Raw genomic sequence first — 57671 nt, forward strand, 5'->3', positions numbered from 1 at the left:
CCAAACATGGGCAATGGCGGTTTTACACCGATACAGAAACTCAATCAGGCAGCTTAATTCTATTTATTAGGTGTCTTAAGTTTGGGAGGGTTACCAGGGAACCGCGCATTCTGCGCATAAAGCTGCATTATGGTAAATGGTTTTAGATAGAATGATTCGGTTTCATTGGATCCATTGGGGCATAGCCTGTTGATAAGTTATTAAGACAATTAGTTGTTACGAACAGGTTTGTACAATTGAGCCTTGAAACTTTATAATGCTCAATGAAATCATGAGGTAAAATGTGTTGTGATCACGGGCAATAAGAAATTACCTCACGAGAAAAGTATACAGTCCAATTAAGGTTATTGAATGAAACAATATCTAGATTTATGTCAACGTATAGTTGATGAGGGTGTATGGGTCGAGAATGAACGGACTGGAAAACGCTGCTTAACCGTTATTAATGCTGATTTAAACTACAATGTAGGAGCTAATGAGTTTCCCTTAGTAACTACTCGAAAGAGTTATTGGAAAGCAGCTATCGCAGAATTATTAGGGTATCTACGTGGTTATGATAGCGCAGCTCAGTTTCGAGCTATTGGATGTAATACATGGAACGCTAATGCCAATGAAAATGAAGCTTGGTTAGCTAATCCTTATCGTAAAGGTGAGGATGATATGGGCCGAGTATATGGTGTACAGGGCCGCAGGTGGCGTAATTCAGTAGGAGAGGAGTTTGACCAGCTTCGTAAGATTTATGATAACTTGCGGAACGGTATTGATGATCGAGGTGAAATCCTAACTTTCTATAATCCAGGTGAGTTTCATATGGGATGTTTACGTCCTTGTATGCATACTCATACATTTTCGTTGTTAGGTGGCAAGCTTTATTTGACTTCATCACAACGTTCCTGTGATGTGCCATTAGGTCAAAATTTCAATCAAGTCCAGGTTTTTACTTTATTGGCTTTAATGGCTCAAATTACGGGGCATGAGGCTGGAAAAGCTTATCACAAGATTGTAAATGCACATATATATGAAGACCAATTAGAGTTAATGCGTGATGTGCAATTAAAACGCGAACCGTATCCAGCCCCTAAACTTCACATTAACCCTGAAATTAAGTCTCTCGAAGATATTGAGACATGGGTAACATTGGACGATTTTGAAGTGGAAGGGTATCAGTATCATGAGTCTATCGCGTATCCATTCTCAGTTTGATACAAATATAAATTAAAAGTTAAGAAAGATGATAAATTTCTGTTAGGCATAAAGTATTAATATATGTGATTTATGCTATAAGGTATATATTTGTTAGCTAAGCTCTTGCTAGCTTTTAAGTACAAGGAAATTAAGTTTATACTTTTTATAGCATAGGTAGTTTTCGATAGATTAGTGCATCAGCTGGTTCGGTGTTGCATCTTTTAAAGCTAACATTTGTCTCAGTTTTTTAATCTCCTGTCTAGCTTCTAATAACGACCTTTTATCTGTATCAGATTGTGTTTTATAATAATCTCGTGACTCTTTCATTTTTTGTAACCGTTTATCTGAGTGTTGAGTGACTCTTTTTATATCTTGATATTCATTAAACCAGTAGATAACCTCATTTTGTGCTTGAATCATTTTTGCTTCAAGCGCATTCTTAACATCAGCGTTATCTATAGCTTTTTTTTCTTTACGCGATTTCTCTTCAGCTTTTCTGATATCTTTGATCTGATTTAGCTTTTGGACAGGCCAACCACGGTTTGTAATAGTATTTCGATGAATACCAGTCATCTTCGAAAGTTGCGCTATAGTGGGTTTTAGTTTTTTATTATTTTCAAGATCTATTAGGGCAATATTTAGAGCAGAAGTTATTGCTTCATAGTCGTCATTATTTTTTTGATCATAAGCTTCATTACTCATAGTTCGATTGCCTCACCAAGATTTTCCAATACCATTTTGGCCTCGTTCATTGCTGATAGAATTTGCTCTCGATTGTCTGAATATTCTGGTTTATTGAGGTTGGTTTTATTTAACATGTAAACTTCACGCCATTTAGGAGCATGCTTAGTAGTTACAACGGCTTGTTTGCATCGAGCTGGGTTACAACGCAGTGAACCAATACATGGTAGGCTTGAGTCATACTCTTCTGCTCTACCACCATAGCAAAGCCCTTGTCCCATATAGACCATGGCAACCCCTTGATCTACCATAGCCTCATAAATCTCATCCTCTGTGTATCCTTCAGCCATATATCCACTAAACGTCTTGATCAGACCTTTTTTATGCTCACTCGCTTTACCACCATAATATGTACCATTTGGATTATGGGCAGTTTTAATAGCATCTAATTCAGCTGCTCGGCGCAGTGATTTCGTATCACCTTTTCGGTTGCCGTCTTTTGACAGCATCTCACCTATATCACCGTAGCCTAACGTAACTGACGAGGTGGCGCCAGTAGATGTGTACTTAGAGATGCTCTCTACAAAATGTTTCAATTGAAACGATATAAGAGGCAATCCAACTTCAGCCTTAAACAATTGATATGTTAATGTGTGTCTTAACATATATGGATTGAATTTTAGTTCTTTAGCAACTTTTTCGCCTAAGAGTTGGCTAATAAAGTTATTCATTTGATACACGATACCAGTACTAGTCATTGACTGGGGGGAGTTATCAGGTTTAACAGTATCTACATTAGAAATTAAGTAGGGCGACGCCTTAATTTTTGAGATATACGAAGCTGCTAATACTGCATCCTTAACAATTGGTATAGCTACCCATCTGTCGTCAAACAAACCTGTACTAACTTCATCTTTATGCTTTTTGACCGTACTTTCAATCAGCCAGACGGAGTCACTTTGAATTAAGCACGAACAATCCTGAACTCTTATTTCTGATAGTTCAGATGGTCTCATACCTGTATATTGACCCACTAAATACGCGCAGGCATACGCTACGAGGTTAAAGTATTCTCTAAGATTATCTAACTTGTAACCACGTTTTTTCAATGCGTTACGTAAAGTTCGTCCACCCATGACACTAGAGTCTTTTTTGAGCATCCAATCATAGGGTTCAATTATGTTTGTAATGAAACTTGAAGGATAGCCTTTAGTTCCTAATCTCATAGCAATATAAGCATTTAAAATTTCGTGGGTTACTCCTTCTTCGTTTGCCCATGAAACGTGGTTGCTTGTATTAAATCTTTCTAAGGAGTTAGGATCTGATATCTTTGCTGAAGCTCCTGTAGCGTTTAAAAAGTCCACTATGATAAAGGAAGCCATTTTCGAGAGAGATTCAAATACCAGATCTGGCAGTACTTGTTCTTTTTTCGAAGTATTAGTATTAGCAAGTTTCTTCCATTTCAGGCTATTTAACTCTACATAAGCGATAGGTTTTTCAAATACATACTTGACAGAAGCCGGGCTGCGTAGATATTTGAAAAATTTATCTAGCTCCACACCTTTTACGCGATCATAGTTTTCAGCAGCTTTGGAATACAGTTCGGGTGTTATATCGGAGAGTGTTCTGATTTTTTCCTGAACAAACTCATAGCCTAGCTCATGAGATGCCTGTTTAAATATTTCATTAATAAACGTTAATCCATTTTCAAAAATTGTAATTAAAGAGTTTGCTTTTAAGACTTTTTTTGTTCGACTTTGGCCTTCCTTACTTTGAAGCTTGAAAATCGAATTGTTTAGCAAGGCCAACTCGAATATGATTTTTATTTCTATTAAAACGAATCTTGGGATATCTGTATACTTTGAAAAACTAATGCGGAGCTTTGCGCCCTGAACATTTCGTGCAGCATTAGGATAGTCGTCATTAAAGTCCCAAAAGTCGTCAGAAAACTTTGATAATTTCGATACAGGTTTGTCCATAAGGTACGTCACATACTCTATGTCATCTGTGTAATTATTTTGAAGGTGCTTCTTCTTTTGAACTGTAGCATGGTCTAGAGCATCTAAAACATATAAACGATGTTCTGCAAAACCTGTTAATACATTCAGCTTTTTTTCATAGTCCATTAGATTACTCCATCAACTAGTGTGGTCGTTTCAATGTATTCTGCTAAACGCCGTCCATTTTCTAATTCTTCTAAGGAAAAATTAGATAGTTCAGGTTCTGTAATACCTTTTATCAGTTCTAAATTCTCTGAAATAACATGCCCATAGGGTGTATCCATGACACGGGAGTGCTCTTTCAAAAGCGTATAGTCACGCTTCATTGCAAAAATTTCAGGCAGATTCTTAGCTGTAATAATGACATTGTCACAACCCAAACATTTGTTATATTGTGAGCATGGAGTACCAGGTATGTAGGATGAAAGATTTTTTACAAAATCTGGTGGGTCAAAAATATTTCTGCATTCAGCTAGAGGAGTATGAAAGGTTGTTACCAACTCATCATTTTTTTTGGACTCTATATCTTCTGGCACTTTCTCAACTTTTTTATCCAGAGTCGATTGATGTATCTCTTCTAATTCATCATTTATCTTCATTCTACTCATGGAGTTAAAATCTAGAGAATCTATATAACCGAGAGTTGTTTGGAGTGAGGAGTGACCCAACATGAGTTGAATTTCACGTACAGTTACGCCATTTCTAAGCATCTCACTAACAAATGTTGGTCTAAAGCGACTTATTGTAAGAGTTAGGGGATCTCCTGCATCATTTTTTAAATTATATTTCTTAACAAACCTGGACAAACTAGCTCCCAATGCTTCTGTATTTTTTTCTTTGTTTCCTAATAGTGGAGATACTCTGCCGTGCTTTTTTGTACTATTCGACTGATAGATAAACAACCTATCTTTAAAAGCATTATCTTCAATGTCTTGTCGAAAACTACTCGTCAATTGGACTAATTCTTCAAAAATAATTTTTATAGACTTAGCTTGAGATGACGTAAGCCATGTCAGTTCTGCATTAAAAAGATCGAGGTGGTATTCTTTATGACCATCAGACCTTTCTTTCCAATATCTAAGACAAGGCCGCGATGTTGCCGGATGGGAATCTACATAATCGTTTATATCAAGAGAAAGTAAAGGATTTGCATTTAAACCAGTAATTTGAGCAAGCCTTAAAACGTAAGGCGTTAGTGTATCCATATTTATCATTGGGGTAATGCCCCAGTCGTTGTATACCTCTATCAAACCCTTATCTGAATCATTAATAATTCTTAAGAAAGACTTTTCAATAGGTGATTTAGCTGTATTATAATGAACTGGCTTACACATTAAGCGGTTTTCAAAGAGCCATCGCGCATTCTCTAGTGTCGAAAGGCCTCTAATGACTGAACCCTTTTCGTCCAAAGGATTGCTACCTAAACCCGTTTTCTTATAAGGTTTGAGGGCTTTTCTAGATTCGCTCAATCCTTTTTCAATAGCCTCTAATATTCGAAGTCGCTCGTTCATTGTAAATGGCTTTTTAACATCTGTTTCTCTAGTTGTAGCAAATCCATTTATATTGAAAAAGCTATATTCTATATCGCGTACTTGAGTCAGCCGATTCAATGTTATACGGACTGAACTCAAAACTGTATTTGCATGATGACTTGATATTTCTTTATTTATTACCTTGCCCTCTAAATATTTCCGATATCTAGATAATAGGTATTCATCAAAAGTTGTTACGATTCTAAAGGGTTTATTTCCATACAGTTTAGATAAGAACTCTATAAATGAACTACTCGCAACTCTATAATTACTCTTGCCTGATTTTGAAGAGACAGTTTTGCTACTACAAGCAAACAGTTGCTCAACCTGAATAAACGGTTCTAATTTTGAAGGAGGGAAGAAGTCATCAGCTGCATTTAGCTCTCTTGCTGCGAGTCTATGAAAACGCTCTATCTGACTTTCACTATGATTTATTCTATTGACATTCGCTTCGCTTGTTCTTTCAGCAACGCTTTTATAATTTGGATCAATAATTCCAATTTTTTCTAAGTCTTTGTGAATGAATTCCCAAGCATCTTTAACAACATTAAATCTTAAGGATTCTTTTTTTATAGGTAGTTGTTCTGGAGACATTTTTCCTATCGAAATTTTGTTGCCGAAAATAGGTAAAGTGTGCTTTTCCTCTACAGTTAGCTTTCTGTACCAATTCAAAAGTTTTCTAGTGTTTTCGATGCCAGCCGCTTCGTAGCTTTCACTTGGTATTACTAGAATCCCTTCTTCAATCATCCTTCCAATTAAAGGAGTAGTAAGACCCCTATATTTTTGTGCAACAGAGTATGAGACACCTACAGCACTCTGAATATGCTTAACAGCTACACTGAAGCCCAAAGTATTATCCGCTTTACTAATTGGTATTTCCCATAGTGCTTCTTTATCTCCAGCTGTTTTCGATACCCATTCTATAACAGCTGCTTCGGCGTCTTTAATCGGTTGTTTTTCTTCAACGTTCTTAAAGTCTGCACCTAAAATTCCTGGCTCAGGAAAATCCTCATGAATCTCATCAATGGTTATTCCAATGTTTTTCATTTGATGTCCTTAATGCCAATTCTTAACTGTGTCTGTTCAGATAAGCGCTTCATTTTCTCAGCTTTGGTTAATGTATCACCATTCTCGTCACACATGCTCTTGTAGATATCTTGAGGGATATTAGTGTATATCTGTGTAGTACTAAGATGGTTGTGGCCTAAGCAATTCTGCACAATAGCAAGCTGATCTACATAGTTAGGCCCTAAATCCTTTGACTGTAGTATTGAATAAGCGTTGCCATGCCGTAGCTTGTGGGGAGAAATCAGTCGATTGAGTCGACCGTGTTTGATTGCGCGTTTACTTATACGTTCAAGTAGCTTACTGATTGAATTTGGGGTGTAAGGAGTGCCTTCAGCATTAAGGAACGCTGGTGTTTCAGACGGCTTTAAATATTTACGAGCGTATTTTTTATACAAGGGAGATGCGTGGTATTTTTCCACACGTTTGATAGTTACTAAGCTAAGCAAAGTCCAGCGTGGCTTAATTTGATTACCACGGCCCTTACTTCCTTTAACTTTCAAAGATACATAGTCGGGATGAATAGGCAGGTCAGTATCGCGGGAAATATATTTTTCAGAATTAAGGCTAGTAATATCTTTAAAGTCTTGAAGAGTAACTCTAGGTAGTTCTGAACGACGTAAGCCAGAGTCGTATAAAAACTGGAGTAAAGCTCTTTCTCGTTCTGAATCAGTAAATTCAATCAATATGAAAAGGTCATCAAGTGTGCAAGAGCTAATCGGTGTGCGCTTTGGTGGTTTTGATAGCAAGCCATCGCTATATGGGTTATCTTGTCTAAGCTTATCACGGTCTTCTGTAGGGCTACAAAGGTATTCGATGAAGGCATGTATTGTCTCATCTCGACTTCTAACAGTAGATGAGTTCTTATGGTCTTCACGGATTAAAAATGTCAGGTATTCTTGAATTACGTATTTTGGAACTGTAATAAATACTTCATCAGATTCACTGTCATCATAATCTGGACGACTACGAATATAACTTAAGAAGTAGCTTAGGTTTCTACCATAAGTAACTGCTGATTTATAAGAGATTATTTGATGTTTGGTTCGATACGACAAATACTCAGAAACAAGAGGAAGGATCTTGCCATCATCATCAAATACTCCAACACCATTCACTGTTACGGTTTTGTTCAATGATAAATTTGGAATCTCATTGAGTAAACAAGACTTAGATAAATCTAACTTTGTATCAAAACAAACTTTAACATCCATAATAATCACTATCTCAATACATAGACTAAGTTATGTATTGCATTATATACGATCTATTACTCCGTATTGTGCATTATTGTTATGGGGGTATAATAAAAATAAGTCAGCCGAACGCTGATACAGCTGGCATGACAGCTTATTGTCTGCGACAAAGAACTGAAATAACGTATGACATGGTGGTAGGGCTACTTGCTCTGCCTCACCTGGATTCCAGCCTGACACAATCAAGCGGCGCGAATTCGGATTGTTCTTTATCTGTTCAACGACTTGTGCGATTTGATCGACGCCATCAGCGTTATAACTGGCATCTTCATTTTTGGTCGCGCCGTAGTTACGCCATTGATGACCATAGATAGGACCCAAATCACCAGCAGGTCTGTTGAAGCGTGCTGTCTGTTCTGCTGTCGCCCACTCATTCCAGATACGAACATTATTCTGTTGTAGATAATCGACATGAGTGCTGCCACTTAAAAACCACAATAGCTCATAAGCGATAGATTTAAAGTGAACCTTTTTGGTTGTTAGCAGTGGAAATCCATCTGCTAAGTCAAAGCGTAGCTGTGCGCCGAAATGGCTAAGCGTACCAGTACCAGTACGATCGCCTTTTTCAGTGCCATTGTCGAGAACGTGGCGTAGTAAATCTAAATAGCCTTGCTCGTTATTACTTTGGGTGCCATTGATCATAAAATGCTCTTTAGTTACTGCTGACAGCGCATACAGGCTAGATGGGTAGTCGATATAGACACTGTCATTATTGAAAGTATTGCTAGGATAAGCGTTTTGACAGCTTACCCTATTTTAAGTCATCAGCCTTTATCACAAAAAGGCAGGCTTAGTAAGAAGCTTGCTTACCCCAGTCGTAGATGCCACGTTTGTAAGCGTAACCGATCAAGAACAGACCGATAATTATCATTGGGGCGCTTAGTATCTGACCTTTGGTCATCCAACCCAGCAAGATGAATCCTTGGTCGATGTCTGGCTGGCGGAAGAACTCAATGATAAAGCGGCTAAAGCCATAACCAAGCATAAAGACACCAGTCACTGCCATCCGAGGACGGGGTTTCGATGAGTACCACCACAAGAATAGAAACAACAGTAGACCTTCTGCAAGGGCTTCATACAATTGAGACGGGTGACGAGGCAACAGGTACTGGCCATTGACCTCAGTCATAAGGTCTTGTAGCGCAGGATTGGCTTGTAGCTGCTGCATATCAACACTAGCGGCCTGCGGGAAGTAGGTCAACCAGTTATAGCCACCATCAGAGACGCGGCCCCATAGCTCTGCATTGATGTAGTTACCAATACGTCCGAACAATAAACCAGTTGGTACACAGGGAACGACAAAATCGAGTACTTGGAAAGGTGTCTTTTTATATTTTCGGGCAAAATACAGCATACCCAACATGACACCAATCAGGCCGCCATGGAATGACATGCCGCCTTCCCAGACCTTGAACAGGTAAGCAGGGTTTTGGAGTAGCTCGCTGAACTGATAAAACAATACATAGCCGACACGGCCACCTAATATCACACCAAGTGCGCCAAAGAACACTAGGTCGGAGACCATATCTGTTGTCCAGCCTTCACGCTTGGTACTGCGATACCATGCCAGTCCGTAGGCGGCGGCAAATGCCAACAAATACATCAGCCCATACCAATGGACTTCGACAGGTCCAACTGCTAATGCTACAGGATCGTACTGAGGATGAATCATCATAAAGGCATCATAATATTGATAATAAAATGCTGACTATAATAGCAAATTTCGTTCAATGGGCATACATAATTGCTATGACGCCAATCAGAGGGTATTGGTAATGTGAGTTTTTGAAATGGCACAGAATATATAGGCTAAGAGTCAAAAAATAAGAAGTGAGGTAAAAGAGTGACTTTAATTGGGGTGCATTTTCGTGATGATATGTAATCTTGGTAGCTACTAGCTTGGGATAAAAATGCCATTTTTAGCATTATCGAGCGTTCACTACCAAGTTGTACTATTACATCTATTATTAAAAGGAATTAGATGGCGACCAGATCTTGTACGTTATTTTCGACCATCGTATCGCCTGCACCTTGTGACACTACCTTACCACGTGATAGTACCGTGTAATTGTCAGCTAGTTCTTCGGCAAATTCATAGAACTGCTCAACCAGTACAATGGCCATGTCACCTTTGTCAGCCAAGTCACGCAGGACTCGGCCAATGTCTTTAATAATAGAGGGTTGGATACCTTCAGTTGGCTCGTCCAAAATTAACACAGTCGGCTCAGAGGCTAGGGCACGGGCGATAGCAAGCTGCTGCTGCTGACCACCAGACAGATCACCACCGCGGCGATGTTTCATCTCATCTAGTACTGGAAAAATATCGTATAAATGCTTAGGTACATGTTTGGCCTTACTGCGTGAAAACTTAGCCATACCAATTAATATATTTTCTTCTACGGTCAGTGTCGAAAAAATATCGCGTCCTTGTGGTACATAAGCTAAACCTGCTCGGACACGTTGCTCTGGAGACATCTTGCTGATGTCTTTATCATTGAGCAGAATCTCTCCTGATTTAATGGGTAATATTCCCATCAAACATTTGAGTAGGGTGGTTTTACCCACGCCGTTACGGCCGAGTACCACGCTGCATGCGCCTACAGGTGCTGTAAACGAGACATCTCGTAAAATATGGCTGCCACCATAGTATTGATTGATATCGTTAACTTGTAACATGGCTGTCTCCTAAACTCTAAAACTTTTCTAATATTTTAAAGGGAATATTCGTTTGGCTCGTCTAGATGATTCGTTCGGCTATCGACCTAAGTAGGACTCAATCACTGCCTCATTGGCTTGCACTTCCGCTAATGTACCTTCGGCCAAAATCGCCCCTTGTGCCAATACTGTGACTTTTTCACTGATGGCATCGATAAAGGTCATGTCGTGTTCGACTACTACTAATGTATGGTTCTTTTTAAGCCGTAGACACAGTTCAGCGGTATGTTCTGTTTCGGCATCGGTCATACCTGCCACAGGCTCATCAAGCAGAATCAGTTTGGGATTCTGCATCAGTAGCATACCAATCTCTAGCCATTGCTTTTGTCCATGTGAAAGCAATCCAGCGGGCTTGTTGATCTTATCGGTCAGGCGGATTTGCTGTAGAGTCGCGTCGAGGGTATCGCGAGTATCGGCATTGAGTTTATTGAACAAGCTTTTGACCACACGTTTGTCTTTTGGTGCAGCAAGTAACAGATTATCCATTACCGTAAAATTTTCAAAGACAGTAGGTTTTTGAAACTTACGGCCGATACCCGCTTCAGCGATTTGTTCGGTAGATAAGCTGGCAAGGTTATGAGTCTGACCAAAAAACACGCTGCCTTCCGTAGGGCGGGTTTTACCTGTAATGACATCCATTAGTGTGGTTTTGCCAGCGCCGTTGGGGCCGATAATACAGCGTAGCTCGCCTTCTTCGATATAGAGCGACAGGTTGTTGAGTGCGCGAAACGAATCAAACCAGACGCTCACGTCTTCTAAGTACAGAGCAATACCATGGCTAAAGTCGACGCCTGATTTTTTGGGATGACTGAGACCGTCACGTCCATCAGTATGATCATATTCGGATAGCGCTTTGGTCGATTGTTCAGTCGATGAGGACTTATCGTTTAGCATTATTGTTTCTCCTTTTTGAATCGATCGAACAAGCCCATAATGCCATTGGGCAAAAACAACGTCACGACGACGAACAGTCCGCCTAATATCAATAGCCAAAATTCAGGGTAGGCAACCGTAAAGTAGGTTTTCACAGCGTTAACCACGCCAGTACCTAAGATCGCGCCAATTAAGCTTCCTCGACCACCAGTTGCTACCCAGACAGCTATCTCAATCGAGTTCACTGGGTTCATTTCGCTCGGATTGATAATGCCTACTTGCGGCACATATAGCGCACCAGCGATACCAGCGATGACGGCGGATAATACCCAAGCGGATAGCTTGTACCACAACGTACGGTAACCTAAATACTGCAAGCGGTTTTCGCTGTCACGAATGGCACCTAGCACTCGTCCATAAGGTTGGTTCATCAAATGACGCAAACCCATATAAGAGACTAACAATGCTAAGGCTGTGACAAAGCACAGCATTGAGCGAGTTGAGGCAGCGGTAATGTCATAGCCGAGTAAGGTAGTAAAACCAGTAAAGCCATTATTACCACCGAAGCCTGTCTCATTACGGAAGAACAGCAAGGCTGCTGCATAGACCATGGCTTGGGTGATGATAGAAAAATATACCCCTTTGATTTTGGAGCGGAAGGCAAAGAAACCAAAGATAAAAGCAACCAAGCCAGGCACTAATACGACCAGTGCGACAGCCCACCAAAAATGCTGCGTGCCCGCCCAGTACCACGGCATTTCAGTCCAGCTCAAAAATCGCATAAAATCAGGAAGCGCATCGCCTGCTGTCTCACGTGTTAGGTACATGCCAAACGCATAACCCCCTAAGGCGAAGTACAGGCCATGTCCCAAGCTCAAAATACCAGCATAGCCCCAGACGAGATCTAGTGCCAATGCCACCATGGCTAGCGCCATAATTTTGCCAATCAGGGTGATCCAGTAGGCTGAAAGGTGAAAGGCTGAGGTCTCTGGCATCAGATGTAGCCAAGGAAGTATGAGTAGTACAGCAAAACATAAACCAATTAAAACAGCACTACGCGGCGTATCAGACAGTAATTTGGTCAGTATCATAGGAATCTCCTTATTCGACAAAGCGGCCTTTAAGTGCAAATAAACCTTGTGGCCGTTTCTGAATAAACAGAATCACAAGAACCAACAATACAATCTTAGCCAGTACCGCACCGATACCAATCTCAAGTACCGTGCCACTCACACCAAGTCCTAAGGCGGCCAATACTGCGCCCCATACTTGTCCGACACCGCCAACGACGACGACCAAAAACGTATCAATGATATAGGTTTGACCCAGATCAGGACCCACGTTGCCGACTTGGGCAAGGGCACAGCCAGCCATACCAGCTAGCCCAGAGCCCAAACCAAATGCCATCATATCGATACGTGCAGAAGGAATGCCGACAGCACGTGCCATTTGGCGATTTTGGGTAACGGCTCGTATAAACAAACCAAAGCGGGTTTTGTTAAGTAAGTACACCAGTAGCGCCACGACAATGACGGTAAAACCAATAATAGCAATACGGTTGTAAGGCAGTACCAAACTTGATGACACTTGATACGCACCGCTGAGCCATGCCACGTTACTGACTTCAACGTTCTGCGCACCGAAAATCATCCGTACTAATTGCATCAAAATCAGACTGACGCCAAAGGTCGCCAGTAAGGTTTCTAGCTCACGACCATATAGTGGGCGAATGACAATGCGCTCAATAATCATGCCGATGACAGCGCTGACTAAAAAAGCAGCCGGAATAGCAGCAAGCAAATACCAATCTGCCATATTCGGTATATAAGCTTGAAAGAAGTTTTGAACCATATAAGTGGTATAAGCGCCAATCATAATTAGCTCACCGTGCGCCATATTAATCACACCAAGCAAACCAAAGGTAATGGCGAGACCAAGCGCTGCTAGCAGCAAAATACTAGCGGTACTCATACCGGTGAAAATATGACCCGTCCATGTGCTTATTTCAATACGGCGTGACACGCTAGATTCAGCATCGATAAGTGCAGCTTTGAGCGAGGCATCTAAGTTATCCGCAGCGAGGGCAGACTCGATATCGACCAATACTTGTGGGTTATCACTATCAGCGAGCAGATTGACCGCTGCAATTTGAGTGGGCAGGTCGCCGTTTTTGAAATCAATACGCGCCTGTAGAGCAGTTAGTGCCTTTTTGACTTTAGCGCTGTCCTCATTTCCTGCTGCGATCATAATAATAGCTGGATCTACTTGGTCAATATTATCGGCCAAAATCTCTACAGCTTGCAGGCGCTGTGCGGGCTTGTCAGAAGCTAGCTTTACCTTAGCCTGTCCAAAGATGAGCGCTGAGCGAAGGGCATTAGTCAGGGTGATTTGTGATAAATCACTTGGCCAATCGTCAGTCTCTTTTTTATCAGGATAAGTAAATAGCTGATCATCTGCATTGAGCAAATAAGCTTGTCCACCATTACCTTGATACAGCTCATCATTGGCAATGAATTCAACCAAACTATCTAAACTCTCAACGGATCCTGGCCAATCACTTAGCATAGCTTGGCGCTTACTAAAATCGCTGGCTACAAATTGTTGAATGGCATCGCCTGAACTTGTAGTTGCTGTTGAAATATTTGAGGTGCTGGCTTGAGTAGAAGTGGCTACGTTGACAGGTGTGACCAAAGATTGCTCACTATGAGCGGTATCCGTATCGTGGTCATGTACCTGACCATCATGATCGGCATACGCCGTGGTGGTGAATGTTGTTATGCATAATGCCATCAATGCAAGTAATCGCAGAGGCGCATAAATTGAAAAACGAGCCGTATGCTGCATGACTTCACTGGCTGATGCTTGTGGGTTATTACCACTTTTGGACGATGTTTGCCCTACAAACGGGCGTAAAGTATGGTGCTGCATGTGCGGCTCCCTGTTTTTCACAGACAACAAACCCTTAGCTTCTAATGCTTAGCGTACTAAGCGATAGAAGTATTGATAAGGTTTGGCGTTATTTAAAAGTTAAGAATAAGTGTTGAAAATAAATGTGAAAAGTAGGCGTTAGGACGGTTATTGGTGTCGTTTATCCATCCGCCTACTATTCAATTACTATCCACGTGCTTTTCAGTACTGACTTATTTAGGGGTAGCCTACTTAGGAATGTACTCGCTCCATGGCTGGGCTTGGATGACTTCTGGTGTTTTGAAAATCGTATCAAACTGTCCATCGGAACGAATTTGACCAATCATGACAGGCTTCCATAGGTGATGATTTTCTTCATCCATTTTTAATGTATAACCTGAAGGTGCGTCGAACGTTTGTCCCGCCATGCTAATACGTACTTTATCAACATCAGTCGTACCTGCTTTTTCGACAGCTTGCTTCCACATGTTGATACCGACATAAGTCGCTTCCATTGGATCATTGGTCACGACTTTTTCAGCATTTGGTAGTTTTTGATCCAATGCATACTGCTTATAGCGTTTGGTGAAGGCACTATTGGTCGGGTTTTTGATCGACATAAAGTAGTTCCACGCCGCCAAATGCCCTTGTAGCAGACTGGTATCGATACCGCGTAGCTCTTCTTCACCGACTGAGAATGCCATGACAGGAATATCTGACGCTTTGATACCTTGGTTGGCAAGCTCACGATAGAACGGAACGTTTGAGTCGCCATTGATGGTCGAGATAACCGCGGTCTTTTTGCCCGTTGAGAACTTTTTGACGTTAGATACGATGGTTTGATAATTGCTGAAACCAAATGGCGTGTATTCTTCCATGATGTCTGCATCAGCCACGCCTTTCGATTTCAAAAATGCCTTTAAAATCTGGTTGGTGGTGCGTGGATAGACATAATCAGTACCTAGCAATACGAAGCGCTCTGCACCGCCGCCTTCTTCACTCATTAAGTACTCTACCGCCGGAATGGCTTGCTGATTTGGTGCAGCACCCGTGTAAAAAATATTTTCTGATTGCTCTTGTCCTTCATACTGCACTGGATAAAACATTAATCCATTTAGTTCTTCTACCACTGGCAGTACTGATTTGCGTGATACCGATGTCCAACCGCCAAAGATAACATCTACTTTGTCTTGAGTGAGCAGCTGACGGGCTTTTTCGGCAAACAATGGCCAATCAGAAGCAGGGTCGACGACGACTGGTTCTAGTTGCTTACCGAGTACACCGCCATTGGCATTGATCTCATCAATGGTCATGAGTGCCGTGTCTTTTAGAGAAGTTTCAGAGATGGCCATGGTGCCAGATAGCGAATGTAAGATGCCCACTTTGATCGTGTCGCCATCAGCGGCAGGGGTAGTCGTTGTCTCTGTAGTGGTTTCGGCTGTTGTCTCTGTGGCTGTCGCCGTTTCGGCAGGCTTTTGACAGCCAGCGAGACTCAAGCTACCAACGACGGCAATCGCTAATAATGAGAAGCGTGATTTGATTTTGCCTTGCAGATGAGTCTCAACAAACTGAGGATTGGCTAAAGTTGGTAACGAAAACATGGACATCTCCTAATAAATACAAAAGGTAAAATAATGTTCCTGAACACCGATTAAGAGTTCAAGTTCCGTGCCAAGTTAAAAAAGCCAATAATCGAGTAATATTTGAGCAATAAAAAAATATTTTCTATTATTTTCGTTAATTTAGTGCACGATTGTTAATAGAGCGCACCATAACGGGGAAGGAGATAAAAAATTGGTGCAATTGACAGACTGGTAGCAAAAAAAGAGCCGTTATTATCAAAATAGCACAACGAACAAAAGCATTTATTGCCACAGACCTGCAAAACGGCTACGGTAATCTCTCTAAGATAGTTACTATTTTGCGCGTTGAGCCAATGCATGGCTGCCGTGAGGGATTTTACTGCTAAGGAATGATATATGAACGCACAATTAACAGAGTCATCTGTCTCAACAGGCCATGGCAGCGTATTACCGCCGCTTAATCAAATAACTAGATTTGCTATTCTTCCATTTGTACTTAGTAGTAGTGCCATTTTGGGATTGTCTTCGGCACAAGCGGCCACCAGTAGTGTTGAGCAAGTGACTATTTATCAAGGGCTGGCGAGCGTGACGCGCGCATTGCCAGTCACAGGTAGCGGTGAGCAAACGGTGGTGTTTTCGTGCCTGTCACCTTATATGGATAAAGAAAGCCTAAGCGTACAAGCGACAGGTAGTGTCAATATTGGGGAAGTTAGTATTGAAGAGTTGACAGGTGAGCAGGCAGCCCAGTGCCAATATCAAGGTGACGCCAAGGTGCAGACGCAGCAAAGTGCTTTAGCCAATATCAATGCAGAATTGGAAGCAGCACGGTTAGCAAAGGCCTACTTGCAAAATCTGACCAAAGCCACGCAAGTTAATACAGACAGTACGATTGCCAATAATGCCCGCGATATAGAAACTCAAGCGACCAGTATTAACCAAAGAATTCTAGAGATTCAACAGCGACAAGCGCGTGCCCAAGACGCACTGAATCAACTGATGGCAGGCAGCGCGACATCGACCTTTAACAAGGTGACACAGGTGAGTGTACGTACGGCAAGTCGCTCGCCAAGTAGCGTTAAGTTGCATTATCAAGTGCAAGGTGCAGGTTGGGAGCCTGCGTATCAAGCTCGCCTAAATACAAACAGTGAGCAGTTAAGTATCACAGCTTCTGCGATTATTGCTCAGCAAACTGGTGAGAACTGGACAAACGTACCACTGACACTCAGCACCGTTAATCCTAATCAAAGTACGACGGGGCAATTGCCGTATGTGCAGCGTCTGTCATTGTATGAAGAGAGCGAAGATGCTCGAGTAAGACGTGAGCTACCTATGATGGATGCGTCCCCTGTTATGATGGAAGAGCCTGCTTATAATAAAGGAGCAGGGGCAGCTATGGCGCCGCTACCTAATTTTACCGTTAGTAGCCAAAACAAGAATGGCATCATCGAGTATCGTTTACCGCAGTTGGTCAGTATTCCGAGTGACGGGAGACGCGTACGCACAGTGATTGGCGAGCAGACAGGTAATAGTAAGCTCTGGATTCGCAGTACGCCAAGTGTTGAGACTGCTGCCTACTGGTATGCGTCAGCGCCGTTTTTGACGCCGGACTGGGTCGATGGTTCGCTACAGTTGTACCGTGATGACAATTATGTAGGTCAGTCGCATTATAATTATCAAGTGCTAAAAGAGCAGGGTATTGGATTTGGTCGTGACTCAAATATGCTCGTAAAAGAGCTGACCAATGAAGATAAGCAAGGTGAAAAAGGTGTGCTAAACCGTACGCAAACACTGACGACCACCAAGGCTTATCAATTTACCAATCAGCACAATCGTAGCGTACGCTTGCAAGTACTGGGCAGTGAACCTATCAGTCGTGACGATAGTTTAAAAGTTGCGGTGACGCATACGCCGCCCGTAACTGAGCGAGATTGGAATGACAATCAAGGCATGGTGGCGTGGGAATTTGACTTACCAAGTAAGCAATCAAAGGTAATACGTTCAACCTCCCAGATTAGTTATCCTGCCAATAAATTACTGACTGGCAATTAATGAGCACTGCCTGTAAGTGCTACCTTATTAATAGGTAAAGTTTGAAATAATATCTTTGCCTCTATTAAGAATTACCCGCATAACGAAAATTATTATAAAAGGAAAGCTATGTGTATTGTCGCTATTGCTTGGCAATTATTTGATGAGTTACCGCTGGTACTACTGTCTAACCGTGATGAGTTTTTGCAGCGCCCAACTGAGCCGCTCCACCAGTGGTCTGACCAACCTATTTATGCTGGTCGTGATAAACAAAGCGGTGGCACGTGGTTAGGCATTCATCAGAACGCGTCACCAGCGCAGAGTGCAGAGTATTATGAACAGAATGGGCGCTGGGCTGCGGTGTTGAACTTTCGTGATGGGGTGCAAGCAAGCAGTGATGAGCGCTCGCGGGGCGCGCTGGTCACCGAATTCTTGATAGGAACTCTAAGTCCAATGGATTTTGCACGGCAGATTGATTTGCAGAATTATGCGGGTTTTAATCTGATCATTGGCGATGCTGCGCAAGCTGTGATCGTCAATAATCGTGGTCATGCACCCACGCCATTATATGCAGGTCTACATGTTATCTCTAATGGTCAACCAGAGGACAGCTGGTTTAAGACAGAGCGGTTGCGCGGGCGACTACGTCAAGAAGTGCTGCCATTGATTGCGGAGGATAGCTCACCTGCGTACTGGCAAGCGGCGGCTTTTAACGTTTTGTCAGATAGTATCAAAGCACCAGAAGATAAACTGCCTGTTACTGGCGTGGCAATTGAGGTGGAGCAGATGTTATCGTCTGTTTATATTGAACCCGTCGCTTTTGGCGATACTGATAGTAGCAAACCTACGTATGGTACTCGCACCCAAAGCATCTTAACGTTGCGCAAAGAGAGAGATACGGGAGCAAACTACACAGCGAATATTATTAGCCGTGAGTTTGACAATCATTCAAAGTGACCGTTAAGAGATAATAAAAAACACCCACGGTAATTGCTAATATTCTAGCGACTATCGTGGGTGTTTTGCATTGTACTATTAAGTGGCTCATTACATAAGCAGATGATTATTTTGCTCAGGAATGATCAGCTCTTGCTTTAGCGGGAGTTCGCGTACCAATTCTTGCAAGGCACGACGATAAACGCCTCGTTTAAAGTGAATCACTTGTCCAAGTGGATACCAGTAGCTGACCCATTGCCAATGGTCAAATTCAGGTTTCCCTTCATCAAAGCGGATATGTTGAGTATTTGGCTCATCTAAGCGTAGCAAAAACCATTTTTGTTTTTGCCCAATACATAAGGGATGCTGACCATGACGTACATAACGTTTTGGCAAACGATAGCGCAACCAGTCTTGCGTGACTGCCAATAAGTCTACGTGACGCGGATGTAAGCCGACCTCTTCCCAGAGCTCGCGATACATTGCATCCATCGGCGTCTCCCCGCGGTCGATACCACCCTGCGGAAATTGCCAAGCGTTGTGACCAATACGTTTTGCCCACAGAACCTGCCCTTGTGTATTTGCCAAGATGATGCCGACGTTGGCGCGAAAGCCGTCTGCATCTATCATGACTAAACCTTTTAATTTGTTTAAAAATAGCTTGTTTTGACTTGAAACCGTGACAGCAATCGTAATTATTATAAGGTGATTGTTATCGATATCCGCTCAAAACAAGATTCATTACCGTTATTAAACCAAGAAACAAGCAAAATGTGTAACAGTATTTTGCTATAAAATGTTTCACGAGTTTTACCTTTTAAAATCAACTATTTACAAGCAAACTTTTGTAGGTTTTTATACGGCATTTTTAGGCAAGTGTTGATGAGTAGTAATAGGCGGATGAACATACGATTATTTAGTAAACTATCGAACTCCACTATTTCTATATGTATAAAGTGGTAAAAGCACAGATTTCACTGGTGAGCTAGTAGCAAAACAATGAGCCTATAAAATCTTGCTTTGGCTTATGCTACACTAGCTGGGCAATATATCATTCACACAATAATAATAGGCAATACGCCATTTAAAATAAGGAACATCTACAATGTCAGAATCAAAAGCAAGCGTCATATGGCAAGAGAATAAAGCCTTTATGGGTGTGTCACCATCAGGGCATAATGTACAAATCGATGCTGATAAAGAAAAAGGCTCAAGCCCAATGGAGCTGATTTTGCTAGGACTAGGTGGTTGCGCCAGTTATGATGTCGTAGAGATTTTACAAAAATCACGCCAAGCAGTGACGGATGTACGTTGTGAGCTAACCGCCCAGCGCGCTGAAACTATACCAGCGGTCTATACTGATATTCATATGCATTTCGTTGTCACTGGTCAAGATGTCAAAGAAAAACAAGTCGAAAAAGCCATCCAGTTATCAGCAGAAAAATACTGTTCTGCCAGCCGTATGTTAGTAGCAGGTGGGGTCAATATCACCCATGATTTCGAAGTGGTTGCAAGCTAGGAACTTATATAATGATAAGTGCATTTTTTGAGTTGGTAACTGACAAAGTGGCGTCTGCCATTTTAGCCATGGTGGTAGCAAGTCTATTGCCATGGGCGGTGTCAATCGTTGCGAAAGTATCTGGTGGCTTTAGAATCAGAAATAATGCACATCCTCGCGAATTTTTTCAAAATGCGACAGGCCTGGCAGCACGTGCTAATGCAGCACAGCAAAACAGTTATGAAACCTTGCCAGTATTCTTGGCAGCAGTATTGGTAGCTATGCTGTTCTTTGTACCGCAGTCGATTATCAACGTATTGGCTTGGCTGTATGTGATGATACGAATTGGTTTTTGTGTGGCGTATATTACTAATTTGGCAATGTTCCGCTCTATCCTCTGGGTACTATCAATGGCATGTTGTCTAATGCTATTTTATTTAGCGATACGAGTCAGCGTCTAGTAAAAATATCCGTAACTGCCAAAACGCTCAAATACAAGCAGGTGATTAATCTCGTACGCTTGCTTGTAGGGCGCTAATAATCACCGCTTTATTTTTCTCTCGTTTAATACCTTCCCACACTGTTTGCGCCTCAACGTAGCCTTTGGTAAGCATACCTAGCCATTGTTTATAACGACCGACCAAAACCACATCGTTCTTTGCCTCACCTTCCAAGAACTTAATCTGATGGGCAATCAAATCTTGCCATGACAACGTAGCCGTATTCTCTACGCTGTCAGTACTTTTTTCAGTATCATTATCAACCTGTGCCACTAAATCAGGACGTGTTACTGCGCCGCGACCTAACATTAAATGCGGTGTACCTGCTTGCGTCATACAATTTTGCGCATGCTCAAAGTTCCAAATTTCTCCATTGGCAATGACTGGAATATCGAGCGCATTAAAGCTCTGGATTTTGTCCCAATAGGCAGGCGGCTTATAGCCTTGGGTCTTAGTGCGTGCATGAATGGTTAGCCAATCAGCACCGCTAGAAGCAATCGCGCCGCGAATATCATCCATTCGGCTAGTGTCGGTATAGCCCAGACGAATCTTAGCTGATACTGGTATATGGGCGGGAACGGCTTGACGTACGGCACTGATAATCTGATACATAGTTTCAGGTTCATCTAACAATAAAGAACCACCGCGATGGCTGTTGACCGTTTTTGCAGGACAGCCAAAGTTGATGTCGATAGCAGGCGCACCAAGCTCACAAGCGTATGCGGCGTTTTCGGCCATAAGCTGCGCTTCGCTACCCAGAATCTGTACATGAATGGGCGTACCAGATGCTGTTTTGGCATCATGATGTAGCTCAGGCACATATTTATAAAACACATGCGCAGGCAAGACATGCTGAGTGATACGGATAAATTCACTGACTGACCAATCATAAGGACGGCCCAAGTCAGACGCAATTTGGGTTAAGATTTGGCGCATTAATGGATCGGTCAAGCCCTCCATAGGTGCGAGCAAACGCACGGGAGCTGCAAATAACCGATTAATAGTATTTTGATGTTCTTGAAGTTGCTGGCTATTATTCATGCTGGTGATTCACTGCTAAAGGGTCGTTATAAGAGAGATTGAATAAAACTTGAGACTGATAGAGGTAGAGAGTAATTAAGTATTGCCAAAAATCACTTTTTTGCCCGTCTGCAATCCTGATATCAGGTCTTTAATATTATGAATATCCAAATTACTTTGCGCACGCGTGCAAGCAACGTAGAGCAAACGCAGCTCTTCTGGACTGACCTTAACCGCATTGGTGGTCACATCGTAGTAAAAATCATCATCTAACTGTACTTTCCCCCATTCGAGCCCTTTGGCTTTATGCGCGGTAGAGATGACATAGTCAGCGTTTTCAATGCTGGTCAGACTATTGACCGCTTGACTCAAGACATTGGTACCGTGGTCATCGACCAGTTTGACCAGTGTTTTTAGATCACTACCTTCGTTAGTCTCAGCGTACTCTTGCACATCACTCCAGTTATAAAAATACGCCAGCTCAGGTACACCGTAAGCTGATTTACCATTTTTTAAGTTTTCGGCTGCCTGACAGAATTTGAGCATACGGTCGGTATCTGCTTGTAATGCCACTCGATGCCCGTGCTTTAAACCTGTCAACAGCTGCGACATGGCAGCCGCATTGGTACGGCATAAAATAGCATCTTTTTTACTATGTACCATGCCCTTATCGGTAGAGGACTGTTTATTCGGATTGCCTTTTAGCGGTACGTCTTCTTGTAGTGCTTTTAATAAGGTATTGGCCACTTCTGCAATCGGCTCACCAAAGCGAAAAGACTGCGTCAATAATGTCTGCGGTAATGGCAACTTTTTCATCGCATTGACCGCGCCGCGCCATTCATAAATCTGCTGATGGGCATCACCCACATAGATGACTTGTCTCGACTGCTGGGTCAAGATACCCATCATCAATGGGTCGGCATCCTGTGCTTCATCAAATAAGATGAAGTCCGCTGGAATACTGGGCTTAGACAACGCCCAAAGCTTGAGATAAATATCATGGCCAATACCAGCAGGGTGACGCGCATCAATCGACTGTAACCAGCGCTGCTCGACAGCAGGGTAGAGCATCTCGCGGAGCTGCTCTGCATCTGAGTCATCGAGCCAGCTTGGGAACAGTATGTGCCTTGGCGCAGGGTAGCTGGCATGTGTGCTACAGAAATTACTTACTGCATCGCTGACGAACCGAGATAATCGTGCGGGTGTCAGCGTAATGTATTTATTAACCCCATCCATTTGTCGACGCACTTGTACAGGCTGTAGTCCCAAATCATCACCAAGGCGTTTAGGTGAAAAGCGCGGCAGAGATAGCTTGGCGGTAATATCACGAGCAACATGACGATAAGCTAATGAGTGAAAAGTACGACACTCTACATGCGGCGGAAACTTTGAACGAGCATCATTGGCGATCGCTTTGTTAAAGGCTAGATACAGTCCGCGGCCACGTAAGCGCTCACCGATTAGCTTGAGCGTCGTTGTCTTACCGGCGCCCGCATAAGCGACCACTTTAAACGACTTGTGATCCATCGCCATATTCAGCGCGCTCAGCTGCTCGTCAGTGGGATCGCTCATATAAGCTGGCATAGATGCGGACATAATAAAGCTACCTAAATACAAAAATTGATTAAAAACAAAAGGGGCAAAAAAAGCCACTGGGTAAACAATGGCTTATAGATGATGGTGATGCTAAAACGTGATAATAAGCAATCAGCTTACTAATGAGGCAAGAATAAAACGGTGTAATGGTAGTTTAACGCATAGCTATATGTAATCAATAACTTTATTTTAGTCTAGATTAGACTGGTAAGTGTTTTATTCTTTGTCTGTCGACACGAGAGTAGGACTAGGCTCTTCTTTGATTAGAATCTTCGCCAAAAACAAACCAAGCTCAAACAACAACCACATCGGAATCGCTAGCATGAGCATCGATACGCCATCTGGCGGCGTGACAACAGCAGCCACAGCAAAACAACCCACAATGATATAACGACGTTTTTCTTCTAAGCTCTGAATGGAGACAATACCTGCCAATATCAATAGCAAAGTGACGACTGGAATCTCAAAGGTTAAGCCGAATACCATAAATAATTTTAAGGCAAAACTGAGATAGCTGTCGATATCCGTCATGGGTAGTACGTTTTGCGGGGCAAACATGATAAAAAACTTTAAGACCCCTTTGAGCACAATAAAGTAAGAAAAAGCCACACCAGCATAAAATAAAAATATAGAAGATAGCAGTACTGGAATCGCGATTTTCTTTTCTTTTTTATACAGACCGGGCGCTACAAATGACCAAATTTGATAAAGAATGTAGGGCATTGCCAAAAACGCGGCTACGAATACGGTCAGACGTATCGGAGCCATAAAGTTTGACGTGATATCAGTGGCAATCATGGTCGAGTTGGCAGGTAACTGCGCAACTAGTGGATCAGATAACAAGTTATATAGCTCGCGCGAATAGCCGACCAAGCCTAAAAATATTATCAGTACCGCCACACATATTTTGATCAAATGCCGACGCAGCTCAATCAAATGCTCGGTAATAGGCATATCAGCCAAAGGGCTTAAGACGTCATCTGATGATTCGTTTTGAGTGCTATCAGTTGTTGCTTTATCGTCTTGATCAATAACGTCTTGGTCAGTAATGGCAGAAACAGCGATTTTCTCTTGACGACTTTTTTTGCGCTTGAATAATGACATCAATCAGTCTCCTGCTTATGGTCAGAAGTCTGCATGTTGGCAGGACTGTTGAGTAGAGCGTCCGCTTTATAGTTTGGCACATATGGCGGCATTGGGAGCCGACGTGCTTTGTCATAAGCACCAAGTCGAAACCACATGTTTTCCCATGGACGGGTAGTGATGGTCTGAACAACTGGCGCTGCCTTGGCGTTGTCACCTATATTTGCATCACCTACATTTGCATCATCCACATCGTCACCGCTGTGACCGCGCTTCGATAAGTGACCATTTTCTAATGTATCTGGCTGCTCTTCAGTGGCATAAGCATAGTCGAATGCTTTTGGCGTGGCTGGTTGCTGCTTTTGTGTGCGGTTATTTTCATGAGCTTCGTCACCCTTACTATTTTCAGCATTCGTAGATGCTTCAGAAGCTATCGAAGCAGGACTATGTGAGCTTTCAAAAGCTTTCATATTGCCGCGCATTTCAGCCATTTCACGCCTCATCTCAGCTTCGGTCTGGCGAATTTTGGCGAGCTCTTTCTGCATTTGCTGACGCGTCTCAGCCAAGTCAAGCTCAGCCTCTATTTCAGACTGCAATGTTGAGACTGTACGGCGAATTTTGGCGTACCATTGCCCAGCCGTGCGCGCTGCCTGCGGCAGTTTTTCTGGGCCCAGTACGATTAGGGCGATAACGCCGAAGAGAAGTAGTTCAGAAAACCCGATATCAAACATAATGGTCCGATGTCACTGTTTAGATGCTATACGTTATGCTTATCATCAACCTTGGTGGTTGAGCGCTCTTCAGTGTGTGCCGTCGCATCGTGGTCAAGAACCGCGTGTTTTTTGGCATGCTCTGTATTTTCATCTTTAACAGCTTCTTTAAAACCTTTGACAGCACCGCCCAAATCTTTACCAGCATTTCTGAGTTTTGAGGTGCCAAACACGACAATGACAACGACCAATAGTATCAGCCAATGTGTAATAGAAAAACTACCCATAATGGTATCCTTGTGACTTGGTTTTGTGACCTAGTTTTGTGACTTGGTTTTCAGTCTTTATATGCCTGCTTTTAGTTTGCAAAAAGGTTTATCTAGCAAACAAAAAGCATCGACATATAATGCGAGATAAAACAGAGCTATATTATAACCTGCACTTATTACAAATAGGTGAAAGCAACAATAATCAAATAAAATAGACGTTTATTTTTTATTTAGGCTTATCTAGCGGCTTTTTCATCGATACCGGATAACCCAAAACGTCTGCCTAGCTCGTTTAACACGGCATCCGACTCTATATCAAACCATGCTAGCCCAACCAAGGTATGGAACCAGACATCGGCGACTTCATAGATCAGCTCATGACGAGCTTCATCATAGCTTGCTTTGTCTGTACTCTCATCACAGTTAGCAAAATCTTTGGCAGCGATGATACTCTCTGTGCTCTCTTCACCGACTTTTTCTAATATCTTATTTAATCCTTTGGCATACAGACTGGCCACATAAGAGCTGTCGGCATCGGCTTGTTTACGCTCTGCTAATACGCTATCAAGCTGCTGTAAGACAGAGGCTTTATCGACTTGCGCTTGAGCTGTATCAGGTTGTGCTTGGATGGTATCAGAGTCAGTATTCGCGCCAGTGTTTTCAATTTCATGAGTGTCGCTAGTAGATTCATGAGAATGATAAATATCCGCAGGGTCTTTCAATACTTTATCGACGGTTTGCCATTCAGGCGTTTGACCTGATAAATCCAAACGCTGATAAAAGCACGACTCGCGTCCTGTATGGCAAGCAATGCCGCCAGCTTGAGTGACACTAAGCACAATCACATCTGCATCACAGTCTAGACGAATATCATGCACAGTTTGTGTATGACCTGATGACTCACCTTTATGCCACAGTTTGGCACGTGAGCGCGAAAAATAAACCGCTGTCTGTGTTTGTGCAGTGAGCTGTAATGCTTCTGCATTCATCCACGCCATCATCAAAATACGACCTGTCTGATGATCTTGAGCAATTGCAGGAATCAAACCATCATCATTAAAAGTTACGGCAGTCAGCCAAGCAGGTAAAGTCATAATGTATTTGTCGTCTTATAGGTAGAAAGTGAAAAAGAGTGATAAGCAATTATACTACTTATGATTAAAGCGGGGAGATTATCTGAAATGCTCTGCAATATGCTGACAGCTAGCAATATGATGTCAACTAAATGTGCTATAGAGTGCAACTATGCTAAATGACAGCATACTATTTATAACAAGCGATTCTACAGTCTAAATAAATGCGGATACAACGCTTCTTTGATCGTATTATCAAGCTTAGTCACTTTATTGAGGTTAAAGTCGTAACCTCGAAAGTGCTGGCGCGCTTTTGCTACTATCTCGCCCGTGTGCATCCGCGTGACCTTTAGGATTATATTACCGCCATTATCATATATTGGCTCAACACCAACTTCAAATAACAGCTCTTCTCGTACGCGGATACGGCTCACAATATCTAGCTGCAATTTATCAATAATCAAGCCTTGATGGTCTGCGTTGATTTCTTTGATACCTTTAGCGTATAGAAATCTTAGCCGTGCTTCGGACAATAGCGCTGTCAGAGATTCGACCGTCATATGCTGTCCTGCGTCGGCTTCCGTATGACGTACACGCATCACTGTCTCAAAAACAAACAAGTCGTCGTCGAATACTAACTCTTGTTTTGACACACTATCTCCTAGAGTGATGGCCAAAGATTATTCTATTTATCGTGCTGTAGGTTATCAGCACTGTTATCGTTATGACTATACATTACAGTCTAAGTATTCATGGTAAATAAGCTGTTTTAATGGTGTTTATATGAAGATATAGCTTAGTCTCTACTTAAGCACAGCTTAGGCTGACATTCAATCTATTTGGATAAAAATCAGCCGTTTTATTGGTGCTTTTAGGAGAGCCGCTATCGCTTATTTGATGCTGATTACTTGTCTATATTGACTACTAAAACCTCGCCAAAACTTTACTTGGCAAAACAAGGCACTATCTGCTAAAATAGCGCCTCCCACCTCGAGGCAAATAGAGGTTTAGTGGTTATTTATATAACGATTATTCAGCATGACTATTTGACGACCAGGTTCTAAAACAGAAAAAGAGGCAAATCATCATGAAAGTTAAGATGAAAACCAGAAGCGGCGCAGCTAAACGCTTCAAAAAAACAGCGAATGGCTTCAAGCGTAAGCAAGCATTCAAAAGCCATATTTTGACCAAGAAATCAGCTAAGCGTATTCGCCAATTGCGTGGTCTTAAGTTGGTGCACAAGTCTGACGAAGCAGCAGTTCGTCGTATGTGCCCATACATTTAATAGCCTACCGTCATCTATCTTTGATTGAAAATATTTGACTTTGCAATCTGACAATGATGTTTATTATTTAACGGCATCATCACTCGCTTAACAGTGATTAAAAAATCTTGGAGTAAATTATGGCCCGTGTAAAACGTGGTGTACAGGCAAATCGCCGTCACAAAAAAATCTTAAAGCGCGCAAAAGGCTACTACGGTGCCCGTTCACGTGTTTACCGCGTAGCGGTACAGGCAGTGACCAAAGCTGGTCAATATGCTTATCGTGACCGTCGCAACAAGAAACGTACTTTCCGTCGTCTTTGGATCGCACGTATCAATGCTGGTGCACGCTTAAACGGCTTAAGCTATAGCCGCTTCATCAATGGCATGAAAAAAGCAAACATCGCAATCGATCGTCGCGTCCTAGCAGACATCGCTATGCATGATGCAGCGACTTTCACAGCATTGGTCGAAAAAGCAAAAGCGGAATTGGCCTAAATATTAACCGTCCTTTAGGTATGATGCTTTTAAATAATTATTTATAAGCAATTGTCTAAATGGATAGGACTAATATTGATTAATAGTATGATATTAATAAAAGCTACCGCTGGTCGGTGGCTTTTTTTATATTAAATTATTTTAAGCGTGCTCTATATTGAACTTTGTCTAGCAAAAATACGCTTATCATCGTCTAAATATTCAAGCCATTCTTATAACCAGCCTTTATATTAATCTTTTATATAAACATAACTGGATAAATGGTTTGCAATATTTGGTCAAATCCCTACAATTAATAGTCCGTTCAAATCAGGAATAATGCGTCTTATGACTAACCCTGCTGCCACCAACGACTTGTCGGCGCTACCGACCTTGTCTTCAGAGCTTAATGAGCTTAACGAAGCTCAGCTTACCGAATTTGCGAGTGCTGCTGAAGCTCTAATCTTACAAGTAACTGATGCGCGTACACTGCAAGATTTGCGTGTGCAATTGACTGGTAAAAAGAGTCCGTTAACGGGCTGGTCAAAGCAGATGGGCAAGCTCGATGCTGATGATAAAAAAACTTATGGCGGCTGGTTGCATCAAGTGCGTAGTCGCATTCAGCAAGCACTGACAGACCAGCAGCAGCAACTAGAAGTCGCAGCGCTCAATGCCAAGTTGGAGGCCGAGAGCATTGATATTACCTTGCCTGCTCGCGGTGGTCAAAAAGGTCATCTGCATCCAGTAACCATGATTACTCAGCGTATGCAGCAGTACTTTATTCAAGCGGGCTTCAATGTCGCAACTGGCCCCGAAGTCGAGAGCGACTACTATAATTTTGAAGCGTTAAATATCCCGTCGCACCATCCTGCGCGCGCGATGCATGACACCTTTTATTTTGATGCGCATTATCTATTGCGTACGCATACCAGTCCTGTCCAGATTCGTACCATGGAAAAAAATGAGCCGCCGATTCGCATCATTTGCCCAGGTCGTGTTTATCGTAACGACTCAGATCAAACACATTCGCCGATGTTCCATCAGCTAGAAGGCCTTATGGTCACTGAGTCGAGCACTTTTGCTGAGCTAAAAGGTTTAATCAGTGAGTTTCTAGAAGCGTTTTTTGCCAAAGAGCTGACCGTACGTTTCCGTCCGTCGTTTTTCCCATTCACTGAGCCGTCTGCAGAAGTGGATATCTTAGATGACAATGGCAAGTGGCTTGAAGTAATGGGCTGCGGCATGGTGCATCCACAAGTATTGACTAATTGCGGTATCGATAGCGACAAATACACTGGCTTTGCTTTTGGTATGGGTATCGAACGCTTTGCGATGCTGTATTACGGTATTGATGACTTGCGCTTGTTTTTCCAAAATGACGTGCGCTTCTTAAAGCAATTTGGCTAGAGTTTTTTTTATAGCTATATAGTCAGTTCAAGATAATTTAGATCCAAGGAAAGTGAGTGAAAGTGCTACAAATCGTAGACTGAGCGAGCCTGACGCTGTATCTAATTTATATAGGATTGACTATAGCAAATGAATTCGCCAAGCTTTACTCCAACATCTTTATTATAAAATTCTGATCCGAGATATTTATGAAAATTAGCGAACAGTGGCTACGTCAGTGGGTAAACCCTACAAATACTAGCGAACAGTTAGCCGAACAGTTGACTATGGCAGGTCTTGAGATTGATGATCGCTATGCAGTTGCCCGTGCTTTTAGCGGTGTGGTTGTCGGTGAAGTCATCAGCGTTGAGCAGCATCCTGATGCAGATAAATTACGTGTTACTCAGGTAAATATCGGTGACGCTGAGCCATTACAAATTGTCTGCGGCGCGCCTAACGTGACCGTCGGTATGAAAGCACCGGTTGCTACCGTTGGTGCGGTATTGCCAAGCGATGATAAGAAAGGGTTTAAAATCAAAAAGAGTAAGCTACGCGGTGTGGCCTCAAATGGCATGCTATGTGGCGCTTCTGAAATTGATTTAGTCGATGATATAGATGGCTTGCTTGAGTTGCCTAAAGATGCACCAGTTGGTACAGATATTCGTGAATATCTAGGTTTAGATAATCAAATATTGGATATCTCAATCACCCCAAACCGTGGTGATTGCTTTAGCGTACGTGGTATCGCTCGTGAAATATCTGTCATCAACGATTTATCTGTACAAATGCCAGAAATCTCGGCCAATACTGCTGGCACTGCTGCAACGCCGGCTGTGACAGTTGATGCAAAGGAAGCGTGCCCTCGCTATCTGTTGCAGTCGATTCACAATATTGACCGTAGCATCGATACTCCAAAATGGATGCAAGATGCGCTGGTACAATCAGGACTACGTTCACACAACTTCTTGGTCGATGTGACCAACTATGTGTTGATGGAGTTGGGTCAACCGCTACATGCGTTTGACGCAGACACGATCGAAGGTGATATCGTGGTACGTTTGGCACAGCCTGATGAAACCATTACTTTGCTAAATGAGCAAACCGTTACCTTGACCGGTGATGAGCTTGTGATTGCTGATGATAAAGGTGCCTTGGCACTGGCTGGTATTATGGGTGGTCAGCGTAGCAGTGTCACTGATAGCACTACCAATATCGTTGTAGAAAGTGCTTTCTTTAATCAGCTAGCTATCGCTGCGCGCGCACGCCGTTTCGGGCTACATACGGATGCATCACAGCGTTTTGAGCGTGGCGTCGACTTTGAATTACCAGCATTGGCGTTGGCACGAGCTTGTGATTTAATCACCAGTATTACTGGCGGGGAAGCAGGTCAAATAGTCACGGCCGAAAACCTTGAGCATTTGCCAGCACGTGCACCGATTACATTGCCAATCGCGAAAGTGCGTGATGTCATTGGGATTGATATTGAACCAACTGAGATGGTACGTATCTTGACCCAACTGGGTTTTGACGTAGAGCAGCAGAGCGATTCACTAGTTTGCAAGCCGCCATCTTACCGTTTTGATATGAGTATCCGCGAGGATTTAATCGAAGAGATTGCTCGTATCTATGGCTATGACAATATTCCAAGCGTCCTGCCACATTTACAAGTAAGTATGGATTATGATGATACTGCGGATTTGACCCATGAGATGAAGCTCGCATTGGTCGACAACGGCTATATGGAAGCGATTAGCTTTAGCTTTAGTGATGCAAAACTAGAAGCATTGCTTGATGACGAAGCGCTAGGGGAGGTGTTGGCACTGGCAAACCCTATCTCTAGTGATTTAGCCGTTATGCGTCGTACTTTGCTATCGAGCCTATTGCCTTGCGTGCAATATAATTTAAATCGTCAGCAGCCGCGCGTACGTTTCTTCGAGACAGGTCTTAGCTTTGTTGGACAAAGTATTAGTGACTTAGTGCAAACGCCAAGTATTGCGTTGGTGGCAGTTGGTGATATATGGAGCGAACAAGCGTATCAGAACCGCGCCTTAGATTTTTATGATCTAAAGCATGATATTGAGCAGCTATTGCCAGCACAAATCGATAGCGCACGTATCCGCTACGAGCGTAGTACGCTGAGCTTCCTGCATCCAGGACAAAGCGCTGAGTTATATATCGATGATGTATATGTTGGTTGGTTGGGTCAGTTGCACCCAAATACTGCTAAGCAGTTAGATCTGCCGACTACCTGGGTCGCTCAATTGTCACTGGCACCGCTATTGACGACTGCACGTGAGCAGCATGCTATCACTACACCAAGCAAGTTCCCACAAGTACGCCGTGATATTGCTATCTTAGTAGACAGTGACATCAGTTTGCAGACACTAGAGACAACGGTGCGAACTGCGGCAGGTGATTTGTTGACTGATCTTTGGTTATTTGATGTCTATCAAGGTGACAAAGTACCAGAAGGTCAGCGCTCACTAGCGTTTGCACTAATATGGCAAGACAGTACGCAAACGTTGTCTGACGAAGCCGTCAAGACTGCCACAGATAAAGTGGTACAAGCGCTAACTGACCAGCATTCTGTACAGCTGCGCGACAGCTAACATTTAGTAAGTATTATACCCAATGCTCTGTAGTCTTTTTACCATGAGGCTACGGAGCATTGCTATTCATAGAATAAGTTAAGTGGTTATTAATAAAGGATTTTAATGAAGACTTTGTTAAAAAACAGTCAAAAAACCTTTATAATAGCTAGCCTTAACCCTCATACCGCTAAACCATGATATTCGACATCACGACATAGCATAGGAGTCGTACTGTGAGCACCTTAACCAAATCTGACATGATTGAGCATTTGATGAGTCACCTAAACCTAACACGCCAAGAAGGCCGCTGTCTGGTGGAGAACTTTTTTGATGAGCTGTCAGAGAGTTTGATTGATGGCAAAGAGGTCAAGCTTTCAGGCTTTGGCAACTTTGAGCTTAAAGATAAAAACAGCCGTCCAGGCCGTAACCCGAAAACAGGGGAGCCTGTTGCAGTATCCGCACGCCGTGTGGTTACTTTCAAAACAGGGCAGAAATTTCGTCAGAAGGTTGACGAGCGTTTGTTTGATAGCTAATACCTAGTTTGGCACTGCGCTGAACGATAGTGTGTCTGTTTTATCGTGAGTTTATAAGAATGCTAGTGCGTATTTGCACTTAGTTATTTTTGCGTACATCTATATATTTCGATATTGCAGCACGCATCGCATATTAGGGTTATCTATAAAGTAGAAACCTACTAAAATCATAAATGATAGACATAAAAAAAGAGAGCATAGGCTCTCTTTTTTTTACTACAGTTTATCTATTGTATGAACAATAAATTACTGAGCTTCTTCAACTACTACTTCGTCAGAAGCTTCAACAGCAGCAGTATCAGTTTCGCTAGCTACGTCTACGCTAGTGGTGTCGCCGTCTACAGGAACTTCAGCGTCCATTTCGTCAGTAGCAGTTGCTTCTTGAGCATCAGCGATGTCAGCTTCAGCGTCAGCAACAGCAGCGTCAGCATCAGCAGGGATAGCTTCACCGTCAGCAGCGCCTTCAGCTAGCTCTTCTTGTGCGTCTTGCACTTCTTCTTGCGCGTCAGATAAATCTTCAGCAGCGTTTTCTTTGCTGCTATCACAGGCAGTAAGGCCCATAGTTGCAGTCATGATACCAGCTAGAGCAAGTAATTTAAGTTTCATATGGTTTTCTCCGGAAAAATGAAATGAGCAGTAGCAGCAACAAAGGTCGAAATCCGAGATTTCTCAGAATTCAACTAGTCTTAGTCGCAGCTACTCAGCTTCCACGCATTCTATAGGTTTTCTAAGTAAATAGAAATAGCCTGTACAATTAAGTAACAATAAAATTTAAAATAATATTTTACTTTGGCTATCCGATATACTTTTTAATACAAGAGGCTAGATTAATCGACGTATAATCAATGACATCAGAGGGATTAAGACCTCTTTTGGTTCTCATTTTTTGTCTCGAATTGTTGATATTAGCCCCGTTTTTATGGGTAAGAATTGAATTAAATAGTCCGATTATGGTCCTATATTACATAAATCCTAGTTAAGTTAGCAATTTTATAGGTTTCTACTTGCTTTTAGGATAGTAGACTAGGTCATAGCGTGAGTTAACTGGTCAAATAACATATAACATAAGTAAAGATTAATAGAAGTAGTGGCTAATAGAGATAGTAGTTAATAGAAATAGTGAATCAATCTATATTTGAGGAATAGAATTATGAAATGGCAAGGTAGACGAGGTAGCTCTAATGTGCGCTCTAGCACAGGTGGCGGTAAGATGATCGGCGGTGGTATTGGGGGTATCATTATCGCTGGTATTTTATGGTTGGTATTTGGCGTAAACCCAATGACCGCATTACAGACAGGTCAAGCGGTTACAGGTGGTAGTAGTGAATCATCTACTGAGCTGGCAACCAGCACAGACCGAGACACGCAGTTTGTGAAAGTTGTACTAGCAGATACAGAAGAAGTCTGGCATCAAATCTTTAATGAAGCTGGTAGTACTTATCAAGAACCGTCATTGATTTTGTTTAATGGTCAGGTCAGCTCAGCATGTGGTAGTGCTAGCTCTGCAACCGGTCCATTTTATTGTCCAGGGGATCAGACTGTTTATTTGGATACGTCATTCTTTGTAGAGATGCGTCAGAATCTTGGTATTTCAGGCGATCAGCAAGGCTCTGGTGGTGAAGAGAACCAAGGCAAGGCTGGCGATTTCGCACAGGCCTACGTGATAGCGCATGAGGTCGGTCATCATGTTCAGACGCTACTGGGCATTAGCCAACAGGTCAATGAAGCTCGTCAGCAAGTGACCCAAGCACAGTCCAATAAGCTATCAGTATTGCAAGAGTTGCAAGCGGATTGTTTTGCTGGTGTATGGGCACAGCGCAATCAAGAGCGTGTACAGTTTTTAGAAGCTGGAGATCTTGATGAAGCGGTGAATGCAGCTAGTCAAATTGGTGATGATCGTCTAGCGAAAGCGAGTGGTGGTGCAGTAGTGCCCGATAACTTTACTCATGGTACCAGTCAACAACGTGTCGAATGGTTCACCCGTGGTCTAGAAAGCGGTAATGTACAATCTTGCGATACGTTCAGCGGTGCACTTTAATGGCCATATGTATTAATAACTGTGTATTTGACTAATGATGTATTTCTAATAATAATGTTTTTGATTATAAGTCTAGCGCATGGACTTATAATCAAAATTAAGACATAAAAAAGTCTGCAACGAATTGCAGGCTTTTTTATCATCTTTTATCTGATATTACTCAATCAATTGTCAAATAATATCAGCGTAGAAAGATTTAGTTGTTGTCAAGAACATAACCACCAGCACCGCCAATCGCTGCACCAGCCAATGCGCCACGAGCGATATCTTTGCTGTCGCCTTTGCTTCTAATAAGAGCACCAGCTGCTGCGCCAGCGGTAGCACCTTTAGCTGTATTGCTCATACCGCTATAAGAGTTACAACCAGTCATGATTAGGGCTGAGCTAGTAATTGCAGTCATTGCGATCGTTTTAGCAAATTTCATATTATCACCTATTAAGTCATCAAGTTTAAAATACAATACCTTCAAAATACTGTGTCCATGATATTTTCAAGTATATTCCTACTGTCTGTCATAATAGTCGGTTACTAATAATATAGTCGTAGTAAAAGCGCTAAACTTTGCAAACGAGATGTAAGCGATGTTGCCGTACTGTATCATCACCAATAGCTGTAAACGACAGAAGGAATTACATTTTAATGGGTTTAACTATTAATATTTTGATGCTGTCATAAAAAAGACTACCTATAGGTAGTCTTAATTTCAAATCAAAGCTGAATATGTTTAACAAGTTAACTAAGAATTAGTTTTGTGATTTACGCTTCATTTGCTCAAAGAATTCATCATTGGTTTTCGCTTCTTTTAGGCGATCCAATAAGAACTCAGTGGCTTGTACGCCATCCATCGGTTGAAGCAGTTTGCGTAAAATCCATACTTTACGCAGCTTGTCTTCGTCCAATAGACGCTCTTCGCGGCGTGTACCAGATTTTTTGATATTAATCGCAGGGAATACACGTTTTTCAGCCAAGTCACGCTCAAGCGTAATCTCTTGGTTACCCGTTCCCTTAAACTCTTCAAAAATGACGCTATCCATCTTACTGCCAGTATCAATCAATGCACTGGCAATAATGGTCAAACTACCACCTTCTTCCACGTTACGCGCAGCACCAAAGAAACGTTTTGGACGTTCTAGAGCATTGGCATCCAGACCACCGGTCAATACTTTACCTGACGACGGAATGACCGTGTTATAAGCACGTGCTAGACGCGTAATTGAATCAAGTAAAATCACCACGTCTTGCTTATGTTCAACCAAACGCTTGGCTTTTTCGATGACCATTTCAGCCACTTGTACGTGACGCTGTGGCGGCTCATCAAAAGTAGAAGCAACCACTTCACCGCGTACTGTACGCACCATCTCGGTGACTTCTTCTGGACGTTCATCAATCAATAATACGATTAAATAGCATTCAGGATTATTACGAGTGATTGATTGTGCGATGGTCTGTAGCAACATCGTTTTACCCGCTTTTGGCGGTGCAACGATGATAGAACGCTGACCTTTACCAATCGGAGCGATTAGATCGATGATACGACCAGTCAAATCTTCAGTGGTTCCGTTACCAAGCTCAAGTTTTAAATGCTCAGTTGGGAATAGGGGTGTCAGGTTCTCAAAGATAAGCTTATGACGTGAGCGATCTGGCGTATCAAAGTTAATCTCGCCGACTTTCAATAATGCAAAATAACGCTCAGAATCTTTTGGTGGACGAATCGTACCAGCGATACTGTCACCAGTTTTTAGACTGAAACGGCGAATTTGGCTAGGGCTGACATAAATATCATCAGGACCGGCTAAATATGAGCCTTCTGATGAGCGCAAAAATCCAAAACCATCAGGAAGAACCTCAAGTACGCCGTCACCATAAATGGCTTCACCGTTACGCGCATGGGTTTTTAAAATAGCAAAGATAATGTCCTGTTTACGGCTACGAGCCATATTATCAAGACCCATTTCTTTGGCGATAGCCAATAGCTCAGCGATTGATTTTTTCTTTAATTCAGTAAGATTCATAGATAGGTCATTAGCAATTGATCAGATGAGAGATGCCATTAGCAGCACAAGTCACGACAGTGATTAAAATAACGGTAATATGATGATATGGGTGTGTGCACAGCGCTGTAGTTTATGTAGTTTTGGTTTTATATGTCTGCTTATGTACGCATTGCCATCATTGGAGGCAAGGTAATAAGAAATAAGGATAAAAAAGGCTACATAAGAGTCTGCGTCAAAAACTCAATATCAGTAATTGCGTTTAGTCATTTTGTTCAGCAATGGTGTTTATAATGACGATTGTGTTTTTGTTGATAAACACGAGGAGAATAGCGACAAGATACTTAGGAAAACAGTTGGTTTTCTCTTGTCAGCAGACTATACGGTCTTCACAATAGCGTTGTCAATAAATTTTGCCAAAAAAGTCACATTATCGAGTTTTTTGCACAAAAAACAAGCAAAAAAGCCACTATCTTAGTCAGATAATGGCTTTCTCGGTTATTCTATTTTACCCGCTCAAGGTAACCTAGAGCGAGCAAATGTAACTTATAAATGCTTGTCTAATACTTTAGCCAATTCAGCTTTTGGCTGTAGGCCCATTACTGAATCAACTTTTTCGCCATCTTTGAATACAAATAGCGTTGGGATGTTACGAATACCGAAACGGCTAGCCGCTTGTGGGTTGTTGTCTACGTCTACTTTAACGATTTTAACTTTACCTTGGTACTCAGTCGCTAGATCTTCTAAAATAGGAGCAATGGCTTTACAAGGACCACACCATGGCGCCCAGAAGTCTACTAGTACAGGTACGTCTGATTGTAGAACGTCTTGATCAAAGTCTGTGTCGGTAGTATGTACAATAAGGTCTGACATAATTTTATCTCTCTTGTTTTATTACTTCTATCACCACTCATCAACATATATATTGGTTTAATAATAAATCAGTTGGTGGTCAAAGAATTGTTTAGAAGGGGTGAAAATGTGCCATTATATTAACATGTTTGCCCTAATTTGACAGATACAGGCTGGTTAAATTGTTTAACAACTAGTATTAGCACAATAAATCGAAACGGTGCAGCACAAGAGTGTCTAATCTGTTATTTAATACGATTATCCTTATCAAAGTATGTATCTCAGCAAGGTAGAAGTCTTATGTTTACCTCGTTTATATAGTAGCTAGTGATTAGTAGCTAGCGATATTAATGACATTAAAAATCAGTCAAAGTTTTGCCCTTTTGTCCATATAACCGTTGCTCATAAAGTGGCTATCGTGCCAAATATAGCTATCATGTCCAAAAGATTAACCACCAAAAATCCTTATCTTAAAACCAATTTACATAAGTAGTTAAATTTATGCCTTTTACCGATGAAGAAGTTAATGCCCTCAATGCCCAAGAAGGCGCTTATCCGCTTGAGTTTTTCAAAAAATTTGCGCAAGAAATTACGGTTTATGAAGACGATGACATTTGGGTGGTTGATAAACCTGCAGGCCTATTAAGCGTCGATGGTAAAACACTCAAAGTCAGTCTGCTTGCTCGTCTTGAGCGCGCCAATCCAGCTGTCAAATTGATTCATCGTTTAGATATGGACACCTCGGGACTGCTTATTTTTGCAAAAAACGCAGCAGCGCAAACCAATATCAGTAAGCAATTCATCGAGCGTCTACCGCAAAAGAAATACCAAGCACGTGTTTTTGGTGAATGGGAGCAGGTCGGCGCAACTGGTGAGATATCAGTGCCAGTGCGCTATGAGCCAAGTACCAAACCGCGCCATATCGTCGACCACGACTGGTCAAAGCATGCGCTGACGTTATATGAAGTTGTGGCTCACGAAACCTGTAATGGCGAGGCAGTCACTCGGGTCATGCTAAAGCCAGTCACGGGCCGTAGTCATCAGCTACGCGTACATATGGTGCATGTCGACCATGTGATGATTGGCGATCCGATTTATGCTGAAGGTGCTGCACTAGAGATAGCCCCGAGGCTCAACTTACATGCACAGCAATTGCGTTTAAAGCATCCGGTACTGGGTGCTTGGATGGATTGGGAAAGTCCCTGCCCATTTTAAATCGTTAGATTTTACCGCTTGCGGTTAATAGATGCGATAAATGGCTCTAAAGCCAGCTATAAAATGCCAGTCATGCAAACACAAGGATGAAAGTATGCTTGATATCACCACTACCAAACAGGCCATCAAAAACCGCCTTAAAGGTAGAAGTTCAAAGACGGGTAAGGTAGCCGACTATGAAGTATTGATCATCGGTGCGGGTATTGCAGGTATTGGCATGGCTTGCCGTTTACAGCAACAGCAGCATAAAGGCTTATTCGGTCATAAAGCCCCAAAAAAGCAAAAGCAGGCAAAACCGACTAATAAGCAAAAACCTCCACAGCGCTTTGCTATCTTAGAAAAGCGTGCTGATTTGGGTGGTACATGGGATTTATTTACCTATCCTGGGATTCGCTCTGACTCTGACGCCCTGACCTTTGGCTATAATTTTAGGCCATGGCTTGATTATAGAATGCTTGCAGCAGGCGATGATATCAAGCGCTATATCGCCGATACGGCACACGAGTTTGGGGTGACCAAACATATCCATTATCAGCATGAAGTTCAGCAGATATCATGGTCTAGTGAGGATCAACAGTGGTCAGCGACCATCAAAAACCATGCAAGCGGTGAGATGTTTGTTAAGACTGCCAAGTTTATCGTAGGTGCCACTGGCTATTATGACTATGAGCAAGGCTATCGCCCTCACTTTGAGGGAGAAGAGAATTTCCACGGTCAAATCGTCCATCCACAGCACTGGAATAATCTAGACTATAATGATAAAAAAGTCGTCGTTATTGGTAGCGGTGCCACAGCGATGACGTTGCTACCTGCGCTAGTAGATAAAGACAGTAATCAGTGTGCACGTCATGTCACGATGCTACAGCGTACGCCGACCTATGTGGCGAGCGTGCCGGGTGATGACCATGCTATGGACTGGCTATCAGGCAAGTTTTCACCATTATCAAAAGAGCAGGCTTATACGGCACTACGCGCGCGCAACGTGTTACGGCAACAAGGCCTGTACAAAGTTGCGACTCATGCACCCAAGGTGATGAAAGCAGTCTTAAAAAATGGAGTAAAAAAAGAGTTAAAGGGTAGCGGCGTTGATAGCAACCATTTTATGCCTGACTATAATCCGTGGGATCAACGAGTATGCGCGGTACCTGACGGTGATTTATTCAAGGCCTTGCAGGACAAACGTGCAACAGTGGTAACCGATCAAATCAGCCACTTTACTGAGACAGGAGTTATGCTGCAATCTGGCCAGCATCTCGACGCTGATATCATCGTTACTGCGACTGGCTTAAAGCTACAGATGTTGGGCGGGGCTGTGGTATATATCGATGGTCAAGCTGTCGATATTGGCACGCGTATGACCTACAAAGCGGTCATGATAGAAGGCATACCTAATCTGGCAGCACTGTTTGGCTATACCAATGCTTCGTGGACACTAAAAATCGATTTGGCTTGTCAATATGTAGTGAGGCTGTTGGGGTATATGCATAAAAACCATTATCAAGTCGCCATGCCACAAGCACAGACTGACGATATGACAGCCTGTGCTCAAGCAGATACCGTGATGGGTTCGCTATCGTCTGGTTATGTCAGACGCGGCAAAGACGAGCTACCTAAGCAAGGCGATCGCTATCCTTGGTTCGTGACCAACAACTATTTAAGCGATCGAATCATGCTTAAGTATCGTAAGGTAAAAGACGACTGGTTACGGTTCAGTCGTTAGTATCTTGGTAATTATTGATGATGGTTGTCGATGAAATCGGCCACTTGCTTGCTTAACATCTGCCACAAGGTCTCTTGAGCGCTTTTGCTGCCCCATGCATTATGCGGACTAAAGATAACACGCGGATGGTCGCTGATATTGAGCAAAGGGTCATTATCGGCGATCGGTTCTTGTTCAAACACATCGCTAGCATAGCCGATGATTTGCTCATTATTAACCGCGTCAGTTAATGCCTGGCTATCAACGATGCCGCCACGGGCGACGTTGACAATGAGCGGTTGTTTAACCATTTTTGCCAGAGTATCTTTATTAATAAGATGCTCAGTTTGTTCGTTCAATGGGCAGTGCAGACTGATCACATCCGCACGCGCCAGCACTTCATCAAACGCGGTATAGTCGTCGCTGCGTGGTTCACGTCCTTGGTGCTCTGCCCACAGTACGGTCATACCAAAGGCACGAGCAATCTCGGTCACGCGCTTGCCGATGGTGCCAATACCGATAATACCTAACGTCTTATCTTCCAAATCAATCAGCGGAATATCCAGCAGGCAAAAATTGCCATTTGCCAGCCACGTGCCATCAGCGACTTTCTGATGATAATGAATACCAGCACGCATCGCTGTCAGCATGAGCATAAATGTGTGTTCGGGAACGCTTTTGACCGCATAACCAGCGACATTAAAAAGCGCGACACCGTGCTTATCGCAAGCGGCTTGATCGACGTTATTCATGCCAGTGGCAGTCAGTTGGATCAGCTTAAGTTTCGGCAATTGCTCTATCACCTCTGCACCAATCTGGACTTTATTGGTAATAATAATGTCAGCATCTTTGCAACGTTCAATGATGACAGCCGTGTCTTTTGGCGTGTCGTTATAAGTGATGTAGTCGCTCACACCCCTTGGTGCAGGCAGGTCAATACCTTCAGAAAAAGTACCTTTGTCTAAAAAAACGGCTTGCATGGCTAGTCCTTACTTATTGTTGTCTTATAGATAATCAGCGAATAAATGGTTATCGCATGAATCCTTATCGGCTTAATGTAGCACGTTGGTATTTTTAGTCAAAAACGAATCAACCAAATATCGATTGAACAGATATAAGCTGCTGATAAAATAGGATAATCTGTATTATTTAACAATCGTGTATTTGTCTGACATAGTATCGATTAAATAGCTGATAAAATCATAGCTATCGCAAGCTGCCTCTTGAAAAGTCAACTTAACGCACTCATCTACCCGCTAACGTTATATAATGGTTGGGCTTAACGATTGGCTTGATTGGTGTTGTGGCACTTCTTCTATGTCTTTTTGACATTTTATGGTGTGAACAACCTTATTTAGCTATTGTTAGCCGCCATTGCTGTTTTCTAAGCTATCTATCTAAATTTCATTATCTGAGTACAAAAGACATCGCCTTATGACTATCTCTATTGCTTCATTGCACAGTACTGAATTCGCCGTTGGTCAACGTTATTTATCTGATACGGAGTCTGAGCTTGGCTTAGGTGTGGTCATCGATGTTGACGATCGGTGTGTGCATATTTTATTTCCGCAAAGTGAAGAGACACGCGTCTACGCAAAAAACTCTGCGCCATTATCGCGCGTGGTGTTTAAGGTTGGCGATACTATTTATGACCAAGATGGCAAAAGCTATACGGTCAATGCTGTCGATGAAGTCATGGGTGTGCTCAAATATGGCGTCGATGAGCACGAGGGCGGCACTGCTTCTAAAGGAATAATGGAAACCCGCCTTGCTGCCAATATCACGTTGGCCAAGCCGCTTGAGCGTTTGCTTGCTGGCCGTATTGAACGTGGTGACTGGTATGAGCTGCGTCAAGATATCCTGCGTATGCAGTCAGCGCTGGCAGGTCATCCACTAAAAGGCCTAATGGGTGCACGTGTCGATATCATCGAGCATCAGCTATATATCGCACATGAAGTCGGCAAACGTATCGCGCCGCGTGTATTATTGGCTGATGAAGTTGGCCTTGGTAAGACCATCGAAGCGGGCATGATTATTCATCAGCAGTTGCTAACGGGCAAAGCTGAGCGTGTGTTGATTTTGGTACCAGATAGTTTGCAGTATCAATGGATGATTGAGCTGCGTCGCCGCTTTAACCTAAACTTTGCCTTGTTTGATCTAGTGCGTACTGCGGCTATTAAAGAACACGACCCTGAACAAAACGTTTTTGCCACTGAGCAATGTATCATTGGTGGTATGGATCTGTTACTCGATCACCCAGACTTATATGATCAAGCGATGGATGCAGGGTTTGATTTATTGGTTGTTGATGAAGCGCATCATCTGCATTGGGATGAAGCACAAGGCGGCAATGATAAGTATGACTTGATTGCGGATTTCGCAGAAGAAACGCCAGGCGTGATGCTATTGACAGCAACGCCAGAGCAGCTTGGTGCGCAAAGCCACTTTGCCCGTCTGCGTCTGCTTGATCCAGATCGCTTTGATGATTTGGATGAGTTTATCGATGGTCAAGAAGCTTTTGCAGAGACAGCAGCAGTTGCTGGCGTCTTGATAGAAGAAAAGCCACTGAATGAAGGCCAAATCGCTGCCTTGAGTAGCTTATTAGATATTAGTATTGAAGAACTATCTTCAATCAATGAAGATGAAAAACTGCGTACACATGCGCTAAACGAGCTATTAGATCGTCATGGCACAGGTCGTATTTTGTTCCGTAATACTCGTGAGAGTGTCAAAGGTTTCTATGGTCGTAGTAGTCAGCCATATCCATTGCCACTTCCTGAAGCATGGAAAGATAGCTATCAAACCAATGGTAAGTTGCGTGAGCAGCTATGGGGCGAAGAAAACCAACCAGACGGTGGCTGGCTAGAAGATGATCCACGTGTTTCTTGGTTGATTGATATCTTACGCGGTGAGCTTAAGCATCAAAAAGTTCTATTAATCGCTCGTAGTGGCGCGACGGTAGAGAGTTTAGAAGCGGTGTTGCGTCTGCATGCAGGCATTAAGACAGCTATCTTTACTGAGCAGATGACTTTGCTTGAGCGTGACCAAGCGGCCGCATTCTTTGCAGATAGTGAAGGCGCGCAGATACTACTGTGTTCAGAGATTGGTTCAGAAGGTCGTAACTTCCAGTTTGCAAGCCAGTTAATACTATGGGATTTGCCTGCTAATCCAGATACGTTAGAGCAGCGTATCGGCCGTCTAGATCGTATCGGTCAGACGCAGCAAATTATGCTACATGTACCTTACGTACAAGGTACAGCGCAAGAGCGTCTGTATCAGTGGTATAACGATGCGCTGAACATGTTCAATCAGATATCGCCAACCGCACAAAGCGTACAAGAGCAATATATTCAAGAGCTTAAGCCAATGCTTGAGGGTGCTGATACTTCTGAGAACAATGTCATCTTGCAAGACATTATTGACGAGGCGCTACAGACACGTTTGGGACTAGAAGCACAGCTACAAGCTGGTCGTGACCGTCTGCTAGAGTACAACTCATGCCGTCCGCGTGTCGCAGGTCGTATCGCTGATGCTATGCGTGACTTTGATGGTAATAATTTGCTGCCACACTTTATTGAGCGTTTCTTTGCGTCTGCCAATATCGATCACAATATTCAGCGTGATGGCTCGTGGGTTATTGCGCCTATCGATAGCACTGAGATTAGTGATTATATTGATGGCTTGCCACTTGGTGATGAAGACGGTATGACCCTGACCTTTGAGCGCGAGCAAGCGCTTCAACGTGAAGACATCGAGTTTATCACTCATGAGCATCCATTGATGCGTGCGATTTATGAGTTAGCGAGCACCAGCACCTTTGGTAATACGACAGTTGCCATGCTAAAAAGTGCCGCGGTTCCGCAAGGTATGGTACTGCTAGAGGTGAACTTCCGTGTTGAAGCAATCGCGCCAAAAGTGCTCAATCTGCCAGCGACTTTGTCCACGCAAAATATCCGTGTCTTTATCAGTGAGCAGGGCAGTGATTTATCGGCTCGTATCAGTGCTGAGATGATTATGCCGCACGTTGAGCGATTGGATAAAAACCGTGCTCGTCAAGTGATTAAAGTACGTAGCGATGTGATTGAGCAGCGTTATTATGAAGCCGAAGACATTGCTCGTCAGCAGATCGCTGAGATTGGTGAGCAAGCAAGTAGCCGCTTTAGTCAGCAATGGTCACGCGAAATCAAGCGTCTAAAACATCTACAGACGATCAATCCAAACGTACGTCCTGAAGAGATTGAGCGTTTAGAGCAACTTAAAGCTCAAGGTGAGCAAGCACTTGGTAACTTATCATTAGTACCGGATTCTATTCGTGTACTCGTAGCAGTTAAGCCATAAGCATCGACGTATTTACCAGAAACGAGGTGTTGTTATACATCTCGTTTTTTTATGGTTGAGATTGCTTGTTTTGCTCTCTAGCTGCGATTTGTCGGGCAAAAACAGATAAGCAATACTTATGAGTAAGCCGACGGTAACTAGTCAAAGCCACCGATATTGGGTAAGATGTTTACCTTTTCTGTAGAAAATAAATATTCGGTAATAACATCGCTAACGATGTCTGTATGTTTATTTTAAGGTCTCCTTCGACAGATATTGATAAGTGATCTCGCATTATTTTACATTCAAATATGATGGCTATATGGCATCAATATCATCAGATGCTGAGCGTTTTTGATAAAAATAAGGAAACATATCGTCATGTCCGATAATCTACAACTGATTGATGAGCTGCTAGCTACCATCGCGCTTATTGAAGTTACCCCTGATGTGTTTGAGGGTAAAAGCCATGACTATGTGGGCAGTCGTATATTTGGTGGGCAAGTGCTCGCCCAAGCGATTATGGCAGCGGCGCATACATTAGACAGAGACAAACCTTGTCACTCACTGCATGGATATTTTTTGCGTGGTGGCGATATCAACCAACCCGTGATATATCAAGTACGTCGATTGCGTGATGGTCGTAGCCTGTCTGCACGTGAAGTCACGGCTATTCAATATAAAGAAGTACGAGGCAAGCCGCCTGTTGAGCAGGTGATATTTTCAATGATTGCCTCGTTTTCACCGATGGAAGATGGGCTTGAGTATCAAGAAGACATGCCTGTCTATCCACCGCCAGAAGACTTGCTGACAGAGCAAGATCTAAAAGAAGAGAACGTCGGAAAAGTGCCAGAAGCACTAAAAGCAAGATTTATGCGCCGCCGTCATGTCGAGATTAAGCCAGTGAAGCCGCGTAATCCGATTAGCCCAGAACCTATGAAACCCAAGCAAGCAAACTGGCTACGCATTCGTGAATTGGGCAATCAGCCAGTGGCTATTCAGCAGGCACTATTGGCATTCTCGTCAGACTTTTATTTGGTTGGTACAGGGCTGATGTCACATGGTGTTAGCTTTATGACCAGTGGTCTACAGGCCGCTAGTATCGATCACTCAATGCATTTCCATCGTGATTTTGATTTGAATAAATGGATGCTGTACGACATGTGGAGCGATACCACGTCTAATGCGAAAGGCTTGAATCATGGTCAGTTTTGGCAAGATGGCAAACTGGTCGCTACCGTGCAACAAGAAGGACTCATGCGTTTACGTGTGCCAAAATCTTAAAGTGCTGTAGGCTCAGCTGCTTTTAGATTGTCATCATAAAAAAGCGACTCATTATTAATAGTGAGTCGCTTTTTTTATTCCAATTTCTTATTCTAAGATTTTAACCATCGCGCGAGGCAGTCCTAGGCTGTCTTGTGCTTTTTGTTCGGTTAGCCACTTAAAGTCAATTTCAGCCGCTGCTAACTTCTGATTTAACTCAGTTACCTGCGTCGCGTCAATCGTCAATTTACGCGGGGTTAGATACCAGTGAAAGTGCGTCAGCGAATGCTTGATAGGCGCATCATCGAGCAAGGTATTGCTAACTGATTTTGCCACCAGTTCATTTTTTATGAGCCACTCATTTATGATTTGCTCAGCAGTGGTAAATTCTGCTTCGTATACTTTTTCATTACTACGTACGTCATTTGGCATATTCGATAGTTTGTCATCATTAGCTTCTACTTTCTTCGCAGTGTTACCACTCGTTTTACCATCAACTTTTTCCACGAACTGTAACGGCAAACTCCATAATCCACCCCAGATACCATTGTCAGGGCGTTGTAGCCACAATATATCACTATCTGCACTTTCGATTAGCAGTGCATCACTGAATTTACTAGGTTTGGGCTGCTTTTTTGCTTTGACGGGATAATCAGTCTCGCGCCCTTGCGCATGGGCTAGGCAGTCTTCTTTTAATGGACATAATAGGCAGGCAGGCTTGCTACGGATACATAATGTCGCCCCCATATCCATCATGGCTTGCGCAAATAGTCCTGAGTTTTCTGTCGGTGTCAGTCGCTCTGCCAATGCCCATAAATCTTTGGTGGTAGCAGATTTAGTGATGTCACCGTCGATAGCGGCCCAACGTGTCAGCACTCGTTTGACATTACCATCGCAGATGACGCCATAATGATGCAATCCCATCGCCATAATCGCGCCAGCAGTCGATGGCCCAACGCCCGAAATCGCTTCCCATCCTGCTAGTGTCTGCGGAAACTCGCCCGTTTCATCGATGATCTCTACCAACTGCTTAGCACCTTTATGCAAATTACGTGCACGTGCATAGTAGCCAAGCCCTGCCCAATGCTCTGCTACGGTATCCCATTCTGCTGCGGCCAAGTCCTGCACAGTCGGAAACGACGCCATAAAACGTGCAAAATAGGGCAGTACAGTGGTCACCTGCGTTTGCTGAAGCATGACTTCTGATAACCAAACAATATAAGGGTTGGGCGTATCGGTTTGGTGCTGTTGCCAAGGTAAGTCATGGCGACCATTTTCGGCAAACCAATCTAGTAGGCGTGAGGCGAAGGAGTTTAGAGATGTGGGAGAGTGGTTAAAGTTAGTATCAGAAGGTGTAGAGTTGGCAGTTGGCTGGGTCATAGTTTTCTTTCGTCTTTTCTCAAAAGGTGTTCTCTCATTCTTGCTTCACGTTTCTCATCTTCTATATTCCGATCCTTCTGAGAATATGAGTCCACCTTAATTCGTTTATTACTCTTTACAAGAGAATCTAGAGTTTTTCTTATTTTTTCTATTTCAACTGATGTGCGATAAGCGGGATTGCCTTTACCTACCTCTGTTATTCCTTCAAATTCTGAAAGGTCGATAACCGAGTAGTTAGTATATGAGTTACCTTCCATATCTTCAAAAGTTATTTCGAAAGACAGTCTAGTTTTAAAAAAGTCTTTACCATATTTGTTCTGCATATCGATAAAGCTGAATAAAAAGCTCTTTTTTGTATTATTAACACCCAGAGTGTTCAAGGAGTTAGTAAAAAAACTAAGTTCCTCGAGCCTAACAATAATTTCTTTTTCACTTTCTATAAGATCGCTTTTAGATTTTTGATTCTTAAATTTGATATTCCTAGCAAGTCCTTTACCAATATTTTCAACTTTTAATAATATAAATTGAAATCCTACTATTGATGATTCTAGGAATATTTCTACGTGCGGCCGTATAGCCTCTTTACGATTAGAGTCTATCTGTTCATCTTGATTTCTTCTTAACCGCCAGGTTTCTACTGCTAACACGATAGTCAAAAAAGCAATAATACTGGTAGCTATTGCGCTTATAGTTATAGAAATATATTCCCATGCCTTGTCACTGGGTATCTCCGCGCGACTACCAACGGCTATACCAGCTATAAATAGTGTGGGTAACAGTAAAACTGCTAATAAAGCACAATACATCCATAATGGTTTTTCATCTTTACTCAAGATCACCTCTTAAGTCATTAACGGTTAGATTTAATACTTTAGCTGATGTTTTTCTAAATAAAACTGTGTGGAAAGTAGAGTTCACCTACTTCCGATTCTTCCGCGTTTTCAAACGACGTAAGCGCTTTTCTTCCTCTTTCGCCTTTTTCTTCTCTTCAGCAGCGAGTCGTTGTTCAGCGACGACGATTTCTTCCGCTTCAGTCATCGCTGGTGTTTCTAGCGTGATGCGACCAATCTTTGCGCTACGCAGCTCGTTAATCAGAATCTCAGACATACGGTACGTATCGACTTGATTGCCAGCGCGTACACAGCCGCGATTACGTCCAGCGACTTCAAAGAACTCCCAATCAGTCTTTGGCAGCTCTTCAATTTTATAGCGAGTTTTTAGCAGCTCAGGATAGGCTTGCATCAAGTACTCAGCGGTATAGCTGGCTACATCAGCGAAGTCAAAAGCAGTATCACGAATACCGCCTGTCGCTGCTAAACGATAACCAGAGTTTTCGTTTTCAACTTTTGGCCAGAGCATACCAGGTGTGTCATAGAGCATGATGTCATCGTCGAGCTTAATTAGCTGCTGCGATTTGGTCACGGCTGGCTCATCGCCTGTCTTCGCCACAGCGCGTCCTGCTAGCGTATTGATCAGCGTTGATTTACCAACGTTTGGAATACCCATAATCATCGCTTTGATTTGGCGACCAGTCCCGACTTTATTGGGTACGAGATGCTTACAGATAGCGATAATACGTTTTACATCATTGGCTTTTTCAGTATCGCACGCAATGGCTTTGACCCCATCTTGCTGCTCGAGATAATCCATCCATGCTTGAGTCAACTCAGGATCGGCAAGGTCAGCTTTGTTCAGAATTTTGATAACAGGTTTTTCACCGCGTAGTGCCGCGACCATTGGGTTTTCACTACTATAAGGAATACGCGCATCGATGACCTCGATGACCAAATCCATCTGCGGCATGACTTCTTTGATTTCGTTACGGGCTTTGTTCATATGCCCAGGGAACCACTGAATACTTGCTCTCTTATCCATCTGCTTTCATAACCTTTTATAAAAAATGCTAAAAGTAAAACAATCAACGTTTACTTTCTAATGGTGTCCAGTTTACTACAGAACCACCTTGCTCACGGCACAATTTCACCCAACCAGCTTTGTCATTACGCCTGATTTTGGTTTTCTGTTTCCTCTTGCGCGGGTGGTAATGGGGCAAGGTAACCAATCAATAGTATTAAGCTGCCTGCACCAAGGAAGGATATCACTCGCCAAATTGCCTCAGTCTGTGACAAATCTACCAAGACCAGCTTGAGAACGACAATACCTAATAATTCAATACCCATAAACCAAAGCGCGCGCTGCCAATAGCGGCTGGCAAGGATAGTGGCGACCAAGGCTAAGAGCGTCCATAAAATTGTCAGTCCAGTTTGTACTTGCTCGCTTTGCCATGCGCCGCCTTGATAGTCATTCCAAAGTGGCGTACCAATAAAGGCGTGTAGCGTTCTGACCAACATGCTGGAGATTAACCAAAAACTGATTAGTCCCAATATAATTAGCAGATTTTCAGTGGTGAGTACGCGCTTAGATTTGGCAGCTGCACTCGAATCGATAACGGTGTCATTGCGACGGCGTTGGCTGATGTAATACAGACTAAAACCAACCGATAGCGTCAGCCAAGATGTGATGTCATATAGGTTGAACAATGGAAAATAAGACATTCCCCAAATCACACCATCATAAGACCAATTGGTAAGAACAACCCACAGTAAAGCAATGGGAGCAAAAATGGCAGCGCATCCTAATAGTGCCTGTTGCCAATCAAACCAATATAGCAGACCTTGTTCTGAAATTTTATTAGTCGATGTATTTTCTTCATTTTGACTGAGATAACGATGATTGAACCATAATCCAAATAATATGAGTGCTGCTGAAAACAAGAAAGCCATCACGCCATCAGAGTCTGGTAGGCCATAATGCGCCGCGGCAGCAATAAGTAAGATACCCGTACCTAGCCAGCTTGCAGCAGTATAACGTGAGGTATTCTTATTATCAGACCATGTATCAGACCATGTTTTTAGCCATAGCTGACCCATGACTAACCAGCCGATTATTAACCCCACAAACACCAACCATTCCGTTGTTGACCATGTTAAATTTTGCTCGAATTTTTGGGGCAGTTGCAGTATTAGCATGAAGTAGAACAAGGCTAATAATCCATGACTAAGCTGTCTGATTTCCGCCCACGGACGATAGCGATTGATGACCCAATAAGCGATCAAGCTCATAAGTGCTGCCAGTGCAATTACCGTCGTACTTGATTGCCAGATATCAAACCAATGATGCAAATCAAGCATTAGTACTTGTAGTAGCCAAGCCATCGCGGTCAATGTTAAAAATTTGATGAATCTAGGGCTATGCCAAACAAATTTGAATACGCGGCTTTGACTATCAATGGAGGTCAGCCATTGCTGCGCCGCTTGCGTACTGACACCCAGCGCATGGGCATAGTTGGTTAACGCATCTGATGTGCTGTCCAGTGATTGTATGACCGAAGATGTTGTAGCACCTTTATTGTTAAGGTTATTACTGCCGTCTAACGTATTAATCAGCGCAGCAGGGGAGTTGCTAGCACGTAAAATAAAGACGGTCGCTAGATAACTGAGCGCTGAAATACTAAAGGCTAAAACGGGATAGTCTTCGATAGAGAATATCGCTGTTGTCACTAGCATACCAATACTGACGAGCTGTAATAGTAAGCCAAATAATACCGACCACGATCGCAACGAACGCCTGCCAAACCATACTAGCGCCAACCCTTGTACTGACCAACCAAAAGCAATCCATTCAGCATCTAGCGCCATCGGAATAACGAGCGCAAAAAATCCTAATCCTAACGCTAGCATGCCTTCGGTGATTAAAGCATAGCGTTTACTGCGCTGGATAAATAGCCAGCCTAAGCCAAGATAAACCGTAGCCAAAATGGCACTGGTAATCGTGAGGGCGTTAGAGATATCATTTAGTAAGGCAGAAAATAAGCCAAAGGCCAGTAGCGGTACAGAAAACAGCAAACCCGTATCAATGGGGAATACATAGGAGCTGCCTACAAGGCCTTTGTCCAAGTGTTTTGTGCCATCTACATTATCAGCATGACTGAGGTTTTTCTCGTTTAGCGCATTATAGGTAATGATTTGCTGCGCATAACGAATGACGACAAATAAGTAAAGCAGCCAGTGTAAGGTTACTAACGCTATCAATGACCAGCGCTGCGTTTCAATGACAGTGCTCAGGTTTTCGCTGATACCCCAATAGTATGCCAAGCCAAATGTCACAGTCACACCGAATAGATTTAATATTTTCCACGGTCGATAGTGAGCAATGACGGCAATGGTGACGTTTAGCAGTAGATAATAGCTGAATAAGGTGACCAAGCTGCCAGTATCTTCACTGGTCAAAATTGGTGCAAAAAATCCACCAGATAATGCCAGTAAGGCTAATGGAAATGCGTTTTGACGTACGGCAAGGGCAATGGTAATGGCAGACAACAACCCAAGCCCGATAAAGCTTGGGATGCTAGGAATGATTTCATAAACACTGTAAGCAAAAAAGGTACTTAGATACGCAATTGCTAAGCCTGCGCCCTGTAGCGTAATCCCATATGAAAAGCGTTTTGCGGTCAGCTTTAATCCAAGCGCTGCCAATGCTAAACCTGTAACGCCAACTGCTATCAACTTCGTGGCAATCGAAATCTCGATATATTCGCTTAATAAGCGAAGCAGGAGTACTACGCCTACCAACAGCACCAGTACGCCGACTCGCACGACTAAGTTGCCACCGAAAAACCAGTTTTTGATTGAATGAATCAGTGAGGTCACAATAGGCAATGAGCGTTCATCTGGCTCAATCGGTGCGGTAGACGCCGTATTTTTCGTATTTATCGAGGCATTATTGCCTATAGATTTATCGTCATAGATACTTGATGCTGCATGTATGGTCGAGTTTGAAGCAACGGTAGGAAGCGGTGGTGGTGATACAGGCAGCTGATTATCTGGAGAAGAGTGTTGTGAGTCAAAAGCTATTTCTTTAGCATCATGGTCTTTAGCGTCACTGTCTTTAGGAACATTGCCTTTAAGATGAGGATCGTTAGTAGCAGCTTTGCGTGCATAATCATTTTTATCGATTAAAGGTGCAGACGAAGGCGTCATACTACGATGTCTTTGCTGCTCAAGCTCAGCTTGTAGATTCGTTACATCACGGCGTAGATGCTCGATTTTTCGAGCTATCCTAGTATATAGCGCGACCACTACAATCAATAAAATCGTAAAAGCCAGCCAGCCCAACTGGGTCACCATTAGATACAACATCTTCGTCACTCAATCCAGTTTATAGTAAAGTGATAATGACGTGATTTGATAAGAAGCACAAGACTACTCTGATTACTGGGCTAAAAGACAAATGCTAGAATGACACTCAAAATAAAAGGGCAGCTTAATAATTAAGCTACCCTTTTTAATAGTCTTTATACCAAATCATTTCTTATGCTAAATTGGCTTTCATAAACTCAATCATATTTTCCCAGCTTTGTTTAGCAGCGGCTTCATTGTAGCCAAGATCTACTTCATTTTTAGCTGCACGCTCATCGGCATGCGGGTTGGTAAAGCCATGTTTGGCATTGTCATAGACGTCGATAGTGTAGTCAACATCGGCTGCATCTAGCTCTGATTTTAGACCTTCGATAGCATCCATTGATACCATTGAGTCATCACGGCCATGAGCGACCAACACTTTTGCTGCAAAGTTTTTGTCTGCTGGCTGCTTTGGCGTTGGGTTACCATGGAACGTAGCAACCGCTTTTAGCGGCATGCCTTCGCGAGCCATATCTAGGACGACTTTACCACCGAAGCAGTAACCGATTGCGCCTAGGTTATCACCATCGACTGATAACTGATCGCTGAAATCATTCAAAATTAAGCGGCAGCGTGCCATTAGCATGTCTTGATCGGCCAGTACTTGCTCCATCCACATGTTTGCCTGCGCTGCATCAGTAGTTAATTTGCCTTCACCGTAAACGTCCATAGCGACTGCTGCATAGCCCGCTTCTGCCAAACGCTCAACCACTGATTTTGGATGATCGACCACGCCCCACCATTCTGGTGCAACCAAGATACCTGCTGCTGGATTTTCATCTGAAGCGTTTTCTGGTAGTGCTACATAACTGATAAGTTCTACACCATTCTCGGTAGTACTGATTAATTCAAACGTCTTAATTGACATATTATTGTCCTTTTTTATGTTGTGAGTTTTAATTATTCGTCATTGTGATGGTTCGTTTTTCTAACTCGTACTACCTTAACGCCCATGTCTAGCAAAAACAGCTATAATACTGTAACGCTCTTTATCAAAATGCTACTGCGACTTTATGACTATAAATTTGTTAAACAAAAATAATGACCAATCTGACTTGAACTTAGGTTTCGATGTAGCGCCCACGCCTGCGCAATCGGTGAGTTTGTTCCCTGATAGTGCCGATGTCGATTCTAATGCTGATACTGACTCTAAGTATGAGTCTGAGCCACTACGTCCGCAGTTTTGGTCGCGATTTGCGTTGACAGAATTAAACCATAGCGAGTGGGAGGCGTTGTGTGATGGTTGCGGCAGTTGCTGCTTGATTAAGTACATCGATGAAGATGAAAGCGGCAATGTGGATGAGGAGCTGGTCGAGTATACCGATGTCACCTGCCAGTTGATGGACTGCGCGACAGGATATTGCAGTCACTATGCAACACGTCAGGAGCACGTGCCAGACTGTATTCAGCTGACTATGGACAACTTGCCCAAGATGATGTGGCTACCATCGCACTGCGCTTATAAGCGTTTGTATAAAGGGCAGGGCTTACCAAGTTGGCATTTACTATTGACTGGGGATGCGGTGGTGACACAACAACAAATGCGAGCGGCCAACGTGGGCGTCGCTGGTCGCTGTGTCACGGAAATCGGTATGTCTGATGAAGAGATGGAGACACGGGTGGTTAATTGGGTTAAGCCTTAATCTACAGTTAGTTAGATGCCTGAGCAGTAGATTTGGCCTTTGCTTCCGCACTGGCTTGCGAGTTAGCCAATGCTGGTATCGGAATATCTTGACGAATCTGCTGTGAGAATTTATGGCTGTTTTTATCTCTATCGATATCAGACTGTGAGTTGACTTGATTATCAAAGCCTTTTGCTTTCGGGTTAATATGGGTACGCTCGTACCACGTATTCATTGACCAAGGCTGGTTGTTCTTTTCTGGCGCCGCATCCAACATGCCTACATCATATAGATAATTCGGTAACCAACCAGACACCCAAATCCGATAATCCCATGGCAAACGATCGCCACTAACGATACGCGCCATATAAAAGATAATATTGGTACAGTTGCTAATCAATGTATTGTACCAAGCAGGTTTAGCGTTCAAATCATCAGCCGCAGTCAGATAAGACTCAAATAGCGACCTCACTTCATGCTGCTGCAAATTGCTAATAGGAAACAAATAAACCTGCTCGCCGCGCGCATTGCTGCGAGTGTAAATAATATCGCGCTCTTCTGCGGCAATCAGGCTCAGCTCATAACGTCGAAAAAACCCAGCCAGCGCTGAAAAAGACTCGCCGTCTTCTTTACGAATCTCAAATGAGAAGGCAAGTGGTCTATCATCTTCGAATCGAAAGCTAACTAAGGTATGAGCAATCAGCGGACCCATCCAATAAGAGTTGGTCACATCAACGCCAGAGAGTTTAGACAAATCAATCGTACGGGTATCCCAATGTTCAATGGCATCTTCTTCAGTTTGCCAATCAAAGTTACGGATATTGGTTAAGGTAATCAAGTCAGGGTTGGTCGCATCGCGCTCATAGGAGACTCGCTGGTCGACCTCAGCCATCCATTCTCGATCTTGTTTAGGTTCGATAGAAAAAAACCAACCTAGACCTACCAGCCAAACAGCGCCATATACGCCGATAAGCAGCTTGGTTGCTTTATTTTTGCTAATTGATTTCTTATTAGACAATGAGTCACTTTGCAATATTCTTGTGACAGTATCCCAATAACGTGTACTTAGCAGCGCAGCCAATATACCTACAATCGCTATTGTCGCAATCCAAGTCAATACTGAGCTGACGCCATACTGATACCAAATCGCAAGTAACAACCATAGCGCTGATAACAATAACGTAACGGCAATTAAAAAAATCACAAGATGCTGGTGCCATGTAGGCTTTGGGTGTTCACGTTCTAATGTTTTGCGTTTTAAGTCCAGACTCTCTAAACCACGGCTCTCTAAGCCACGACTGTCTGACCGTCGACTGCGTGAACGCGACGAGAGTAAGCGAGAAAAAACGGAACGTAGCGACATAGGGTTTGCTTTGATAAATAAAGGCTTTGACCATAGCAAAGTTTATAACAGGCTGACAATACAATTTGAGTGAATTTGTCGTTGAATGTCGGTGAGCCTTGCGATAAAGTGAAGCTAATTTGTACTAGCAAATTTGTTATTCATGCAGTAATTAATAACAAACTAGCCGTTTTATTTGCTACTTTTATCCCCATCTAGGCTCTACTTGTTTTTTTTATTGAGTATTGTTCGTTTTTCCATTGAATACTATTCTAATTTTTATTAACTAAAGAGGTTAAATCACACCACCATGTCTGACGACACTCCCAGCCCGAGTAGTTGGTCGATGCGCGGCTTAAAACGCTGGCTATCGACCGCCCCCGAAACCCGTGATGAATTGATTCGTCTGGTACAAGACTCGCGCCAGTTTTTAGAGCCTGATACTGTCGATATGTTAGAAGGCGTGTTAGATTTGCCTGCGACACAAGTCCGCGAAATCATGACGCCGCGTCCGCAAGTAATTGGTCTGCACGAGAGTACCAGTCTTGCTGAAGTGATGGACATCATTCTTGAGACCACCCATTCGCGCTATCCTGTTTTTGACAGTCAAGATGATGATGCCGTCATCGGTATCTTATTGGCAAAAGACTTGATTCCAATTTTGGTACATATGGTCCGCAATCAAGAAGATAAAATTGACAGTAAGCGTCTTAGAGACTTGGTGCGTCAGCCGCTATATATCAGTGAAACGGCTCGTTCTGATACCTTGCTACGCTCTTTGCAGCGTACTCAAGTACACATGGCGATTGTCGTGGATGAGTTTGGTAACTTCGGTGGTGTGGTCACCATGGAAGACTTGTTGGAAGAAATCGTGGGCGACATCGTTGATGAGCATGATGACTTTGATGAAGACAGCGATATCAATAACATTGTCCCTGATCCAGAAAAACCAAATACATGGCGTGTGCAAGCGTCTACAGTAATTGAAGACTGTAATGATGAGCTTGGTAGCCGTTTTGACGATACCGATGTCGATACGATGGGCGGTCTGGTCATGCAAGCACTTGGCTTCGTTGGTGATTTAGAGGGCGAGAGCGTCGTGATAGATGATTGGAAGATTACTATTACCGATGTCGAAGGGCGATTTATCCAAAATTTAGAGCTGACCAAAACCAATGCTGAGCAACAGATATTGATAGGTAGCCACTAGCTTGCTTATAGTGTCACGATAGTTGGTCAATGAATAAACCTTGTTAGCAAATTCAATAAAAAACACGATGAAAAATCGTGTTTTTTGCTTTCTGCCTTTTGAACTTTAGAATGAGGTTTTAGCTACGCAAATTTACCCACTTGTAGGTTTTGACTGGTATCATGGGTGGGTTTTATTTGTGGCCCTGCATAAAGCATTGTGCAGTCAGGTTTTGCGTGAGTGTTATCTCATCGCTTAGCTGAGAAATTTTAGAAAATATGGTTTTGGATAACTGCTATGCGTCTGTCTACTGTTGATTTGCAAAAACGTCTGAACCCCGATAAGCCAAAAGGTTTACATATGGGATTGACGGTATTAATAGCTTGGCTGGCAGGGGCAGCTTTCATACTCGCGCTCGCGCCTTATGGCATTTGGCCAGTTGCCTTGGTATCACCTGCTATTTTATATGCGTTATTGGTACCAGCGATGACAGGTCGCCGCGCCTTTCTAATTGGTCAAGCGTACGGTACAGGGCTGTGGTGTGTTGGAGCATTTTGGCTATACACCTCGATACACGTTTATGGCGATACACCCGCATGGCTTGCGCTGATTATGATTGCGCTTATGGGTCTGGGCATGGGTTTGTTCCATGGCTTTTTGGCGTTCATCTTTAATCGTGTGGTCGGCAAGCAGCCGTTATCTTTTGCCGCCCTGTGGATACTCCAAGAGTGGATGAAAACGTGGCTATTTACTGGTTTTCCTTGGC

General features: G+C 42.9%; 47 protein-coding genes and 1 pseudogene (1 of these 48 running past the window's edge). 18 read left to right on the forward strand and 30 right to left on the reverse strand.

The annotated features are described in order from the left end of the window. Positions 1-351 precede the first annotated feature (351 nt). Entirely contained in the window at positions 352-1203 is an 852-nt protein-coding gene (locus ACQKCG_RS10940) for a thymidylate synthase (protein WP_101204880.1), read from the forward strand. A gap of 171 nt (positions 1204-1374) precedes the next feature. Here the strand turns inward: ACQKCG_RS10940 and ACQKCG_RS10945 are convergent, their stop codons facing one another. The 11 genes and pseudogenes from ACQKCG_RS10945 to urtA all read right to left on the reverse strand — a co-directional run bounded on the left by ACQKCG_RS10945 (position 1375) and on the right by urtA (position 15815). Continuing rightward, positions 1375-1887 carry a hypothetical protein gene (locus ACQKCG_RS10945; protein WP_101204881.1) on the reverse strand — a complete coding sequence of 171 codons (513 nt, stop codon included), beginning with the start codon at positions 1885-1887 and terminating at the stop codon, positions 1375-1377. Continuing rightward, entirely contained in the window at positions 1884-3992 is a 2109-nt protein-coding gene (locus ACQKCG_RS10950; protein WP_101204882.1) for a site-specific integrase, read from the reverse strand. The genes ACQKCG_RS10945 and ACQKCG_RS10950 overlap by 4 nt, the downstream gene beginning before the upstream one ends. Continuing rightward, a complete protein-coding gene (locus tag ACQKCG_RS10955) occupies positions 3992-6445 on the reverse strand; it encodes a tyrosine-type recombinase/integrase (protein WP_102078171.1) in 2454 nt (817 codons plus the stop codon). Before ACQKCG_RS10955 ends, ACQKCG_RS10950 begins: the two co-directional genes overlap by 1 nt. Beyond that, complete coding sequence (locus ACQKCG_RS10960; protein ID WP_101204886.1) at positions 6442-7677, reverse strand: tyrosine-type recombinase/integrase; 1236 nt, start codon at positions 7675-7677, stop codon at positions 6442-6444. The genes ACQKCG_RS10955 and ACQKCG_RS10960 overlap by 4 nt, the downstream gene beginning before the upstream one ends. A gap of 42 nt (positions 7678-7719) precedes the next feature. After that, positions 7720-8361, reverse strand: coding sequence for a thymidylate synthase (gene thyA, locus ACQKCG_RS10965; protein WP_259358611.1), 642 nt, complete (start codon positions 8359-8361; stop codon positions 7720-7722). Between the two features lie 148 nt (positions 8362-8509). Then, positions 8510-9394, reverse strand: a complete 885-nt coding sequence (lgt, locus tag ACQKCG_RS10970; RefSeq protein WP_101204887.1) for a prolipoprotein diacylglyceryl transferase — start codon at positions 9392-9394, stop codon at positions 8510-8512. 302 nt (positions 9395-9696) lie between these two features. Continuing rightward, positions 9697-10395, reverse strand: a complete 699-nt coding sequence (urtE, locus tag ACQKCG_RS10975; RefSeq protein ID WP_101204888.1) for an urea ABC transporter ATP-binding subunit UrtE — start codon at positions 10393-10395, stop codon at positions 9697-9699. Between the two features lie 78 nt (positions 10396-10473). Beyond that, a pseudogene (gene urtD / locus ACQKCG_RS10980) lies at positions 10474-11229 on the reverse strand (urea ABC transporter ATP-binding protein UrtD); the annotation flags it as partial. Between the two features lie 98 nt (positions 11230-11327). Beyond that, positions 11328-12398: an urea ABC transporter permease subunit UrtC gene (gene urtC / locus ACQKCG_RS10985; RefSeq protein ID WP_101204890.1), complete on the reverse strand. Its 1071-nt coding sequence runs from the start codon at positions 12396-12398 to the stop codon at positions 11328-11330. A 10-nt stretch (positions 12399-12408) separates the two neighbouring features. Continuing rightward, entirely contained in the window at positions 12409-14235 is a 1827-nt protein-coding gene (gene urtB, locus ACQKCG_RS10990; RefSeq protein WP_404944618.1) for an urea ABC transporter permease subunit UrtB, read from the reverse strand. A gap of 227 nt (positions 14236-14462) precedes the next feature. Beyond that, positions 14463-15815 carry an urea ABC transporter substrate-binding protein gene (gene urtA / locus ACQKCG_RS10995; RefSeq protein ID WP_404944619.1) on the reverse strand — a complete coding sequence of 451 codons (1353 nt, stop codon included), beginning with the start codon at positions 15813-15815 and terminating at the stop codon, positions 14463-14465. Between the two features lie 378 nt (positions 15816-16193). Between urtA and ACQKCG_RS11000 the strand changes: the two genes are divergently transcribed. Both ACQKCG_RS11000 and ACQKCG_RS11005 read left to right on the forward strand, forming a co-directional pair. After that, positions 16194-17846, forward strand: a complete 1653-nt coding sequence (locus ACQKCG_RS11000) for a DUF4139 domain-containing protein (protein ID WP_101204891.1) — start codon at positions 16194-16196, stop codon at positions 17844-17846. 108 nt (positions 17847-17954) lie between these two features. After that, positions 17955-18782 (forward strand): NRDE family protein, encoded by an 828-nt coding sequence (locus ACQKCG_RS11005; RefSeq protein ID WP_101204892.1) that lies wholly within the window; start codon positions 17955-17957, stop codon positions 18780-18782. A gap of 90 nt (positions 18783-18872) precedes the next feature. Here the strand turns inward: ACQKCG_RS11005 and ACQKCG_RS11010 are convergent, their stop codons facing one another. Next, positions 18873-19391: an RNA pyrophosphohydrolase gene (locus tag ACQKCG_RS11010; protein WP_057761956.1), complete on the reverse strand. Its 519-nt coding sequence runs from the start codon at positions 19389-19391 to the stop codon at positions 18873-18875. 475 nt (positions 19392-19866) lie between these two features. On the opposite strand from ACQKCG_RS11010, the gene ACQKCG_RS11015 reads away from it, so the two are divergent. Together ACQKCG_RS11015 and ACQKCG_RS11020 are read left to right on the forward strand one after the other, a co-directional pair. Then, positions 19867-20280 carry an OsmC family protein gene (locus ACQKCG_RS11015; protein WP_101204893.1) on the forward strand — a complete coding sequence of 138 codons (414 nt, stop codon included), beginning with the start codon at positions 19867-19869 and terminating at the stop codon, positions 20278-20280. An 11-nt stretch (positions 20281-20291) separates the two neighbouring features. Continuing rightward, positions 20292-20720 carry an MAPEG family protein gene (locus tag ACQKCG_RS11020; RefSeq protein WP_218870117.1) on the forward strand — a complete coding sequence of 143 codons (429 nt, stop codon included), beginning with the start codon at positions 20292-20294 and terminating at the stop codon, positions 20718-20720. Positions 20721-20765: 45 nt separating this feature from the next. On the opposite strand, the gene ACQKCG_RS11025 is transcribed toward ACQKCG_RS11020, so the two are convergent. From ACQKCG_RS11025 to ACQKCG_RS11055, 7 genes are all read right to left on the reverse strand, one after another. Continuing rightward, positions 20766-21800: a tRNA dihydrouridine synthase gene (locus ACQKCG_RS11025; RefSeq protein ID WP_101204894.1), complete on the reverse strand. Its 1035-nt coding sequence runs from the start codon at positions 21798-21800 to the stop codon at positions 20766-20768. Between the two features lie 75 nt (positions 21801-21875). Next, complete coding sequence (locus ACQKCG_RS11030) at positions 21876-23375, reverse strand: UvrD-helicase domain-containing protein (protein ID WP_101204895.1); 1500 nt, start codon at positions 23373-23375, stop codon at positions 21876-21878. Between the two features lie 216 nt (positions 23376-23591). Continuing rightward, positions 23592-24329 carry a twin-arginine translocase subunit TatC gene (tatC, locus tag ACQKCG_RS11035; RefSeq protein ID WP_379544901.1) on the reverse strand — a complete coding sequence of 246 codons (738 nt, stop codon included), beginning with the start codon at positions 24327-24329 and terminating at the stop codon, positions 23592-23594. Positions 24330-24478: 149 nt separating this feature from the next. Beyond that, a complete protein-coding gene (gene tatB / locus ACQKCG_RS11040) occupies positions 24479-25189 on the reverse strand; it encodes a Sec-independent protein translocase protein TatB (RefSeq protein WP_101204897.1) in 711 nt (236 codons plus the stop codon). Positions 25190-25215: 26 nt separating this feature from the next. Beyond that, entirely contained in the window at positions 25216-25455 is a 240-nt protein-coding gene (gene tatA / locus ACQKCG_RS11045; protein ID WP_101204898.1) for a Sec-independent protein translocase subunit TatA, read from the reverse strand. Positions 25456-25673: 218 nt separating this feature from the next. Continuing rightward, on the reverse strand, positions 25674-26531 hold the full coding sequence (hisIE, locus tag ACQKCG_RS11050) for a bifunctional phosphoribosyl-AMP cyclohydrolase/phosphoribosyl-ATP diphosphatase HisIE (protein WP_101204899.1): 858 nt from the start codon (positions 26529-26531) through the stop codon (positions 25674-25676). A gap of 188 nt (positions 26532-26719) precedes the next feature. Beyond that, on the reverse strand, positions 26720-27163 hold the full coding sequence (locus tag ACQKCG_RS11055) for an acyl-CoA thioesterase (protein WP_101204900.1): 444 nt from the start codon (positions 27161-27163) through the stop codon (positions 26720-26722). 434 nt (positions 27164-27597) lie between these two features. Here ACQKCG_RS11055 and rpmI point away from each other — a divergent pair, with 434 nt between their 5' ends. The 5 genes from rpmI to ACQKCG_RS11080 all read left to right on the forward strand — a co-directional run bounded on the left by rpmI (position 27598) and on the right by ACQKCG_RS11080 (position 32757). Then, positions 27598-27795: a 50S ribosomal protein L35 gene (gene rpmI, locus ACQKCG_RS11060; protein ID WP_057761939.1), complete on the forward strand. Its 198-nt coding sequence runs from the start codon at positions 27598-27600 to the stop codon at positions 27793-27795. Positions 27796-27914: 119 nt separating this feature from the next. Continuing rightward, a complete protein-coding gene (gene rplT, locus ACQKCG_RS11065; protein WP_011281252.1) occupies positions 27915-28271 on the forward strand; it encodes a 50S ribosomal protein L20 in 357 nt (118 codons plus the stop codon). Between the two features lie 327 nt (positions 28272-28598). Further along, complete coding sequence (pheS, locus tag ACQKCG_RS11070) at positions 28599-29654, forward strand: phenylalanine--tRNA ligase subunit alpha (RefSeq protein ID WP_101204929.1); 1056 nt, start codon at positions 28599-28601, stop codon at positions 29652-29654. Between the two features lie 188 nt (positions 29655-29842). Beyond that, a complete protein-coding gene (gene pheT / locus ACQKCG_RS11075; protein WP_101204901.1) occupies positions 29843-32242 on the forward strand; it encodes a phenylalanine--tRNA ligase subunit beta in 2400 nt (799 codons plus the stop codon). A 215-nt stretch (positions 32243-32457) separates the two neighbouring features. Next, the gene (locus ACQKCG_RS11080) at positions 32458-32757 is read left to right on the forward strand and encodes an integration host factor subunit alpha (protein WP_057761935.1); all 300 of its coding nucleotides are present in this window, start codon (positions 32458-32460) and stop codon (positions 32755-32757) included. A gap of 246 nt (positions 32758-33003) precedes the next feature. Here the strand turns inward: ACQKCG_RS11080 and ACQKCG_RS11085 are convergent, their stop codons facing one another. Beyond that, positions 33004-33363 (reverse strand): hypothetical protein, encoded by a 360-nt coding sequence (locus ACQKCG_RS11085; RefSeq protein ID WP_101204902.1) that lies wholly within the window; start codon positions 33361-33363, stop codon positions 33004-33006. Positions 33364-33907: 544 nt separating this feature from the next. On the opposite strand from ACQKCG_RS11085, the gene ypfJ reads away from it, so the two are divergent. Continuing rightward, a complete protein-coding gene (ypfJ, locus tag ACQKCG_RS11090) occupies positions 33908-34795 on the forward strand; it encodes a KPN_02809 family neutral zinc metallopeptidase (RefSeq protein WP_101204903.1) in 888 nt (295 codons plus the stop codon). 196 nt (positions 34796-34991) lie between these two features. Here ypfJ and ACQKCG_RS11095 read toward each other — a convergent pair whose 3' ends face one another. The 3 genes from ACQKCG_RS11095 to trxA form a co-directional block, all read right to left on the reverse strand. Further along, entirely contained in the window at positions 34992-35219 is a 228-nt protein-coding gene (locus ACQKCG_RS11095) for a hypothetical protein (protein ID WP_101204904.1), read from the reverse strand. Between the two features lie 319 nt (positions 35220-35538). Continuing rightward, entirely contained in the window at positions 35539-36807 is a 1269-nt protein-coding gene (gene rho, locus ACQKCG_RS11100) for a transcription termination factor Rho (protein WP_055125334.1), read from the reverse strand. Between the two features lie 525 nt (positions 36808-37332). Continuing rightward, positions 37333-37659: a thioredoxin gene (trxA, locus tag ACQKCG_RS11105; protein WP_057761928.1), complete on the reverse strand. Its 327-nt coding sequence runs from the start codon at positions 37657-37659 to the stop codon at positions 37333-37335. Between the two features lie 480 nt (positions 37660-38139). Here trxA and ACQKCG_RS11110 point away from each other — a divergent pair, with 480 nt between their 5' ends. Next, positions 38140-38853 (forward strand): RluA family pseudouridine synthase, encoded by a 714-nt coding sequence (locus tag ACQKCG_RS11110; protein ID WP_101204905.1) that lies wholly within the window; start codon positions 38140-38142, stop codon positions 38851-38853. Positions 38854-39070: 217 nt separating this feature from the next. After that, complete coding sequence (locus tag ACQKCG_RS11115; RefSeq protein WP_404944620.1) at positions 39071-40573, forward strand: flavin-containing monooxygenase; 1503 nt, start codon at positions 39071-39073, stop codon at positions 40571-40573. A gap of 11 nt (positions 40574-40584) precedes the next feature. Here the strand turns inward: ACQKCG_RS11115 and ACQKCG_RS11120 are convergent, their stop codons facing one another. Next, on the reverse strand, positions 40585-41532 hold the full coding sequence (locus ACQKCG_RS11120; protein ID WP_101204907.1) for an NAD(P)-dependent oxidoreductase: 948 nt from the start codon (positions 41530-41532) through the stop codon (positions 40585-40587). A 454-nt stretch (positions 41533-41986) separates the two neighbouring features. Here ACQKCG_RS11120 and rapA point away from each other — a divergent pair, with 454 nt between their 5' ends. Together rapA and ACQKCG_RS11130 are read left to right on the forward strand one after the other, a co-directional pair. After that, entirely contained in the window at positions 41987-44890 is a 2904-nt protein-coding gene (gene rapA, locus ACQKCG_RS11125) for an RNA polymerase-associated protein RapA (RefSeq protein ID WP_182176683.1), read from the forward strand. A 360-nt stretch (positions 44891-45250) separates the two neighbouring features. Continuing rightward, positions 45251-46153, forward strand: a complete 903-nt coding sequence (locus ACQKCG_RS11130) for an acyl-CoA thioesterase (RefSeq protein ID WP_101204908.1) — start codon at positions 45251-45253, stop codon at positions 46151-46153. A gap of 87 nt (positions 46154-46240) precedes the next feature. Here ACQKCG_RS11130 and mutY read toward each other — a convergent pair whose 3' ends face one another. From mutY to ACQKCG_RS11155, 5 genes are all read right to left on the reverse strand, one after another. Beyond that, a complete protein-coding gene (gene mutY, locus ACQKCG_RS11135) occupies positions 46241-47512 on the reverse strand; it encodes an A/G-specific adenine glycosylase (protein WP_101204909.1) in 1272 nt (423 codons plus the stop codon). After that, a complete protein-coding gene (locus tag ACQKCG_RS11140; protein WP_134292652.1) occupies positions 47509-48345 on the reverse strand; it encodes a hypothetical protein in 837 nt (278 codons plus the stop codon). Before ACQKCG_RS11140 ends, mutY begins: the two co-directional genes overlap by 4 nt. A gap of 85 nt (positions 48346-48430) precedes the next feature. Then, positions 48431-49387, reverse strand: coding sequence for a ribosome biogenesis GTPase YlqF (gene ylqF / locus ACQKCG_RS11145; RefSeq protein ID WP_057761911.1), 957 nt, complete (start codon positions 49385-49387; stop codon positions 48431-48433). Positions 49388-49512: 125 nt separating this feature from the next. Beyond that, the gene (locus tag ACQKCG_RS11150; protein WP_101204911.1) at positions 49513-52710 is read right to left on the reverse strand and encodes a DUF2339 domain-containing protein; all 3198 of its coding nucleotides are present in this window, start codon (positions 52708-52710) and stop codon (positions 49513-49515) included. Between the two features lie 172 nt (positions 52711-52882). Continuing rightward, entirely contained in the window at positions 52883-53620 is a 738-nt protein-coding gene (locus tag ACQKCG_RS11155; protein ID WP_101204912.1) for a dienelactone hydrolase family protein, read from the reverse strand. Between the two features lie 235 nt (positions 53621-53855). On the opposite strand from ACQKCG_RS11155, the gene ACQKCG_RS11160 reads away from it, so the two are divergent. Then, on the forward strand, positions 53856-54395 hold the full coding sequence (locus tag ACQKCG_RS11160) for a YcgN family cysteine cluster protein (protein ID WP_227522902.1): 540 nt from the start codon (positions 53856-53858) through the stop codon (positions 54393-54395). Between the two features lie 7 nt (positions 54396-54402). Here ACQKCG_RS11160 and ACQKCG_RS11165 read toward each other — a convergent pair whose 3' ends face one another. Beyond that, a complete protein-coding gene (locus tag ACQKCG_RS11165) occupies positions 54403-55737 on the reverse strand; it encodes a DUF4105 domain-containing protein (protein ID WP_101204914.1) in 1335 nt (444 codons plus the stop codon). 289 nt (positions 55738-56026) lie between these two features. On the opposite strand from ACQKCG_RS11165, the gene ACQKCG_RS11170 reads away from it, so the two are divergent. Together ACQKCG_RS11170 and lnt are read left to right on the forward strand one after the other, a co-directional pair. Next, positions 56027-56926 carry a CBS domain-containing protein gene (locus ACQKCG_RS11170; protein WP_057761902.1) on the forward strand — a complete coding sequence of 300 codons (900 nt, stop codon included), beginning with the start codon at positions 56027-56029 and terminating at the stop codon, positions 56924-56926. 276 nt (positions 56927-57202) lie between these two features. Then, on the forward strand, positions 57203-57671 hold the beginning of the coding sequence (lnt, locus tag ACQKCG_RS11175; RefSeq protein WP_101204915.1) for an apolipoprotein N-acyltransferase. 1106 nt of this gene lie beyond the right edge of the window; the window shows 469 of its 1575 coding nt (coding positions 1-469); it begins with the start codon at positions 57203-57205; its stop codon lies off the right edge, out of view.

Origin of the sequence: Psychrobacter sp. NPDC078929 (genome assembly GCF_050267985.1) — a bacterium.
Classification (GTDB): domain Bacteria; phylum Pseudomonadota; class Gammaproteobacteria; order Pseudomonadales; family Moraxellaceae; genus Psychrobacter.

Excerpts from the sequence above, each read along its gene's own strand:
- ACQKCG_RS10940 (WP_101204880.1), top strand. The coding sequence starts at position 352 with ATGAAACAATATCTAGATTTATGTCAACGTATAGTTGATGAGGGTGTA.
- ACQKCG_RS10945 (WP_101204881.1), bottom strand. The coding sequence starts at position 1,887 with ATGAGTAATGAAGCTTATGATCAAAAAAATAATGACGACTATGAAGCA.
- ACQKCG_RS10950 (WP_101204882.1), bottom strand. The coding sequence starts at position 3,992 with ATGGACTATGAAAAAAAGCTGAATGTATTAACAGGTTTTGCAGAACAT.
- ACQKCG_RS10955 (WP_102078171.1), bottom strand. The coding sequence starts at position 6,445 with ATGAAAAACATTGGAATAACCATTGATGAGATTCATGAGGATTTTCCT.
- ACQKCG_RS10960 (WP_101204886.1), bottom strand. The coding sequence starts at position 7,677 with ATGGATGTTAAAGTTTGTTTTGATACAAAGTTAGATTTATCTAAGTCT.
- thyA (WP_259358611.1), bottom strand. The coding sequence starts at position 8,361 with ATGATCAATGGCACCCAAAGTAATAACGAGCAAGGCTATTTAGATTTA.
- lgt (WP_101204887.1), bottom strand. The coding sequence starts at position 9,394 with ATGATGATTCATCCTCAGTACGATCCTGTAGCATTAGCAGTTGGACCT.
- urtE (WP_101204888.1), bottom strand. The coding sequence starts at position 10,395 with ATGTTACAAGTTAACGATATCAATCAATACTATGGTGGCAGCCATATT.
- urtC (WP_101204890.1), bottom strand. The coding sequence starts at position 12,398 with ATGATACTGACCAAATTACTGTCTGATACGCCGCGTAGTGCTGTTTTA.
- urtB (WP_404944618.1), bottom strand. The coding sequence starts at position 14,235 with ATGCAGCACCATACTTTACGCCCGTTTGTAGGGCAAACATCGTCCAAA.
- urtA (WP_404944619.1), bottom strand. The coding sequence starts at position 15,815 with ATGTTTTCGTTACCAACTTTAGCCAATCCTCAGTTTGTTGAGACTCAT.
- ACQKCG_RS11000 (WP_101204891.1), top strand. The coding sequence starts at position 16,194 with ATGAACGCACAATTAACAGAGTCATCTGTCTCAACAGGCCATGGCAGC.
- ACQKCG_RS11005 (WP_101204892.1), top strand. The coding sequence starts at position 17,955 with ATGTGTATTGTCGCTATTGCTTGGCAATTATTTGATGAGTTACCGCTG.
- ACQKCG_RS11010 (WP_057761956.1), bottom strand. The coding sequence starts at position 19,391 with ATGATAGATGCAGACGGCTTTCGCGCCAACGTCGGCATCATCTTGGCA.
- ACQKCG_RS11015 (WP_101204893.1), top strand. The coding sequence starts at position 19,867 with ATGTCAGAATCAAAAGCAAGCGTCATATGGCAAGAGAATAAAGCCTTT.
- ACQKCG_RS11020 (WP_218870117.1), top strand. The coding sequence starts at position 20,292 with ATGATAAGTGCATTTTTTGAGTTGGTAACTGACAAAGTGGCGTCTGCC.
- ACQKCG_RS11025 (WP_101204894.1), bottom strand. The coding sequence starts at position 21,800 with ATGAATAATAGCCAGCAACTTCAAGAACATCAAAATACTATTAATCGG.
- ACQKCG_RS11030 (WP_101204895.1), bottom strand. The coding sequence starts at position 23,375 with ATGTCCGCATCTATGCCAGCTTATATGAGCGATCCCACTGACGAGCAG.
- tatC (WP_379544901.1), bottom strand. The coding sequence starts at position 24,329 with ATGCCTATTACCGAGCATTTGATTGAGCTGCGTCGGCATTTGATCAAA.
- tatB (WP_101204897.1), bottom strand. The coding sequence starts at position 25,189 with ATGTTTGATATCGGGTTTTCTGAACTACTTCTCTTCGGCGTTATCGCC.
- tatA (WP_101204898.1), bottom strand. The coding sequence starts at position 25,455 with ATGGGTAGTTTTTCTATTACACATTGGCTGATACTATTGGTCGTTGTC.
- hisIE (WP_101204899.1), bottom strand. The coding sequence starts at position 26,531 with ATGACTTTACCTGCTTGGCTGACTGCCGTAACTTTTAATGATGATGGT.
- rpmI (WP_057761939.1), top strand. The coding sequence starts at position 27,598 with ATGAAAGTTAAGATGAAAACCAGAAGCGGCGCAGCTAAACGCTTCAAA.
- rplT (WP_011281252.1), top strand. The coding sequence starts at position 27,915 with ATGGCCCGTGTAAAACGTGGTGTACAGGCAAATCGCCGTCACAAAAAA.
- pheS (WP_101204929.1), top strand. The coding sequence starts at position 28,599 with ATGACTAACCCTGCTGCCACCAACGACTTGTCGGCGCTACCGACCTTG.
- pheT (WP_101204901.1), top strand. The coding sequence starts at position 29,843 with ATGAAAATTAGCGAACAGTGGCTACGTCAGTGGGTAAACCCTACAAAT.
- ACQKCG_RS11085 (WP_101204902.1), bottom strand. The coding sequence starts at position 33,363 with ATGAAACTTAAATTACTTGCTCTAGCTGGTATCATGACTGCAACTATG.
- ypfJ (WP_101204903.1), top strand. The coding sequence starts at position 33,908 with ATGAAATGGCAAGGTAGACGAGGTAGCTCTAATGTGCGCTCTAGCACA.
- ACQKCG_RS11095 (WP_101204904.1), bottom strand. The coding sequence starts at position 35,219 with ATGAAATTTGCTAAAACGATCGCAATGACTGCAATTACTAGCTCAGCC.
- rho (WP_055125334.1), bottom strand. The coding sequence starts at position 36,807 with ATGAATCTTACTGAATTAAAGAAAAAATCAATCGCTGAGCTATTGGCT.
- trxA (WP_057761928.1), bottom strand. The coding sequence starts at position 37,659 with ATGTCAGACCTTATTGTACATACTACCGACACAGACTTTGATCAAGAC.
- ACQKCG_RS11110 (WP_101204905.1), top strand. The coding sequence starts at position 38,140 with ATGCCTTTTACCGATGAAGAAGTTAATGCCCTCAATGCCCAAGAAGGC.
- ACQKCG_RS11115 (WP_404944620.1), top strand. The coding sequence starts at position 39,071 with ATGGCTTGCCGTTTACAGCAACAGCAGCATAAAGGCTTATTCGGTCAT.
- ACQKCG_RS11120 (WP_101204907.1), bottom strand. The coding sequence starts at position 41,532 with ATGCAAGCCGTTTTTTTAGACAAAGGTACTTTTTCTGAAGGTATTGAC.
- rapA (WP_182176683.1), top strand. The coding sequence starts at position 41,987 with ATGACTATCTCTATTGCTTCATTGCACAGTACTGAATTCGCCGTTGGT.
- ACQKCG_RS11130 (WP_101204908.1), top strand. The coding sequence starts at position 45,251 with ATGTCCGATAATCTACAACTGATTGATGAGCTGCTAGCTACCATCGCG.
- mutY (WP_101204909.1), bottom strand. The coding sequence starts at position 47,512 with ATGACCCAGCCAACTGCCAACTCTACACCTTCTGATACTAACTTTAAC.
- ylqF (WP_057761911.1), bottom strand. The coding sequence starts at position 49,387 with ATGGATAAGAGAGCAAGTATTCAGTGGTTCCCTGGGCATATGAACAAA.
- ACQKCG_RS11150 (WP_101204911.1), bottom strand. The coding sequence starts at position 52,710 with ATGTTGTATCTAATGGTGACCCAGTTGGGCTGGCTGGCTTTTACGATT.
- ACQKCG_RS11155 (WP_101204912.1), bottom strand. The coding sequence starts at position 53,620 with ATGTCAATTAAGACGTTTGAATTAATCAGTACTACCGAGAATGGTGTA.
- ACQKCG_RS11165 (WP_101204914.1), bottom strand. The coding sequence starts at position 55,737 with ATGTCGCTACGTTCCGTTTTTTCTCGCTTACTCTCGTCGCGTTCACGC.
- ACQKCG_RS11170 (WP_057761902.1), top strand. The coding sequence starts at position 56,027 with ATGTCTGACGACACTCCCAGCCCGAGTAGTTGGTCGATGCGCGGCTTA.